This is a genomic window from Sulfurimonas sp. (genome assembly GCF_041583195.1).
Taxonomy (GTDB): domain Bacteria; phylum Campylobacterota; class Campylobacteria; order Campylobacterales; family Sulfurimonadaceae; genus Sulfurimonas.
The window spans coordinates 1-57,671 of sequence record NZ_JBFHGL010000007.1 but is presented as its reverse complement, the minus strand read 5'-3'; the positions used below and the strand labels follow the sequence as shown (position 1 = coordinate 57,671).

Here is a 57,671-nt window from a genome sequence, read left to right as displayed (position 1 = left end):
TCAAATGATGAGTTTATTTTAAAAATAGATACACTGGGGCGTATCGCATCTATGGAGCTTTTACAAGAAAAGTTTAACGATGCAGACGGGAAGCATGCTCAAATTATTCCTGCTTTTGGTGTTAAACCTCTATATGTTAGGTTTGTAGATGAAGCTTTAAACAATGAAGCTATGCAAACACCATACACTTCATCTGTATCCGAGATTAAACTTACAGATGAAGCAGCTCAAAAAGTTACTCTTACTCAAAAACTATCAAGTTTAACAGTTACAAAAGAGATCACTTTTTATGCTGATGGTCATTATGACATCAACGTAAATCTTTCACAAGATAAAAGACACTATATCTATCTTGGTCAAAGACCTCAGTTAACTGAGAATATGATGACTGTTCACGGTGCTATGGTATATACTGCTGATGACTTAGTTACTATTGTAGAAGACGGTGATGCAGAAGGGCGTAAAAACTTTACGGATGTAAAACTGATCTCTGCATTTGATCAGTACTCTGCAACTATTATGTATGGTTTTGCTAAAGATACTAATATCATTGTAGAGCGTGATCGTGATGATAATCCTGTAGTTTATTTTGATGCACTTCAAAATATGAGTTTCAACGGTTATATAGGTCAAAAAGAGTTTAAAACTCTTAAAAATATTGACCCGATGCTTACTAATGCTATTGAGTACGGTTGGTTTACATTTGCAGCTAAGCCTCTTTTCTCACTACTTTCATGGTTACACGGAATCTTTGGAAACTGGGGTTGGTCTATCATCGCACTTACTATTTTAGTAAGAATTGTACTTTACCCTCTAACTTACAAAGGTATGGTGTCTATGGCTAAGCTAAAAGAGATAGCACCGCAAGTTAAAGAGATACAAGCAAAATATAAAGGTGATCCTCAACGTATGAATGCTGCTGTTATGGATTTTTACAAGAAAAAAGGTGCTAACCCTCTAGGTGGTTGTTTACCTATGCTTCTTCAAATTCCTGTTTTCTTTGCGATTTACCGTGTACTTTTGAATGCGGTTGAGCTTCAAGGTGCAGAGTGGGCTTTATGGATAGATGATCTTTCACGTATGGATGGTACATTTATACTACCGATCCTTATGGGTGCATCTATGTATTATCAGCAAAAACTGACACCTACAAACTTTACAGATCCATTACAAGAAAAAGTTATGAAATTTTTACCGATTATATTTACGTTCTTTTTCTTGACATTCCCTTCAGGTCTGGTACTATATTGGTTTGTAAATAACTTATTTTCTATAGCACAACAATTTATTGTAAATCAGCAGATGGCTAATGCTAAAGACGCAGAGATAGCTGCTCACAAACATAAGGCAAAAAAAGATGATTAAAATAGAAGCATTAACGCTTGAGGAAGCTTATTCACAAGCGGCTACAAAGTTAGAATGTTCTGTTACTCAATTAAAAATAGAAGTTGTCCAAGTACCCTCTAAGGGTTTACTTGGACTATTTAAAAAACCTGCAATTATCGTTGCAGCTAAAGAGATTCAAAGTGAGTCTTCAAACCCGCAAGAAACTACTAAAAAAGAAAAAATCAAACAAAAGAAAAAACAGTCTAAAGAAGAATCTTTAGATAAAACAAGCTCTCAAAGTGTTTACAACGACACAATTATGCCTGAGTCTTTTGTTAGTACACAAGATGAAGATTATAATGATACTTATTATGACGAAGACTACATTGACGATGAGATAGATGAAGAGGCTTATGAAGAGATCATCAACGAAACTATGGAAGATGTTCAAACTATGGAGATCAACGAGATTGTTTCAGAAGTAAAAGAAGATATAAACAAGCTTTTTAAAAATATATGTTTTGATATAGATGAGATCGATGTTAGTGCTTATGATGAAAATACACTTCTTATAGAGTTTACAGGTACTGATGCAGCACTTTTAATCGGTAAAGAGGGTTACAGATATAAAGCTCTTTCATATATGATTTTCAACTGGATAAACTCAAAATATCAAGTAGGTCTTCGTTTAGAGATTGCAGAATTTTTAAAGAACCAGGAAGAATCAATTACTCGTTACTTAGAGGGCGTACATGAAAATGTTGATCGTGACGGTAGAGCTCAAACTAAGATACTTGATGGTGTTCTTGTGCAAATAGCTCTTAAAGAACTGCGCAATTCATACCCTGATAAATATGTAGCTATACGCACAACTCGTGATGGATTAAAATATATCATTATAAATGACTACCACAACAACTGATACAATAACTGCCATAGCTACGGCAAACGGTATAGGCTCAATAGCCATCATCCGCATCAGCGGTGATGAAGCTTTGAGCATCGCTAAAAAACTTACACACAAAAAAGACTTTAAACCAAGATACGCAACACTTACAAATGTATATAATCAAGATGATGAATTAATAGATGAATCAGTTGTTATATATTTTAAAGCACCTTTTTCATTTACTGCAGAAGATGTTATCGAGATTCAGTGTCACGGCGGTTTTATAGTAGCTCAGTCTATTTTAAAAGCTGTATTAGCTAGCGGAGCAAGACTTGCAGAAGCAGGTGAGTTTTCAAAGCGAGCATTTTTTAACGGTCGAATCGATCTGAGTGAAGCAGAAGCTATAGCACAGCTGATCGAAGCAAAGAGTGAAGATGCGGCAAAGATACTGGCTAAACAGATGAAGGGCTCACTAAAAGAGTATATTGAAGAGATTCGTGATGAGATCATACATATACTTGCATACTCTGAAGTTAGCATTGACTATGCAGAGGAAGACTTGCCTGAAGATCTGATAGAGCAGATCAAAACTAAATTAGAAGGTTTAAAAGCTTCACTCTCAAAAACACTTAGTGCTAGTAAAAGCCGTGAGGGACTTATGCAAGGTTTCCGCGTGGCAATAGTGGGAAAACCAAATGTCGGTAAAAGTTCACTTTTAAATTCACTTCTTGCATATGAGCGTGCAATTGTAAGTGATATAGCAGGTACTACTCGCGATACTGTAGAAGAGCAGTTAAAAATAGGCTCACACTTAATCCGTATAGTAGATACGGCCGGAATTCGTGAAGCCGACGATGAGATAGAGAGAATCGGTATTGAGAGAAGTTTAGCAGCCATTGAGTCTAGTGACATTGTAGTAGCACTTTTTGATAACTCACGTGAGATAGACGTAGAAGATGAATCTATATTAAAACTTATCGATGAACACTCACAAAACAAAAAAGTTATCTATGTTAAAAACAAGATAGATCTAGAAACTAAGTTTCCACAAGATAGAGTGAATTTTGATCTAGAACTAAATACTAAAAGCGGTGTTGAAGGCTTGATAGAGCTTTTAGAGAATCATATGGATACTACAAACTCTTCTGATGAGATGATGCTTATTTCTCATCGTCAGATCTCTGCTGTTGAAAATACTCTACAAAATATAGATGACGCATTTATGCCACTTGAAGATCAAGAGCTTGAAATTTTCTCTTTTCATCTAAACGAAGCCGTAAAAGAGATGGCAAGTATCACTCGTCCTTTTGAGAATGATGAGATGCTTGATAAGATGTTCGGCTCTTTTTGCCTAGGAAAATAATTGAAATATTTAGCTATTGACTTAGGTCTTAAAAGAATCGGACTTGCATATTCTGCTCACAAAGACATTGTAACTCCTCTTCCTGCGATCATTAGAAAAAACCGCAATCAAGCAAGTGATGAAGTAAAAAAAGCTATAAAAGAGTGGGAAGTAGATGCAGTTGTGATCGGCATTCCTATGGGTGGAAGTAGTGAAGATGAGATGCGTCGCCGTGTAGCGCATTTTATGAGTCTGGTAAATTTTGAAGGTGATGTCTTTTACCAAGATGAAGCTTCCTCATCACTTGAAGCAGAAGATCTGATCAAGGGTGAAATGAAGCACCTAAAAGATGGCCGTATAGATTCAATATCTGCAATGATAATACTGCAAAGGTATCTTACTAGTAACAAATAAGTAGTATAATTGATGTTAGCTTTCAAAGGAATTCAACTATGAAAAAAAGAACTAAAATTGTAGCTACAATAGGCCCTGCTTGTGATTCACTAGAAAACATTATAGAACTGATTCGTGCAGGTGTGAATGTATTTCGTTTAAATTTTTCACACGGATCACATGAACACCACAAAGAGATATTAGAGAGAATCCGCGAGGCTGAAAGGCAAACAGGCTTAATTATCGGCATACTGCAAGATATCAGTGGACCTAAAATAAGAGTAGGACATCTTGAGCGTCCTTTTCATCTCAAAGAAAACGACATTATAGAGTTTGTTTATGAAGCTATAGAGGGTATACATGTAAGTGAAGGCTTATACCGCGCATCTATCTCAGAGCCTAAAGTTCTAAAACTTTTAAATGTAGGTGAATACATATACCTATATGATGGGATGATAAGAACAAAAGTTGTAGAAACAACAGATGAAAAAGTATGTGTTCAAGTTGAAAATGCAGGGATACTTTCATCTAAAAAAGGTATAAACTTTCCAAACACTACTTTGGGAATAAACATCATAACAGACAAAGACAAAAAAGATATAGCATGGGGCATAGAGAACGGTGTAGACTTCATGGCCATATCTTTTGTTCAGTCTGCTGATGATATGAAACAGGTTAGAAACCTGATAGTAGGTCATAAAGATAATGTACAGCTATTTGCAAAGATAGAAAAGTTTGATGCAGTTGAGAATATAGACGAGATCTTAGAATACAGTGACGGTATAATGGTAGCTCGCGGTGACTTGGGGATCGAGATACCGTTTTTTGAAGTGCCTGCAACCCAAAAGATGCTGATCAAAAAAGCAAATGAAGCTTCAAAACCTGTTATTACAGCTACCCAAATGCTTCTTTCAATGACTGAAAAAGAAAGGGCAACTCGCGCTGAGATCAGCGACATTGCAAATGCGGTGCTGGATGGCACCGATGCTGTAATGTTAAGTGAGGAGAGTGCTGTAGGACACAATCCTGTATTAGCTGTTAAGACTATGGTTCAGACTATTCAAGGTGCTGAGAAAGTTTACCCTTTTGACAAGGTAAAAAAGTTTGCCATTAAAGATGCAACTGACAGTATAAACTCTGCTGCAGTTAGTCTGTGTAAAGATGTAGATGCATGGGGAATGGTAGCCATAACAGCATCAGGACAATCTGCCAGAAAACTCTCTCGTTATAAACCAAAACGTGATATATATGCTGTTTCTCACTCTTTGAAAACTTCAAGGTTCTTAACTATATCTTGGGGTGTTGTACCTGCATTTTTGGTAAAAGAAGCTTCACTTGGACAGATGATGAGTGAAGTTATGAATCAAGGGATTGACAGAGGAGTTCTGCAACTTGATAAAAGCTATATCTTAACAGCCGGTGATCCTGTAGGTGTTCAGGGATCAACCAACATAATAAGACTGCTTCGCGAACGCGAAATGATGTTCTTTAAAGAGCTTAAACTAAAGGACCGCCCGTAACTATTATGCCGTCCATATCGGCATATACGTAAACGCCAGTTTCAAAACTTGCACCGCCGAATGTTACGCGTACATCACGCTCACCTTCGGTTGTAGGTATGTATTTGTGTGGGCATGTCCCAAGTGCATAAAGTGCAACAGGAATATCTTTAATTTGGTAAGTATCACGTACGTATCCGTTAACAATGATCCCTGCATAGTTGTTTTTATGTGCAAATTTCATAAGGTTTTCACCAACTACGGCATAATAGTCTTCTCTAACATCTACAACTACAACTTTACCTGTTCCGTCTTCATCACGAAGAAGCTTTACCAGTTCAGAGTTGTTTTTATCTAGTTTAACCGTTATAACTTCACCTTTACATTTAAGTGCACCGCCATAGTTTTTAAAATCCGGATTCAGTGTTATAACTTTGTCAAAATGTTCGTCACAAATGTCTGCTGTAAAAAAGTCCATATATCTTGCCTTGTCAAAAAAATTATATTTAGATTATAACAACTTTTTTACAAATATTCCTTCTAACAAGAAGGAACATTTCCGCTATCATTTGCATACTCGTAAAAGAAATCAAAATAGTGTTCAAGATATTTCTCTTTTAAAGCACCATCTTTTACTTTTGGACAGATATTTTTAATCTCGTCCGCTAAGTTACTTTTAACATCTTCCCACTCTGCTTGAGAATGTTTAGCAGCCATTTTCGCGCCGTTCATTCCACATGCACCTTTTAACTTTTTAAGATAAAGCTTTTGACCTTTTGCAACATCAGCTGATACTACAGTTGTCCCAACTGAAAGTAAAAGAACACTTGTTAATATTATTTTTGCAATATTTTTCATGACTTATCCTTTATTATTTTTTAGATTCTATGTATTTTGCTACAGCTTCAATATCTGCGTCATTTAATGCAGCTACCTGACCTTTCATTAGACCTTTCATAGCTCCGCCGTAAGTTCCGTCTTTATAACCTTTTAAAGCCGTAATAACTTTTGAAGCTTCCCAACCTTTAATCACTTGAGATTTACCAAGAGCTTTTTTCTCTGCATTTACTCCGTGACATCCGGCACATTTTTTGTAAATATCTGCACCGTCTGCAGCTAAACTTGTCATTGAACCTATTAGTGCTAGTCCTAATAAAACTTTGTTAAGTGTTTTCATCTTTTTAACCCTCCGTATTTTTTAGTTACAAGAGAAGTATAAAAAATAATTGTGAAATGATTGTGAAACTTACCAGGTTATACAAACTTGGGTGTATTTATCCACTTCTGAAGTTATTTTTACATCTAGATTATATTCATCACATATCATCTTAACTATGTTTAAACCGATCCCAAATCCACCTGCAACATTATCAAATCTGGCATATCTATCAAACATAAGATCAATATTTTCCTGCTTTATTCCTTGACCCGTATCTTTGATCGTTAGTTGATGATCCTTTAGTGTTATAAAAATAGATCCGCTTATTTTGTTGTACTTAATAGCATTTGAGAGAATGTTGTCAATTAGTTTTGAGATCTTTTTCTCATCTATGTTTAATGTCACCTCTGGACTTAGCTCTGTTTGAATATCTATCTTTTTTATATTTGCTAAAATTAAGAAGTATTCAACTCTCTGTTCTATTAGTTGTTTTAGATTTATATCTTGATTCTTTGAGACTATTTTGTTGTTAAGAATTAAAAAACTTAGATCGTCATATATGTTAGACACGGTTTTAGTACCTATCTCTATGCGGTTTAGTATTTTTAAAAGGTAGTTGTCTTTTATGCTCTTTTTGTCGATCAGCTCAATGTTTGTCATGATCGTACTTACTGGAGTATTTAACTCGTGTGTAGTGTCTTTTATAAAAGTATCTAGCAGATGAAGTGCATCGCGCATAGGCTTTAGAAAAAGTTTTAGTAAAAAGTAACCGATCACTATCATAATACTAAAAAATATAGAGCTGTAAATAATTATATTTCTTACAGTTGCATCTAGCCATTTTTTATCGTCTATAATCTCAATAACTACATATTGTGTATTTAGATAATGTTTCTCAGGATTTGTAATGTAGCGTATGATCTTGTTGTTGGTGTAAGAGATCTCAGTTAAAGAGTTTTTTGGATCTGCTGATGTGGAATAGATAAGTTTGTAGTCATTCGCATACAGAGAAGTTTTGAACATTTCATCTTTAGGGTAAGTTATTTGTCCTGTTTTATCTGCTCCTAGATCTTCCAAAATTGAGATGAAGTTGTTTGCATACTCATTTAGTTTGATCGTTCTTTGTGAGCTCGCCAGCTCTTTTTGAAGGTTGTAGTATAGTGATATGCTCATACCTAAAATGACAATGGTAAGAAAAATATATAGAGCTAAAAATCTAAAAAGTGTCTTTTTTTCACTTTGTGGTAAATCTATATCCAAGCTTTTTAATACTGACAATTTTTTCCTTTCCCAAGAGTTTTCGTAAGTTTTTTATGTAGGTACGAAGAGCTGTCTCGCTTATATCTTCACCGTATTCCCAAAGCGTCTCGTAGATAGTCTCGTGAGTTACAAGTTTATCTTTGTTTTGTAAAAATAGTTTTAAAAGTTTTGCATCTTTGTTGTTTAGTTGTACATCTTGATTGTCAACATTTAAAATATCGTTTGCGGTGTCGTAGTAGATGTTTTGATCTATCTCTATTTTTGTGTCACTACTGTGGAAAAATTCCCTTTTTAAAATACTCTCAACTCTTAGTTTTAACTCTTTAAGTGCAAAAGGTTTTCGTATGTAATCATCGCAACCGCTGTCATACCCGCTCTCAAGATCACTCATGGAGTTAAGTGAAGTTATAAAAATAGCAGGAGTTGTATTGTCTTGCTCGCGTATGCTTTTTAAGATCTCAAAGCCGTTGATGTCTGGAACATTTACATCTAAAAGAAGAAGATCAAAGTTATTTTCGTAGATTGCATCTAGTGCATCGTTTCCATTGTATACACTTATGATCTCATAATCTAAGTTCTCAAAGTAATCAACAACGGTTTCATTTAAAGCTATATCGTCTTCAAGCAGCAGGAGTTTCTTTTTCATGTTTTAATTGTAGCGAAATAAATAAATCTTTAATATTGAATCTAATAACTTGTATAACTTTATTTTTTATCCCAACCAACAACAATTCCATTTTCTATGATAACTTTCAAGGCATACCTATTTTTTGCTACTTCTTCATATTTCCAGACTTCTTTTATTTTCGTTTTTAAAACTTTTTGGTCTATATCAAGTGGCTTACCTAAAGAATCTATGACATGCTCCTCAGTGGCTCCTTGCCAAACCTCATTATTCATAATACTTTCTACAATCTCTGGATCACCATATTTATTTATTAATCGCTCTCTTTTCTTTTTGTCTGCATACACTGCATAAGCAATGAACATAACTATAGCCAAAACTATCCAAATAAACCATTCCATTCTTTTATCCTTTTATATAATTACTATTAATTCAACAAACATTATATAAAGGCTAACTTTATATAAGCTAAATAAAAGAAAACAAAAAATATTTATTTTAGTTGTTATAGTAATTTTTTTGAAAGTACATAACCTTATTTTTACAACATTTTTGGTATCCTTGCAATAATAATTATAAATAGGCTAAATAATAGATGAAAGTAGTAACAGGCGTAGTTGGAAACGACATCCATGTCGTTGCAAACAGACTTATAGAACTGTCTTTAGATGCGAGAGGTTATGAGGTGTTTAACTTAGGCGTAAACACATACCTTGAAGAGTTTTTTGATGCAGCGGTTGAAACTGGTGCAGATATACTTCTGATCTCATCACTTAACGGTGAGGCAGAGGGTTGGGCACGTGAAGTAAAACTTCTAAAATCAAAGTATAAAACATTAGATGATCTTGTAATGGTGATTGGTGGAAACTTGGTAGTTGGTACTGCAGATGCAGACGTAATAGTTCCAAAGTATAAAAACTACGGTTTTGATCTGGTATTTCACCAAGTAGATTTAAATACGGGACTTGATACTTTAGAAGAGTTCATAAAAGAGAGACAAGCATCATGAGTTTACTACAAGAAGAACGTGAAATAATCCTCTCAAACGAACATGTAGACAACTTTGACTTTGCAGAGGTTGAAGAGTTTGTAAAAAATGCAAACAAAGAACTTTTTATATCTCATCATTTTGCTCAAAAGAAAAAGATGCTGGTTCAGCCGCGCGGTGGATTCCCAACATACAAAAAACAGTTTGCCCTAAATGAGTTTTTTGTAAATGCGAACGTAGATGTACTTCCACTAACGATCGACTCTAACACACGTCTTAACGACTATGCTACAGCTAAAAAGATGTTACGCCTTAGTGAAGAGAGTGAAGTTGACATGTTAAACGGTTATCCGCTTGTAAATCACGGTTACCGCACAACTAGAAAGATGGTTACTCATTTTAACAAGCCGGTAAGTCTACGTCACGGTACGCCTGATGCAAGACTTCTGATCGAGACTGCTATTGCTTCTGGTATTTTTGAGATTGAGGGCGGACCTATTACGTACCTTTTACCATACTCAAAGAACTTCCCTCTAGATAAGGCTTTTCTTTACTGGAAGTATGTTGAAAAAGTGTGTGCTAACTATTCAAAATTAAACCTGCCTATAAACCGTGAGTCATTTGGACCACTAACGGCTACACTTGTTCCGCCTGCTATTACGATCGTTATCCAGCTTTTAGAGATGCTTCTGTCTTTAGAAGAGGGTGTTAAATCTTTCTCTGTTTCATTCTCTCAAACAGGGTCGATGAATCAAGACATAGTTATGGGGCATGTTATAAGAAAGATGGCTAAAAAATATGCCGAGTCAATCAACTGCGGTGATGCTACAATCAACTTAGTGTATCACCAGTGGATGGGGGCATTTCCTACAAACAAAGATTTTGCAGAGCAGTTGATCAATATGTCGACGGTTATTGCATCTATGGTTGGAGCAGATAAAATAATTACTAAAACTCGTGAAGAAGCTTCTGGTATTCCGACAAAAGAAGCAAATGCAAAAACAGTTGCAAATACTCAGTATACTTTAGGAATTTTAAACGGTCTTCCAAATATAGTAGATGAGGAAGAAGAAGAGATTCTAACTTTAGAAGTTGAAGCTATTATGGAAGCTGTGTTTAATGATCCTGCTGATACTCTTTGGAGAAAAGTATTTAACTCTATTAAAAACGGAACTATTGACGTGCCTTTTTCACCGCACATCATCAACCACAACGAGATGATAACTATTCGCGATGCAAACAAAAATATCCGTATAATAAAAAGAGGAAATGTGCCTATTCCTGATAGATGTTTTGAGTATGAAAAATCAAAATGTGATCTTACAAAAGACACAACAAGTATAGTTAATGATATTATCCACGATATAGGGATTATGCAATGAGTCAAAATAAACTTTTAATAGATATAGGAAGTACAAACTTTAAAGTTGCAACTCCAACTAACATAGAACAGCACTTTCGTGATTTTAACAAAGATATACATGATGATCTTATGTATAAATGCGGTGATACAATAAATAGTTTTGATAAAGATGACGTATATATCTGTTCATCTGCAAACGGTGGTTTAAGCACGCTAATCATCGGTCTTACAGAGTCTTATTCTCTAAAGTATGCGAAGAACATCGCTTTTAACTCAGGGATCAATATCATTGAGACTATTCTTTATCAAAACATAGAAGACTATTCGCTTCCTAGTGATCTGATAGATGTAGTTATAGTTGTAGGCGGTATAAACTCTAAGGGTGGTATATTTGGCAAGCCTTTATATAACTACTTGGAAAATCTAAAATATTCAAACATTGTTTATGTTGGAAGTGAGCTTGAAGCTGAAGAGCTTGCAAAAAACATAGAACATCTTGTTGTTCTTCCAAATATCATAGATAACAAACTACATATTATTGAAGAGAATTTAAAAGAGTATTTGACAAACCTTTACCAAGCTGATATTGAGGGTAAAGAGGACATTAAATCTCTTTATGACATAACTACAAATCAGATCTATTCTACACCGTACATAGTGAATAAAACTCTGCCATTAATAGATGCAAACTTCTCAGTTGTAGATCCATTTATTCTAATAGATATCGGTGGGGCTACAACTGATATTCACTACTCAAAAGATCTTGTAGATGAGAACATAGTGACTGAGAATGAATACGACAGACTTGTATTTAAAAAGCTTGGTGTTTACAAGTCAAAAGAGTCTTTGATATTTGCAGCTCAAAACAACGAATTTACATATGAGCTTCTAACTCACCTCAAAGTTACTGAAAACATCTTTGAAGAATCTAGTGAGAAAGCGCTGAAAGTGCTTATGCAGCTTGCTCTTTTCTTGGTACTTACTAAAATGAGCCACTATAAACAAGCATATGTAAACCTAAAACTTCTTGCTATAAATTCAATAGTTTTAACAGGCGGTATCACTAAAGTATTAAATGATGATGAGGTAGCTGACATTATCTCATTTTTTTACAAAAAGATTTTAAATTCAGATCATAATCCGACTGTTGTAATGGATAAAAATTACAAAATTTGGACACTGGCAAACAAAGGATAAGTAATGTCGATTAACTGTATAAGAACACTTATAGAAGATTCTGCTCGTACACATGCGGACAAAACTGCTTTAATTCACAAAGATAAAAGTCTTAGTTACTCTGAGCTTTTTACTAAAGTTAATCATGTAGCTTATTACCTAAGTGAATTAGATCTGCCAAAAGATTCACGCATAGGGATCTACTCAAACAAAGGAATTGAGCAGGTTATAGCTATACTTGCCATACTTTCAACTGACTATGTTTTAGTTCCGCTTACTAAGTTGCTTAAGCCTGAACAGGTTGAGTACATAATAAACGATTGTGATATCAAATGTATCATAACTGACAAGTTAAAGTTAGAAAATATAGAAGAGATAAATTTTGATGGTCATATAGTGTCTTACGAGACAACTTCAAGTGATATACCGTCGTTTGATGAGATCTACAAATACTATAACAAACCATACTCTTGTGAGATAAACGGACATGACAATGCGGTGATCACTTATTCGTTTGGTCTTACTGGTACTCCAAAAGGTATAGTTCTTTCACACAGAAACCTAATCGACTCGGCTCGTGTTGTTACAAAATACCTAAATATTACTGAAGATGACGTGATCAGCGGGCTTCTGATCTTTAATCTTGATTATGGATTAAATCAGATCTTCTGCAGTCTTTACAGACGTGCAACATTGGCACTTCACCGCTTTATTCTTCCGGATGATTTTTTCAACCACATCATAGATGATAAAGTTACAGTTTTACCTCTAATGCCAATCAACATTACACAGATTTTTGATGAAGATATGGGAAGAACACCAAGCAGTGAACTTTTAGAGAATTTAAAAACTATCACGTCTTCAGGTGGAAACGTAACTAAGAAGATGATCGCTGATTGTAAGAAAACATTTGTAAATGCAAAATTTTACTCTATGCACGGTCTTACAGAAGCATTCCGTTCAACTTACCTTGATCCAAGCCAGATAGAGATCAGACCAGACTCGATCGGCAAAGCTATCCCTGATGTTGAGCTTTACGTTATAAATGAAGAAGGACGTGAGTGTGCACCTCGCGAAGTAGGTGAACTTATACATAGAGGTGGTTATATCTATAAAGGCTTTTGGAATGCTCCAAAAGAAAATGAACAAAGATTCAAATCAATCCAGATCTTAAAAGATGTAGTAAACTTAGAAGGGCAACTTACAGATGAGATAGTTGTAGCTTCAGGAGACTATGTGTATAAAGATGAAGAGGATTATTTTTACTTTGTATCTCGCCGTGATGATATGATCAAAACAAGAGGTTTTAGAGTATCACCTCTTGAAGTTGAATCTGTTGTTAAAAAGAACTTCCCGCTTATAGATCAGTGCGTTGTTTTCTCGATCCCAAATGAAGAGATCGAAGAAGAGATCGTACTTGTTTACTCTGCTAAAAGCGAGATAGCTCAAAAAGAGATGCTGTTTGAGCTTAAAAACCATTTAGCTTCATACATGATACCAGGTAAGATCATATATAAAAAATCTCTGCCACTTGTTCAAAGCGATAAAAATAAAGTAAATGTGGAAGAGCTAAAAAGAGAGCTTACTACTTCTTAACCAAATGAGATATTAGGAACTAAGTTTATAAATGCTCTAGTTCCTAAATCTACTATATTTGGAATATATGATATTTATAATACAAAAAATACAGCTTAATTATACTTAGTTATAACTCTGCATTAATATAAATTTTTATTATAATTAATCTTTAAGATTTTTTGATATAAAATTTTTTCCTCGGAAACTTTGATAAGTCTGTTTCTGTTGTATTTATTAGGTTTCTGTAAATTTTGCATAAGGGGCTTAAAATGTTGCTTACTAAATATAATCCTTACCAAGAGTTGAGAGATCTTAATAAAAGGTTTCACCACCTATCAAACGCATATCCAAAATTCGATATTGCTCATGAATACTCTATTGCAGGTTTTACTCCTGCTATGAATACACGTGAAGGTGAATTTGCCTATCACATAGATGTAGATCTTCCAGGTGTAAAAAAAGATGATATAAAAGTTGATATCAAAGACAACGTATTAACAATATCAGGCGAACGAACTTTAAAAAGTGAAGTTAAAGAGGAAGATTATTATAAAATAGAGACATCTTTTGGAAAGTTCCAAAGATCGTTCACTCTTCCAGACAGTATAGATACAGAAAGTATTACGGCTTCAGCTGAAGATGGAGTTTTAGAAATTGTTATTCCAAAAAGCCCAAAAATACTTCATAAGAAGGAAATAAAGGTTAAATAGTTGTTAGATAATTCTTAATTAATCTCAAGCAAGAAGTGAATTAATATGAATTTAGATAACACTATTGTAATCGCAGCTGATTTAGAGAGCTTAAAAGTTTATAGAGTTGTTTCAAAATTATGGATATACAGTAAAAAGAAAACAAGAGTCAATACATTAAAACGTGAAGAACTCTCTGTTGATTTTGAACTTATAAAAGATATAAATTATATGACTGCATATAAGAGTAAACTTGAAGAGTTTAGTAATAATATAGGTTTTACAAACAAACAACATAATTTACTACTTGGAAAAGAGGAAAAGAGCTTAAAATATATTGCAGATGATATAAAGATGATTATTAATGCTGAAAATCCATCAGCTTGGGTCTTAGCATTCCCAAAGAATAGCATCTATCAATTGATATCTATGCTTGATTACGATGTAAAAAAAATACTTAGAAAAAGTATTCCATCTGAAACATTACTAAAGTTGTAAGGTATAACTGACCGACTTATTATTTAATATCTGACAGGAACTCCTGTCAGTATAATATAAGCTTCCTTTCTATAAATCTACACGAATGCCATACTCCATTATCTTTGGTTTAATATCTAGTTTATTTTTAACTACCTCACTGAATATTTTCATTTTATCACTCTCTCCATGTATAAGATATAGATTTTTCAGCTTTTTGAAATTACTAATCCAATTTATTAGATCTTCTTGATCAGCATGAGCAGAAAATCCATTTATTGTTTTTATGTCAGCTTTTACTACAATATCTTCACCATAAATTTTGACATATTCATCACCGTCAATAATACTACGCCCTAGGGTTCCAGGTACTTGATAGCCTACAAAGATAACACTATTGAGTTTGTTCCACAAGCGATGTTTTAAGTGATGCATAATACGCCCACCGTTGCACATACCGCTTCCGGCAATTATGATCGTTCTTCTTTTTACTTTGTTAATGAGGCGTGATTCCTCTTTTGTAGAAGTTATCTCCAAAGAAGCGAATGAGAACGGATTTTCATCGTTTAAAGCATCATATTCTACTTCATCACTAAGATTTATAGGATATTTTTTGTAAAGCTTAGTTGCTTTTGTGGCTAAAGGACTGTCTAAAAACACACGACATTTAGGGAGTTCATTTTCCTCAAACATCTTATGTAGAATCCATAATATCTCTTGAGTACGTTCCAAAGCAAATGATGGTATAAGAACATTCCCATCTCTTTTAAGTGTTGATACTACGGTGTGTTTGAATTCTTCGATACTATCTTTGATATTTCTGTGTGCCCTGTCTCCATAGGTTGTTTCTATAAATAAAGCATCAGTCTCTTCGATATTATCTAAAGGGTCAAGGATAAGTCTGTGTTTACTTCCAATATCACCTGAAAATACTAAGCGTTTTTTTGCTTTATCATTTTTATAATCAATCATAACAAAAGAACTTCCCATAATATGTCCGGCATTGCCAAATGTGATTTCTATGTTTTGATGAAGTTTATATTTTTCAAAGTACTCTAATGTTTTCCAACTTCTTAAAAACACATCTTTAACATGTTCTTCTGTATACAGAGGTTCTCTAATCCTTTGTTCGTCACCTATACGTTTTGCTTTTCGTCTTAATGTTTTGTACTCTTCTTTTAGTATCTTAGCACTATCCATAAGCATTATATTCATAATGTCTTTAGTTGGTTTTGTAGATATAATCTTTCCTTTAAAACCATCTTTTATTAGTTTTGGCACTCTTCCAATATGATCTAGATGTGCATGTGTAACGATAAGAAAATCGATATTAGAAACATCAAATTCGAAATCTTCATAGTTTCTCAAACTTTGTCCGTCACCCTGGAACATTCCACAGTCTACCAATATTTTAATAGAGCCTATTTTTAACAAATGACAAGATCCGGTAACAGTTTGTGCTGCACCATATGATGTTACAGAAACCATAATAAATCCTTAAAATGAATTTTGAAATTATGATAACATATTTATTTCATATAAGTATCAATATATTATGTACTTTAGAGCATATTAAGAACCTCTAGTTTATGGAATAAAATAGTAACTAGGAAATTTATATATTCAAAAAAGTGTTCAAAAAGTAAAAACACTAAATTCCACTAAAGCTTAAAGACTTGAGTAACAAAGAACAGATTACTTCTTAAGTCATTTATCCATAATATAGAGGTTGCAGCTTTCATCTGCTTCCTCAGTAAATCTTTCCTTTAGCTCTCTGTCAAAAGTGAGTATAAACACATTTGTATTTTTAGTATTCAGTTTTTTAAATTCGTTTAGAAGTACATCATCTGCTACATTTTTACCATGTTCACACTTTATAAAGTTAAATGAACCCAGTGTTTTACCATAGTCGTAAAGGTTGGCTTCCCACTCCGCTTTTTTTAGATAAAGCGAGTCAGGATTTGCTGCAAGATAGATGTTTTTATCTCTTATGTTATATGGTTCTATGATGTCCGTAAATATTGATGAGATAGATGAGAAGTTTTCAATATCCCAAAAAAGATGTGATTTATTTGCAGGTGTTTTTTGATCTTTGTTTATAAGTTTTAGACGTTTTTTGATATTAAAGTTTGAATGTGCATTGTCGTTTGTCAGTAAAATCGAGTTTTTAAGTTTTTGTGCATCAGTTGTTTTAAAGCCTAGTATTTCACCAAGCTCTATATAAAAGTCTAAGTTTTCAAGTTCAGTCTCCGCACCGCCTTTTTGGTAAGTCTGGAGACTTTTTAGTTTGTGTTTGTTAAACAGTAGATGTACGCCCATATTTTCATGGTTTGCGTACGCCTGTTTTACACGGAAAAATATATTTTTGGCCTCTGAATTGTCAGGCAGTTCTATTTTTCCGCGAAATTTATGTTCAATTTTTATATCTGTCATTATTGTCCAAAAAATTCGGCAGCTTCTAACTCGTCGTCCTCAAGATTTTCTTTTGCAAAATGCTCATCCTCAGCCATCAGTTTTTTAACTTCATTTTGGCAGTAGTTGTACATAACTGTTTTTGCATGATCATTGTCGCTTAAAAACCCGAGACCGCTGAATTGGTAAGGTTCCTCTTGCTCTATACATAAAAGTATACCATCACATTCATTTTCTAAAACTTCAACCAGTGTACGGTAGTTAATATCAAACTCCGTAGCATGCCAGCCGATCTCTTCAAGATCTTTATTTGAAAACTCTGCTACACCATCAGCCGTTGTGTCATCATAAGAAGCATTGTCTGCATTAAAACCTATAATGCTTTGCCAGTTTGAAAAGGCTTTTATAAGCGCTCTATCACCATCTTCAACTATTTGATATCCGCTTCCAAACATACTGTCTAATGACAGAGGGGCACTAGGATTTAAAGGATTTGTACTCTGTTTGTCTAAAGTACCTTTAAATATAACGGCTCTTTCGTCAAATGGCTCGAAGTTTATATTACCTTCTATATCTATACTAAAAGGTTTGTTTGAGTTTATTGCATTAAGTAGGTTTGTTTTGTTTGCCACTATTATTTCGTTAAAAAGATTAAATTTTTTCATGATTTTCCTTAAGTATTGGAATTATTTTTCCAGGTATTATAAAACTTTTTGCTTATTTTGAGTATAATGCCACAAATTTTCTGGGCAGTTAAGCTCAAAATAATATTTCATATATTATGAAACAACATTAAGGAAAAAAAATGGCATTAAATGTTTACTATGACAAAGATACTAGCTTAGACCTAATCAGAAGCAAAAAAGTTGCAATGATAGGTTTTGGTTCTCAAGGACACGCTCACGCTGAAAACTTAAGAGACTCAGGTGTTGAAGTATGTATTGGTTTAAGAAAAGGTGGTTCTTCTTGGGCTAAAGCTGAAGCTAAAAACTTTGAAGTACTTACTATCGCTGAAGCATCTGCATGTTCAGATGTTGTTATGATTCTTTTACCAGATGAAAACCAAGCTGAAATCTACAAAAACGAAATTGAGCCAAACTTAAAAGAGGGTGCTACTATCGCTTTTGGTCATGGTTTTAACATCCACTATGGTCGTATCGCTCCAAGAGCTGACATCAATGTTACTATGATCGCTCCAAAAGCACCAGGTCACACTGTACGTTCTGAATTTGTACGTGGTGGTGGTATTCCAGATTTAATCGCTGTTGGTCAAAACCCATCAGGTAACACTAAAGAGTTAGCTCTTTCATATGCATCAGCTATCGGTGGTGGTAGAACTGCAATTATTGAGACTACTTTCAAAGATGAGACTGAAACTGACTTATTCGGTGAGCAAGCTGTATTATGTGGTGGTGCTGCATCTTTAGTTCAAGCTGGATTCGAAACATTAACTGAAGCTGGTTACGCTCCAGAGTTAGCATACTTTGAGTGTCTACACGAACTTAAACTAATCGTTGATTTAATGTTCGAGGGTGGTATCGCTGATATGAGATACTCAATCTCTAACACTGCTGAGTATGGTGATTATGTTTCTGGTAAACGTGTTATCAATGCTGAGTCAAAACAAGCTATGCGTGATATCTTAACTGAGATCCAAGATGGTAGATTTGCAAAAGACTTCATCTTAGAAGGTCAAGCTGGTTATCCTCGTATGAACGCTGAGCGTAAAAACGACCAAGATAAACTAATCACTAAAACTGGTAACAAGTTACGTGAAATGATGCCTTGGATTGCAGCTAATAAAATAGTTGACCAAGACAAAAATTAATCTTTTTAATTTTAAGCACTCATCTTTAGATGATGTGCTTAGTTAATTGCTTAATTTAAGCTCCCCTAACACAACATTCAAATACTTTCAATCAAAAAATTTAATTTTTACTATTGCTATATGTAGTATTAAAGTAGTTTCTGCATTCTTATAAGAGTGGAGAGTAAGATTGAACTTTTATCAACCCCTTTTGCACTTTTCATTTTAAGTTCTGTATCTAGTAATAGTTCATGTATCTTATAATAAGTTTGCGGTTTAAAACGCAGAGATAGTTCAGCTTTTTCTTTAACTACAAAAGCAGGGGCAGGGTAGCCTAAAATGTCTAATGCATTTGGAGCACCGTACATACGTATGTATATATTAAACATATATAGTTGTGTAATATATGAAGTGATCTGAGTTAATATCCAAATCTCATCCTCACCGTGTTCTGTAAGGTTTTTAAGATCATCTTTAAACTCTTTTTTGTTTATAAGTTTTTTAATAAGCTCATCAATATTTACAGCACCAAGTCCGTAAACAAGCGAATCAATATCCTTTGTTGTAATATTTGTCTCAAATACTGCAAACTTATCCAACTCATTTACGGCTAAAGATATATTTGAGTTGTGTAGGTTCAGCAGATGTGAGATCGAATAGTTGTCAATATTTATATTTTTTGCTTGTGCAATCTGGGCGATTATATTTATAGCTTCACCATGCTTTGGATTAAAAAACCTAACAGCCATAGTGCTTTTTTTTGCAAATGCTTTTGTATATGTTTTATGATCATCACCTGTATAAGCATATATAAAAACATTGTCCGGATTTTTTTCACAAAAATCTATAAGACTCTCAAGATCTTTTTTTGGTACTTTCTTATCGCTTTTTATTATTAAAACGTTTCTGTCTCCAAATAGTGAGGCTTGTGAAAGGTGTGCTTTTGCAGAGTTAAAGTCGTACTCATCATGGTAATATTTTAAAACAGATGCATCTTCAATATTTGAGAGTGTCTTTGTATAGTGATCTATTAAAAAATCACTCTCTCCAAAGAGTATAAAGTTATTTGATAATGAGTTGTTTTGTATATGTTTATCAAACTCGGCTTTATACATCTTCACTCACAATGGAGACATAGATTTTTGCTTTTGCTATGTCAACTTTGTCTATTTTAACTTTTACGTCACTAAATAAAGGAACGTTTTCACTTGAAGTTATAAGAAGTTTTGCACCAACTATATCATCGTGAAGATCTGCTTTTAGTTCAGGATCAGTTCCACTTATACGTGCTTTAAAAACCTGCCCAATTCTCTCATCTGCCCAGCGAGCATATTTTCTGTCCATAAAGTCTATCTCTATGGTACTTGCCTCACGTTCCTTCTGAGAGATCGTCACAGCAAGAGATTCTATGTTTCTAAGAACGTATGAACCTTCTTCAGTATCTCCACGCTTTATCGCTTTTAGTAGTCTGTGAACTATCAAGTCTGAATATCTTCTAATTGGTGAAGTGAAGTGTGTATAAGCATCAAATCCTAGTCCAAAGTGACCTACATTTAGAGGTGAATATTTTGCCTGCATTTGTGAGCGTATGATTAGAGTGTCTACTTCAGCTTCAAGACCCATTATTTTCGCTTGATCACGTATGCCTTCAATTGTATCTTTCGTACCCTCTTTAACCTCTACAAATATTCCAACACCTGCTAACTCTTGGTAAAGCTTTTGAAGTTTTGACTGGCTTGGAGATTCGTGTATACGAAAAATACCACGATCAAACATAGCTGCGGCAGCTTTATTTGCTAAAAGCATACAGTCCTCTATAAGTGCATGTGAAGGTGTTTCTTCTGCATGATGAGTTGATACTATGGCACCTTTTTCATCGATAGCCATCTCAACTTCAGTTGAGCGGAAGTCGTAACCATATTTTAAACGCTCCTCTTTTAGTGCATCTGTTACATCACGAAGTTTTAAAAGCCAGGCAAAAATCTCTTTCTCTTTTTCATTTTGAGCTTCTAGTTTACCCTCTAAAAATGCATCAACCTCTTCATAGTTAAAACGTCTGTCTGAGTGAATAATAGCTTCATATACGTCAGACTTTACAACTTCTAAACTTGCTAAATCAAGTTTCATCTCAAACACATAAGAGAGTCTGTCAATATGCGGTTGAAGTGAACATAGTGTCTCACTAAGTTGACGAGGAAGCATCGGAATAGATCTATGTGGAAGATAGATAGAAAAACTTCTGTATATAGCTTCATTGTCAAGTGCACCGAATGGTTTAACGTACTCACTTACATCCGCAATAGCTACATAAAGAGTCGTGTTTTTATCGTCCCAGTATATTGCATCATCGAAATCTTTTGCAGTTACAGGATCTATTGTACAAAAACTAAGATCTCTTAAGTCTTTTCTGTCCGGATAGTAATCTGCGTTTACTTCCTCAAAAGATTTGGCAATTTTGAGCACCTCTTCATCAAACTCATCGTGTTTGTTAAACTGTGCAAGAACTATTTTCTCATCAACAAGAGGGTCATTTATATTACCAAGAGACTCCATAATTGTGCCGTCTTGGTTATTGATCTTAAACACTTCACCAACTTCATAAGCATTTAACTCTTCTTGAGTTAACTCAACTCCTGATGGATGTTCTGTTTTTAGATCAACTAACGATTTTCTTGAATCTTTTTCAATGATATATCCTACAGAATAACTCTCTGCACGACCAAGAATTTCGATAATTTTACCGCTTGGTTTTCCACGTTTTCCAAGAAGCCTTTGGGCAATTACCAAATCACCCTCTCTGGCATTCATAGTATCTTCGATAAAAAGATCGTGAGTTTGTTCACCTATTACGGTTAGGTATGCACTGCTGCCTTGTGCAAGCTCAATTGTCCCCGCACGGTATTTTGAATGAAATTTATATTTTTTATCTTTTTTTGTTAGGTATTTTTTGTTAAATAAGTCTTCAACAATTTCGATTTCGTCTTCTGTGATATCTAACTCACTCAAACCGTGAGTGAGTCTTATAAGTAGGGATTTCAATTTATTTACGCCACAGCACTTTCAAGAGCAGTTTCAAAACTTGCCATATCTAGAGAGTAAGTTTTAACTAGCTCTTTTGCTGCCGCAATGCTTTCTTCTGTAGCCACACCGTTTAGTTGAATAGCTGTACGAACAACTTGTAGTATCTGAGCTGCTTTTTTATCTTCGTCTTCAGCTTCTGCAGGGTTTTTACAGTTTCCTATAACATCCACTAAACCGTCTTCAAATTTCCATAGTTTAAAGATCATAGAACTAACTTCAGGCGTAGTTACTCCAACCACTTTTTCCTCAGCTTTTTCAACATCTTGAAGCTCTTTTAGAGCATCTCTGAATTCAATTTGCTTGTTTTCAGCCATAATCTGCTGAGCTATAATAACCTTCCCGATCTCTACTAAAAACGCAGCCGGTGAAAGAATTCCCATAAGTTTGTTTTCTTTTCTCATACACCAAGCAGTTACAAGTGCATGTTGTCTTTTTGATAATTCTGAAAACATATCATTAGTTATGCCATAAGCAGATAAGTCCAGAGGGAAACTTTTTTTAATGATACTTGCTAGTGCAAAACCGCGAACAGTACCCATTCCAAAAAGTCCTACAGCCTGACTAATAGCATTGATCTCACGGCTGAATCCGTAAAGCGGAGAGTTTGCTGCTTTTAGGATGTCTGCTGTTAGCAATGGATCTTTTTCTAGAATTTTAACCATATCGTTAAAGCTAGAATTAGGATCCTGATAAACTGCCTCTATCTGCAATGCAGACTCTGGAAGCGGCGGCAGTTGTTTTATTTTTTTTAGAATTTCTTCAGTCATCTAAGCCTCTGTATAGTTTGAGATATATACTGTAATTATAGTATATGCAAATAAATTCATTCTGAATATTTACAAAAAATTGTTATGATTTTTAGTCAAAAATATATTTAAAGGTTAGAAATGCAACTACAAAGAGATGCAATGCTAAAACAATTAGGCTATGTTCCAAATGAAGCCTTGATAAATCAATTACAAAGAATTGAACAAAATACTAACGGCTATGATAAGATACAAAAACACATAATGGATTTGCACGATCATTTAAAAGTTGACGGCTCATTTGTAGCTATGTCAAATTCGGAAGATTATTTCAAAATAAAAGTTGAAGCAGGTTCTGATGAATTGGCACAGGAAGCTCATGAGAAAATCAAACATTTTAGTGAAAAATTTAAAGTTAAAATAAATAAAATTCAAAACAAAGACACATATTATATTTTAGGATTTGAAAAATAAAAGAGCCTATAAGTATAGAAGGATATGACCTTTTAACAAAAGAGTTTAAATTTTTGTTAGAGGTTCATAAACCTAAAGTTGCACATGAAAAAAAAGTAGCTGCAGATCAGGGTGACAGAAGTGAAAATGCCGAATACCACGCTGCGAAAGAGAAACTTCGTTTTATAGATAAGAGACTTTTTTATCTAAATTCTATGATAGAAAAATCTCAAATTATAGACCCCTCATTAGCACCTCATATAAAAATAAGATTTGGCTCAAGTGTAAAACTTACAAATATAGATACTGATGAAGAAGAGATCTATACAATTTGCGGAGTTTTAGAAGCTGAGCCCGAAAACGGTTTAATCTCTATTCACTCACCATTAGCACGTGCAATGATAGGTAAAGAAGAGGGTGATGAGTTTAAAGTAAAACTTCCAAATTCTGTAAAGGTTTATGAAGTTGAAGAGATTTTTTATGAAAATATCTTCTCATTGAAGAAAAATATTAGAGATGAAATCGACTTCACTTTCCACTAAAATCAACCCTAATTTTTAATTTATTTCAATTTAGATATAATCCGCTTTTAAAAACCAAATTTTAGGATTCCTAAGTGAGCCAACAATTACCAGATATAGACACACAATTAGCAAATCATAAGTTAAGCCAAGATGATTACAAGCATATTAAAGAGATTTTAGGTCGTGAGCCTAACCTTGTAGAGCTTGGTATCTTCTCAGCTATGTGGAGTGAACACTGTTCTTATAAAAGTTCAACAGTTCACTTAAAAGGCTTTCCTACTAAAGCACCATGGGTTATTCAAGGTCCTGGTGAAAATGCAGGTGTAATCGATATCGGTGGCGGATATGCAGCCGTATTCAAGATGGAATCACACAATCACCCGAGTTTTATTGAACCTTATCAAGGTGCTGCTACAGGTGTTGGTGGGATTATGCGTGACGTATTTACAATGGGTGCACGTCCAGTCGCGAGTTTAAATGCACTTCGTTTTGGTAATGTTCTAAACGATGATAAAACTTCTGCACATCAACGTTATTTGGTACGTGGTGTAACTGAGGGTATCGGTGGATATGGTAACTGTATGGGTGTACCAACTATCGGTGGTGAAGTAAGTTTTGATGAGTGTTATAACGGTAACATTCTTGTAAATGCATTTAATCTTGGTATTGCAAAGAGTGATGAGATTTTCTATGGTCGTGCTGATGGTATAGGAAACTCTGTAATGTACGTAGGTGCTAAAACAGGACGTGATGGTCTTGGTGGTGCTGTAATGTCTTCTGACTCATTCACAGAAGAGTCAAAATCACTTCGTCCAACTGTTCAGGTAGGGGATCCGTTTACTGAAAAACTTCTACTTGAAGCTTGTTTAGAGCTTTTCAAAACTGATTATGTTGTTGGTATTCAAGATATGGGTGCAGCTGGTCTTACATCTTCATCTTTTGAGATGGCAGGACGTTCAGGTAGCGGTATGATCATGCACCTTGACAAAGTTCCTGCTCGTGAAGAGGGTATGGTCCCTTATGACTTCATGCTTAGTGAATCACAAGAGCGTATGCTTGTATGTGTTAAGAAAGGATCAGAGCAAAAAGTTATAGATATTTTTGAAAAATGGGATCTTGATGCTGCTACAATCGGTGAAGTTACAGATACTGGTAATATGGAACTTTTCTGGCACGGTGAAAAAGTAGCTGAGGTACCTGTTGATCCTGTTAGTGAAGAGGCTCCTGTATTAAATCGTCCAATGAGCAAGCCTGCATATTTAGACGAAATTGCAAACGTAACAATTGATGATTTTGACAAAGTTTCAAATCAAGAAGCGTTTGAGAAACTGACTAAGTCTATGGAAGTTGTTGATAAATCATGGATATATGAGCAATATGACTCAATGGTACAAACAAATACTGTAAAAAAAGGCGGTATGCTTGATGCATCTGTAATCCGTGTAAAAGAAAACGGTAAAGCGTTAGCTATGAGTTCTGACTGTAACGTTCGTTATTGTTTCATCGATCCTAAAGGCGGTGGAGCTGCTGCAACTATTGAAGCTGGTCGTAATGTTGCGATGAGTGGTGCAAGACCTTTAGCTATTACAGATTGTCTTAACTTCGGTAACCCTGAGAACCCTGAAGTTATGTGGCAGTTTGGTCAAGCTTGTGAAGGTATTAAAGAAGCTTGTGCTGAACTTAACACTCCTGTAATTGGTGGTAACGTTTCACTATACAATGAAACAAATGGTGTATCTGTATTCCCGACACCATCTATTGCTACTGTTGGTGTTAATGATGATCAAAACAACGTACTTATGTCTAGCTTCCAGGCGCAAGGTAATGCACTTTATTTAGTTGGTAAAAGCAAGTCAGAGTTTGGTGGGTCACTTTATATGAAAGAGATCTGCGGAACTGTTGCAGGTAAACTTCCGGAGATAGACTATACAAAAGAGTTAGCTCTTTGGGATTTAGTAATTGAATCAAATAAAAAACATCTACTAGAGTGTGCTAAAGATGCATCTAGTGGTGGTGTGGCTATTGCACTTGCTAAGATGTGTGCAACTTCAGGTATGGGTTGTGATGTAGAGATGAGCGTAGAAGATGAGCGTGATATCTTTGCTGAGTCAATGAGCCGTGCAATTATAGAAGTTAAACCTGAAAACGTTGATGCTTTTGAAGCTATGCTTGATGAGTCGATGGCTTGTGAAAAAATAGGTACTACAGGTGGAAATACTGTACGTATAAACGATGTGTCAATGAGTATAGAAGATCTTAAAGATAACTACTTCAATACATTTAAAAGAGTGATTGAGAGAGACATTTAGTCCTCTTAATCCATTTGCTTAATATACCTTAACATTATTGCAATAAAAAACATTGCAAAACCGATCCCGTAAACATCAAAAACTCCGCTTACATAGTACTGTGTATATAAAGATATAGGTATATAAAAAATATATAGATACACGGCAAACTTTTTCATCATAAGTAGACCGACTGCAGTTATTAATGTTAATAACGTAATAACAATTGAAAAATAGTAATACCATACTATTACATTTTGGCTATCAATAGTTTCAGCCAAACTTCTTAAACTCATAAAAAAACCAAGCAACATAAATATGGCTAGGACACTTATGGCTATAGGTCTTTGGTGATTCATTGTCTTATCAAGTAAATTCATGGCGAAATTATAGTGATGTATCACACAGTTGTCAAACTTTAAAAAATATAAACTAATATAAGTAGTATAACTATTAATACTTTATTAATAATTGATGCAAAATTAAGCATTAATTTAATAATACTTTTGTAACATAATGCCCTTATGAAGAATAAAATTATTTATATAACATTAATTTTACTAATGTCAACTATGTTATCGGCTGAAAGTGATACGGCAGATTTAGCAAAAAAATTAAACCTATATGCGGGAACAAAAGCCTCTATACAGTGGGAAAGAATCTTTTCTAGTGAGAGAAGGCTTAAGAGGTACAAGCTGGATAATCTTGATGAAGTTAAACTTATTCAGTTAAAAAACTATCTTATAAAACACTCAGCAGATTCAAAGCAACCTGTTGTACCAGGACTATGAAATGACAAAAAAGATATTTTTATTAGCACTAATGGTAACACTTTCATACGGATCATCTGATCTTGAGAAAAAACTAGAACTTTTAGAAGCGGAAGTTAGAGAGTTAAAAAAATTATCAAACGATAATAAAGCTGATTTAAATGAATATATACCAATTATTGAAGCGAGTGAAACACAAAGTTTATTAGACAAGGTAGACTTTTTACCTGAACTTGAAGTTCGCATGGATAAAATGGATTATGAACTTGGTCAAATAGAGGGTGAAAATACACAAGCTTTATATCCTGATGGAGTTCATCAAAGAAGAGATCAATTTAGTAAAGATTTTGATCCTGCAGTAGCTGTAAAGTTTAAACTAAATATGATTGGAAATATAGACAAATATACTAAGTTCAACGGAAGGTTTATATTTACAACATCAACACAGTCAAACCAAAGACTATGTATATTGTCTCGTGATATTAAATCTGTATCAGCATCTAGTGCTTTTGATGTAGACCGTGCATATGTTGACTATACACCAAATATAGGTTCAGATTACGCTTTTACTTTTAGTTTCGGTGTACTTCCGACAACTGGTGGAACTCCTATGAACTTTGCTTTAAACAATGAGAGAAAATCTATGTTCCCAGCACTGGTATTTGATATGAATACATATGGTTTGATAGGTACTCAAAAACTTGGAGAAGGAAATTTTTTAAGATTTATTGCCGCAAAAGCATATACTCTAAAAGCTGAATTTTATCCATATCAATGTAATCGTGAAAATATAGATAATGCAAATGTTCTGGGAACATACTTTGATACAGAGTTTAAACTGTTCGGTGGTGATAGTTTACTATCTTTTGGTGTAAACTACTTGGGTGATTTTAAAGCTCATCCATACCTTGGACCTGATGTTAATTCTGATGATGCAAGTGATTTGGGAGATATTTTTACTTACGGTCTTGGTATAGATATAAGAAACTTATTGGATGACAGGCTGACTTTTTTTGCTCACTCAGCAATCTCAAACCCTAATGCAAATGGAAAGATTGATGATTACCAAATAGTAGATGCAAATAATGATGGTATACAAGATGATCCAAATGACCCTGGTTTTTCTATGGCAAGTTATGCAAAAGGTCCGATGATAGATACATCAGGACACTCCGTTTATGTAGGTATGAAATACGATTTTAACAGTGATTTTAGTTTCGGTGCAGAATATAATCACGGTAGTAAATATTGGTTCAGTGCAACTCAGGGCGCAGAAGATATGTACAACAAACTAGCAATTAGAGGTGATGTTAGTGAGGGATATGCTATATATAATTTCCATAAAGATATGTATGTGAAATTAGGATATATGTACAGCAATGAAGATTACACTGGAAGTGGATGGCATTTTGGTGAACCTGTGAAAAAAGACGGTAAACAAAAGATATCTTACCTTTCTATAAAAGCTGAGTTCTAGTGTTAGAATTAAAAAGTAAAATATATCTATTGTTAATTGGCAGTTTTATACTGCTTTTTGTTTCACTAGCATTTTCTGTAAAAAACATAGATGAGAATACAGAGATAATATCGGAGGTTGAAAACAAGTACCTGACTCTTTCAAAAAATATTCAAAAACTTAATTTGAGCATAGAAGAGAAACAGTCAAATTTACTACAGAGTATTTTACTTGGTGATGCACCTAAAAAAAATCATGCTCAGTTTAGAAGAATAATAGATGATATATATGAAATTGTAAGTGAAGATGAAAGATTAAAAACGCTTTTGGATGAAAAATTATTGACGTTGAAAAAACGTCTTATAGCATACCAAAGTGTTGAAGATAGTGTAATTGAGTCCTTACATAGTGAATTTAATGAAGATCTTGAGGATGCAGTTATCGGTTATAACGAGGTGACAAAAGGTTTTGCCGGTGATGTAAATGAAGTTGAAAAGATCATAATAACAATCTTACAAGAAACTATAGTTGAATTAAGAGAATCAAATATATTAAACCAGATGACTGTAATAGGTTCTTTTTTAATAACTGTTTTGATAGTTATATTTTCAATGCTTAAGTTGAATTCACTTCAAAACAATCTAAAAAAAGAATTAAAACGCTCTTTTGAAGCTGAAGAAAAACAAAAAAATCTTCAAGCTCAACTTTTAAAATATAATGAAAATTTAGAGAATGAGATAACTAAAAAAACAAATGAACTTTATCAAAAAGTATATACACACTTTTTAAGTGGACTTCCAAATAGAAATAAACTTTTAGAAGACTTTCAGATATATAATTTTTCAATGATGGCCTTACTAAATATTGACAAGTTTCAGAAGTTTAACGATGTATATGGTGAGGAGATGGGGAATTTAGCACTTCAAAAGAGTGCAAAGTTTATAGAAAACTATCTAGATATTGAAGAGGCCAGTATATATCATATTAGTGGTGATGAGTTTGCCATAGTAGTTCAGGAAAATCTATCTATTGATAAAGATAGGTTCTTACACTCAATAAATCACTTTTTAAATATTTACAAAAAGAACGTTTTTGATATAGATGAGCATAAACATTCTTTTGTTATGAGTGCAGGTGTTTCTTTTTATGGAGATAAAAAGATGCTCGCATTTGCTGACATGGCTCTAAAAGATGCAAAAGTTAAAAATCAGCATTTAGCTGTATTTAGTGAAACTCAGGAAATAGAACAAAAACATAAAGATGATATTGAGTGTAAAAACCTGCTTATGAAGGCATTTGAAAACGATGATGTTATCTCATACTTTCAGCCTATATCACCTATTCAGAATCCTAACCTTGAAACTAAGTACGAGTCTTTAGTTAGAATCAAAAATGGTGATGAGATTGTACCTCCGCATACTTTTATAGAAGTAGCCAAACAAAATAAAGTCTATTATAAACTTACCAAAAAAGTTTTTGAGAATACTCTAAATACGATTAAAAAATATAAAGTGCCGTGTTCCATAAATATATCAATAGTCGATATTGAAAATGAAAGAACAAAAAATACAATTTATGAGATGTTAGATCAATTTAACTATAACGAGCTGATCACTATAGAGATACTTGAAACAGAAGAATTTAATGACTATGATGTCGTATATAAATTCTGTAGTAAAATAAGAACATACGGCATTAAAATAGCTCTTGATGATTTTGGATCAGGTTATTCAAACTTCACCCATATTTTAAATCTTCCGATCGATTATATTAAAATTGATTCATCGCTGATTTCAAATATCGACAGAGATAAGCACTCGCAGATAATGGTGGAGACTATAGTAGGTCTAGCACAAAAACTAAACGTAAAAACTATAGCCGAGTTTGTATCTTCAAAAGAGATTTTAGATACAGTTAGAAAGCTTAATGTTGATTATGCTCAAGGTTTTTATGTAGGTAGACCTGAAGATATCTCTAAATATTGTTTTTAGAGAGTATTTAACAGGCTAGTATCAAGCTTGTAAGGTTTTGTAACTTCATCTATACTTTTGTACTCAAAACCTTTTTGTGTATAGCATACTATGCTCTCATCTCTACCGTTAAGTAAAGCATCAACCGCTTGGTTTACAAATTTATAAGCCATAAGTCTGTCATATATACTAGGGTTTCCTCCGCGTTGTATGTGTCCTAGTACAGATACGCGAGATTCCATTCCTATTTTTTCTTCAAACCATTTTGATATTTCAGATGAATCTTCTTTTATCCCTTCAGCCACAATAGCTAAAAAATAATCCCTTCCATTTTTTACATCCTCTTTGAACTTTGCTTCATAGTCATCAAGGTTATACTCTATCTCTGGTATCAAACACATCTCAGCCCCACTAGTAAGTGCTGTTATCATTGCCAGATATCCACAGTCTCTACCCATAGTTTCAACAACAAAAGCACGTCTAAAACTTGAAGCTGTATCACGTATAGCATCGATTGAAGTTTTTATAATATTTAGTGCAGTATCAACACCTAGACAATAATCAGTCCCGTGAATATCATTATCGATAGTTGATGGTATACCTGAAAATCTAACACCAAAATCTTTGTAAAATTGGTGTAGTCCGCGGAATGAGCCATCCCCGCCAAGTACAACTATAGAATCTATATTTAGCGCATCTAAATTATTTTTAGCGATCTCACGATATTTGTAGTCTAAAAACCTTTTACTTCTAGAACTACCTATCTTTGTACCGCCACGAGTAATAATTCCAGCTACGTCTTTATATGTAGCTTCATATATATCGTTATCTATAAGACCCTCATAGCCTTTATTTACAAAATAAGGTATAAGGTTATTTTTTTTAGCGTATTCAACAAAATGTTTAAGTGCGGGGTTCATACCGGACACATCACCACCAGAACACATAATAGCAATATTTTTCATTTTTTTACCTTGTCATCACTAATTGAGATAGTTTACCATTTTATAAACTAGGTTTAGATAAAATTTCATAATTTATTTTTTCAAGGAATTGCATTGTCTAAAAGAGCATTAGTAAGCGTTAGTGATAAAGCAGGTGTGGTTGAGTTTTGTCAATCACTTGTAAAGAACGGTTTTGAGATCATCTCTACTGGTGGTACTTATAAAAAGTTAGTAGAAGCTGGAATTAAAGCTATTGAAATCGATGAGGTTACAAAATTCCCTGAGTGTTTTGAAGGTCGTGTTAAAACACTAAACCCATATGTTCATGGTGGTATCTTACACCGTCGTGATAAACAATCTCACCTAGATCAAGCTAAAGAGTTAGGTGTTGAAGCGATTGATCTTGTATGTGTTAATCTTTACCCGTTTAAAGAGACTATAGAGCGTACTGATGACTTTGATGATATTATTGAAAATATCGATATCGGTGGACCTGCAATGGTTCGTTCAGCTGCTAAGAACTTTGACAGTGTTATGATTGTTACAGATGTTAACGACTACGCAACAGTTATAGATGCAATAGAAAATGAGAAAAATACAGTTGAGTTCAGACGCTCTTTAATGATCAAAGCATATGAACATACAGCTGCATATGATTCGATGATAGCTAACTATATGAATAGCCGTTTCAACGAAGGTTTCGGTGAGAAACAATTTGTAGTTGGTAATAAAGTTATGGATACACGTTATGGTGAGAATCCACACCAAAAAGGTGCTTTATATGAGTTTGATAAGCACTACTCAAACAACTTTAAAACTCTAAAAGGTGAAGCTAGTTTTAACAACCTAAACGACTTAAGCGGCGCAGTTAAGATAGCTTCAGCATTTGGCGAAGAGAATGCTGTATGTATAACTAAACACGGTAATCCTTGTGGTTTTGCTATTAAAGATAATCTTTTAGATGCATACACTGAAGCTCTAAAATGTGATCCTGTATCTGCTTTTGGTGGTGTTGTAGCAGTAAATGGTGTTGTTACAAAAGAGCTTGCTGAGAAGATGAATGAGATTTTCTTAGAAGTTATTATAGCTGGTCGTATAACTGAAGAAGCTCAAGAAGTATTTGCTGCTAAGAAACGTATAAAACTTTTTGAAATGGGTTCAGACAGATTAGTTTTAGCTAATGATGCAAAAGATTTCAAACACATCGATGGTGGATTTGTTTTCCAAGATGCCGATAAAGTTGGAGATAACGAAGTTAAAAATGCAAAACTTGTATCCAAAGTAGCTGCAGATGCTCAAGATATGAAAGATTTAGAAATAGCTTACAAAGTAGCTTCACTTACAAAATCTAACTGTGTAGTATATGTTAAAAACTCTGCAATGGTAGCTGTTGGTATGGGTATGACTTCACGCGTTGATGCTAGCCAGTGTGCACTTAAAAAAGCTAAAGAGATGGGTCTTGATGTAACTGGTGCAGCACTTGCGTCTGAAGCATTTTTCCCATTTCGTGACTCTATAGATGCAGCAGCGGCAGCTGGTGTTAAAAACGTAATTGAGCCTGGTGGATCTATCAGAGACGAAGAGATCATTGAAGCGGCTAACGAATTTGGGATGAGTCTTTACTTCTCAGAAGTTCGCCACTTTTTACACTAAGTCTTATAAATTAAAATAGTAACGCAACTTCAGCGTTACTACACTCGTCGTGTACTAATAGTACACTTCCTCAAGAAGCCTTTGACCACTGCACCTTGATTGACATCCACTCAACTTTTATGATATAATCTTACTTAATACAAACAATTATATATTTTATTAGGAACAACTATTATGGCAAAATCATTATATGAAACATTAGAAATATCAGAGGGTGCTAGTGAAGCTGAGATTAAAAAAGCTTATAGAAAATTAGCACGTCAGTATCACCCTGATGTAAATAAAGATCCAAAAGCAGAGGAGAAGTTTAAAGAGATAAACTCTGCATACGAAATATTAAGCGATAAAGAGAAAAAAGCACAGTATGATCAGTTTGGTGATCAGATGTTTGGCGGACAAAATTTCCATGACTTTACACGCTCACACGGTGGTGCAGGTGCATCAGATCTAGATGAAATCTTAAGACAGATGTTCTCAGGCGGAGCAGGTGGATTTGGCGGAGGCTTTGGAGGCTTCGGTGGAGGAAACCCATTTGGCGGTGGAGGTTTTGGTGGAAGAGCTGAACCAAACTTAGATATTGAAACATCAGTTACTATACCTTTTTCTGTAAGTATCTTGGGTGGAAGCCACTCTGTATCAGTTCAAAATGACAGATTTGATATTAAAATTCCTGCTGGAGTTAAGAGTGGTGAGAAGATGCGTGTTAAAGGTAAAGGGCACTCGTCTAGCGGACGTAAGGGTGATCTGTTTTTAAAGATAAATGTAGCACCAAATCCTGATTATGTTAGAGAGGGTGATGATCTTATAAAAACATTTGATGTACCTTTAAAAGCTGCACTGTTTGGTGACAAAGTGTCAATTCAAACATTGGAGAAAGAGATCAAGCTAAAAGTGCCTCAAAACACTAAAAACGGACAGAGATTCCGTGTTAAAGAGATGGGTGCTATGAACAGAAAGACTAAAGTTCGCGGTAATTTATATCTTGAAGCAAACATAGTTCTTCCAAATGTAGACGAATTAGATACTGATTTAGTTGAAATAATGAAAGAAAAATTACCTAACTAGAAAAGGAGAAATTATGATACACCAATATGATGAACCGGTTTATTTGATCAGTGTAGTAGCTAAGATTTTAGATATACACCCTCAAACTCTTCGTCAATATGAAAGAGAAAACCTAATATGTCCATCACGCTCAGGTGGTCGTATAAGGATGTATTCTCAAAGGGATATTGACAAGATAAAACTTATACTTAGACTTACTCGCGAGTTAGGCGTTAACTTAGCTGGTGTAGATATAATTCTTCGTCTTAAAGACAATGTAGATGATATGGAGCAGGAGATTGCTCAGCTTAGACACGAAGTGCAAAAGTCACGTAATGCACATTCTGTTTCACCTGATAAAGCTCTTGTGACTAAAAAGTCAATTTATGAGATGATTATTTTCGAGGAATAAGCACTTGATTTTAGCCAAATGTTAAAATAACTTAAAGCTATTTTTTGTTGCTAGAATAAATGATCCAGTAACATCCCTACACCTTGTTTTATAACTTCATCTTGTACTTTTTCAAGTATAGGATTACCGTTTGCATCAATTTTACTTTTACTTCTTTTAGCTATGCGGTTTTTTTCAGCTAGGAAGAATTCTTGTTCTTTCTTTAATTTAGCATCTCTAAGTAACTGAGTTGTTACATCTATCATTGCTGAGATAATCTTACTGTTTAATCCTAAAGATTTAAGATATTTGATCTCGTTTAAAGTGTACTCTTTATATGGTGTTTTTACTCTTTTGATTAGTGATATTATGAGCACTTCATCTTCACCTGATTTTATGAGCTTTCTTATATCTCCTACTTTCATACCCTTTGGACCGGTAAGAAGTAGTCTCATCTTTACATCTTCTATGTAATATACTGCATTTGGATTTTTATCTGTATAATCTTTTAAGCCTTGAAGATCTTTTTTTGCAATATACGTATTAACAGCTTTTTCATCTTTTTCTTTTTCTAGTTTAGCTAATTTTGTAGCTTCTTGTTTTTCTTTTACGTAAGGTGCTTCATTATTAAGATAGTTTGCAATATATGTATTGTTAACTTTTAGAGCTATATTAAGAGGTGTTTTATTCCAACGATTTTTTGCATTTATATTAGCACCTTTTTCAACTAAATACTTAACAATGTTAATACCATTTTTATTCCCTGCTGCATTATGAAGAGGTGTACCTCCCCAATCATCTCTTATTTCCATATCTGCACCATTATCAACTAAATATTTAACAATACAAAGAGGAGCATTTTTATTCCATGCTGCTAAGTGGAGAGGTGTCTGATTGAAGTAAGTTTTTGCATTTATATTAGCACCATTCTCAACAAGATACTTGACTATATCTATTTTATTAGAAGACCTACTAGCGAAATGTAGCATACTTATACTATGAATCCCAAAACCTTTATTTACATCTGTACCATTCGCAACCTCTTGTTTAAATGCTTGAAGATCATTGTTTTTTGCAGCATCATGAAAAGTTTTTGCTGCACATCCACTAAATAAAAACAACACAAATAAAACTAATAAGCTATTAAATATACTTTTTAACATATTATCCCTTTTAGAGTTTTCTAACTACAATAGACTGTTTTCTCATTCTGTAAAGTTCTTGAACTTCATTCTCAAACTCATCGTATTCTAAAACCTCAAAACCGTCTGTAAAAAAACTTTTCAACTCTTCTGCTTTTAACAAAAAGTCAGGATTGGAACTTGGTTTTGTATTTGATGGGTGATCCATATATGTTTCTATAATAATGATTCCATTTGAGTTTAGTGCAGCAGATAAGTTTTTTATAGCTTCTCTGTCAAGGTAGTTAGACTTTATAATAAGGTCATATTTTTTCGTAGGTTGAAAGTTTTCTAAGTCTATTTGTTTTGTGTTTATAGATTCTATATTATTCGCATCTAAATTTTCTAGTGCAATTTCAGATATATCTAATGCATCTACATTGAATCCTAGCTTAGCTAAGTAGAGAGCATTCCTGCCATTTCCGCAAGCAAAGTCAAGTGCATCTTTTCCTGAGAAATATTTTGAAAACTCTATCAGCTTTTGGCTTGGTTTTCTTTTCTCAAGAAGTTTTGGAGTATTTAAATATTTTTTATCCCACTTTTCTTTATCTTTTAATGACATATTTACTCTTTTAGGCGTTTGATATTTATTCCAACATTTTGAAGTTTTGTCTCTAAAGATTCGTAGCCACGATCTAGATGATAGATACGGTGAACGTTTGTAATTCCATCAGCTACTAAACCTGCAAGTATTAGTGCGCTTGAAGCTCTAAGATCTGTTGCCATAACATCTGCACCACTTAGCTCACTTTTACCGCTTATAGTAGCTATATGACCATTTAGTGTTATATCAGCACCCATACGCTGAAGTTCACTTACGTGCATAAAGCGGTTTTCAAAAAGTCTCTCTTCAATTATAGATACACCATCAGCCTGAGTAGCCAATGCTAAAAACTGAGCCTGCATATCTGTAGGGAATGCCGGGTACTCTTGAGTTATGATTTTTACTGGTTTAATTTTTTCTGCAGGAAGTATACTAATTGTCGTATCTGTATGTTCTATGCCAAAGCCCATCTCTTCAAACTTTGAAAGTACAGCACCAAGGTGTTTTGGTTCAGCATTTGTAATAGTTAGCTCTTGGTTTAGTATAGCTCCAGCACAAAGGTAAGTTCCTGCTTCAATGCGATCAGGTATTACGCTAAAGTCTATCATGTCTATAAGTTTTCCACCATTTCCGTGAACAGTTATAATCGCAGTACCAATACCATCAATTTTAATTCCGCTTTTGTCTAAAATTTCACAAAGTTGTACAACTTCAGGCTCGCGGGCAGCATTTGTAATAGTTGTCTTGCCATGTGCTAGTGCTGCAGCCATTACAATATTTGCAGTACCGGTTACCGTGATCTTATCAAATATGATCTCACAACCCTTAAGACCTTGAGGTGCTCTGGCTTCAATATATCCGCTTTTAATATCTATAGTAGCACCCATCTGCTCTAAGGCTTTTAGATGCAGATCAACAGGACGTTGACCTATGGCACACCCACCCGGAAGTGAAACTTCACAGTGACCAAACCTAGCTAGTATAGGACCAAGTACAAGTATGGAAGCACGCATAGTTTTTACAATATCGTATGTCGCTTTTGTCTGAGAAAGTTTTGAAGTGTCAATCTCAACACTGTTTGTTTCTTTATTACACTTTGCTCCCAGATTAGATAATAGTGTTAAAAGTGTGTTTATATCTGCAACGTTTGGAAGATTTGATATTTGTATATTATTCTTTGCCAGAATCGACATTGCTATCAGTGGAAGTGCCGCATTTTTAGCACCTGAAATTTTTATTTCGCCACTAATTGACTGTGAGCCTTGTAGTTGTAAATAGTCCATTGTTCTCTTTTATAATATTTGATAAATAATTGGAATTATATCCTAATTATAAGCTTTTAAAAAATCTATAAACTCTTCCTTAGGAATAGGTTTAGAATAGTGATAACCCTGAAGTTCATCACACTCCATCTGAGTTAAAATTTCCGCATGTTCTTTTGTCTCAACACCCTCTGCAACAGTTGTAAAATTTAATGTATGTGCCATATTTATAATAGTGTTTACGATACTCTTATCATCGTTGTCAAAAGTCATATCCAATACAAAGCTTTTGTCTATTTTTAAGGTGTTTATAGGGAACTGTTTTAGATATGAAAGTGATGAGTATCCAGTACCAAAATCATCAATTGCAATAGATACACCTATTGCTTTGAGTTGGTGAAGAACTTCTAATGTTTTAGAAATATCCTGCATAGAGAGGCTCTCTGTTATCTCAAACTCAATTTGAGAGGCATTTACATTATACTTCTCTATACACTCTTTAATTCTTTTAATAAGAGAGTTGTCATTAAACTGTCTTGGTGAAAGGTTTATAGCTACTAAAAATTTATTTGAGTAAATTTTACTAAAGTCGCTTAAATCTCTAATTGCTTTTTCTATAATTATATTTCCAATAGGTATTATAAGCCCGCTCTCTTCTGCTATGTCTATAAACTCATCAGGATATATTATCCCTTTTGTTGGATGGTTCCATCTCACAAGAGCTTCACAGCCTGATATGGTGTTATCTTTTGACCTGATCTTGGCTTGATAAAATATCTCAAAATTATCTTCATTTTGTAGGTGTTTTCTCAGATCTTGTTCTTTTTTGACAAACTTATTTATTTTGGTGTACATATTGTTATCAAATACTTTATAATTGTTTTTATTGTCTTTTTTCGCTTCATACATAGCTGTATCTGCATTTCTGATCAGTGTATCTATATCGTTTGCAGTATCTGGATAAAGAGCTATACCTATACTTGTACTTATGAGAAGATTGTGCCCTATAATATTGTGCTCTCCCTCAAGTGCCAAAAAGATTTTTTTTGCTATATGTTTTACATCATCTTCTGACTTGATATCTGTTAAAAGTATTGTAAATTCGTCTCCTCCAACTCTTGATATAGTATCGTTTTCTCTAAGAACCGAGGAAAGAAGCAAGGCTACATATTTTAATAGTTCATCACCTATTGAGTGTCCAAGAGTATCGTTAACGATTTTAAAGTTGTCTAAATCCAAAAACATGATTGCTATTTTAGTTTTATGCCTTTTTGCATTTATCATGGCTGAATTTACTCTGTCTCTAAACAGTACCCTGTTTGGCAGATTTGTTAGTGAATCATAATATGCAAGCCTCTCAATTACTTTTTCATTTTGAGTGTCTTTTGTAATATCTAGAGTGACTGCAGTTAGTTTAATTTCACCTGATGATTTCTTTCTAACTTTACCTTTTGTCCTAACATATACAACTTTTCCATTTCCAACTTGAAGTTTGTACTTTATGTTAAATACAGAACCTTTTTCGATAGAGTTGTTTATAGTATTAATGACTTTTTCTTTATCTTCCTGTGAAATTAAATCCATAAAATCTTGAAAAGATAAATCTAAATCTTTTTTAATACCTAAAATTCTAAAAACTTCATCGCTGAGAATTAGTTTGTCGTTTGTAACATCATATTCCCAAGAACCAACACTAGCAATACGCTGTGCATCTTTAAGGTGTTGCTGGTGTTGAGAAAGTTCAGATGTGAGTGTTGATGAGTGTTCAATATAAGATATTAGGTTGTCTACCATTATATTTGCTGATTTAATAATTGAATCAACTTCATTTTGTGAGCTGCTTTTTATATCTAGTTTTTTTGGATCATATGGATTGAATTTATTTAATGAGTTTGCAAGTATTGATAGTGGTTTAAGAGATTTAATTAAAAACAGGCTAATTAAAAATATTGTAGCCATAAACATAAAACTACCTATAATAGCATCTTTGTAAAAGTTTCTCATCTGAATATCATAGAACTTACTAGAATATATAAGTGTTATTTTGCCTAAAAAATTTGAGTTTAACGGATCTATTAAGTTTTGTTCTTGAATAAACTTACTTGAATATATATCGTTTGAATAGTATTGTTTATAGATAAGAGGTTTTTTAAGTTTATCGGACTCTATTTTTAAAAGAATAATATGTTGATCTTTCAATAGATCTTTACCGATCTCATCGATGGCATCATTAAAACCATAGCTTAAGTTTAATGATATTTGTGGAGATATACTGTTTAAAACAATATCTACTTTCTGATCTATGATCTCCTCGAAACTTTTAGAGAAGTTGTTTTTTGCAGTGGTAAACCCTACAACTATAAATATAATCGATGATAAAACTAATAATAAAACAGTCCGAAAAACTAATGAACTAAATTTAAAACTATTTATCATTTTTATATACCTTTGAGATACTTAAAAGTATAGGTCGAAAGCTAATACCAGAGTCTTTTACAGCTTTTAAATTTATTATAGGTTTTACTTTTTTATCAAGGCTGATTGATAACATTACGTTGTTGCTTAAGTAGTTTTTATCATATGCAAAAGTTACTGTATGACAAGATTTGTATTTTTGAACTATATTGTCAATATTTTCTTTGGATGAAGGAAATACGTACACTGCATTTGTTTCATTGCTACATTCTTTTAAATTTGCATACTCTATTACGTTTATTTTGATCTCATACCCTGATATACCCTCTGGATATTTTCTATTTATAGCTTGTTTGAAAAACTTCATCTCATTATAGTTTGTTTTTTCGTAGGCTATTGTAATATTGATAACATTGTTTTTTATTTTTTTCTCAATATTATTTTCAAGCAGTAAGATTTTCGGCATTAGAGTAGCATGAATTTCAAGAATAGAATTATTTAGTGTTGAGGAAAATAAAACACTGGCAAATAATAGGATACTAAAAATAAATTTCATTAAAATACCCATGATGTTGTTAGAAGTACAACTCTTCTAGCATCTTTTATAGGATTATATTTATTATGATTAATATCATAATATACTACATTAGAGTTAAAAATGTTTTTACCTACAAGTTGAATGTTAAACTCTTTATAACTGTATGATACTGATTGATCAAATATGACGTTGTTATCCATATTTTTTGTATTTTTATATCTTAGAGTCGAACCAAATATGATGTTTCCTTCAGTGGTATAAATAAGAGATGTAGTAGTTAGAAACTTTGTAATACCATCAACACTTCGTTTATCTTTATCTATTGCATTTGTATAACTTGCTAAATAATCAATTTCTAAATTATATGTAGGGTTGTAAGAGAGATCAAATTCAACTCCGCGCAGATTTAATTCAGAGTGTTGAGAGTATTGGTTCGTTAAACCCTGTTCAATATAATCTTTTAATTTAGAATTGTACATATTTAAAGAGACTCTAGTATATGTGTTTTTTCTATAAACAAAACCAAGTTCAGTGTTATCAGACACTTCAGCATCTAAAGTGCTATTACCGCTTAGACCATATAACTCAGTCCATGAAGGTGCACGAAAAGCATGAGCATGTTTTAATTTAACGCTTATTTGGTCAGAATGTCTGTATACAACACCGAAATTAGCAGATATATTATTTCCAAAATCTGAATAATCATCATAACGAAGACCTAAATCTATATTTATATCTTCTCTTAGAAGATAGTTGTCTTTTACATAAAAAGAGTATAGTTCACGTTTTAAATTTGGAGTTACGATATTTAATTTACCAGGATATCCCCAAAGATCTGTTTTTAAACTATGGTTATATTTAGCTTGAGCACCTACTAAAAGAGTGTTGTTTTTTATGGAAGTGTTACTCAATTCAAATTTAGAACCGTAAAACTCTTCTTTATAACTAGATACTAAGTCTCCACTAAAACCGGCAATTGATGCTATGGCTTGTGAAAAAGTTTCTATTCGCTGATCATACTGGGCATAGTTAATATCAATGTTTATATCATTATTTCTAGATAGTGATGCTGTGTATTCTAAATTAGAAAATAGTGACTGGTTTTCATTTTCGTACTTATTATTAAAAGTATCAATTGTCCCAAATAGTCCATAAGAATTACCTTGAATATTTTTTTTAACTCTTGCATTAAACTTTATATTCTCAGCCTGTATACTTACACCTGCAGAGTAGTCTTTTGCTCGTTGATCGGAACTATCAATCTCTTTATCGTCTTCTTGATAATATGCATCTGCAGATAGTTTAAAACTGGGTTCGGAGATATTAACTATTGCCCCACCTTTTCCGTATTCGTAACTTCCCGTACTTAGAAATACTTTGTTTCCTGTATGTTGACTCGCCTCTGTAATTATATTTATAACACCGCTTATAGCACCTGAACCATGCAGAGTACTACCTGAACCGCGAAGAACTTCTATACGTGAGACAAGTTCTATTGGAAAGTCTAGATAGTAGTAAAATGAAGAACGATAAGCATTGTTGATCTCAACCCCATCAACCATAAACTTAACTTCACCCTTTGAAATAGAACCTCTAAAGATAACAGAACTAACTCCGCTTGCTTCTTTTGAGAGTTCTATCCCTGGAATATATTTAAGAGCTTCGTATATGTTTTTTACACCGAGTTTTTGAAGTTTCTTACTCTCTATTGTAGTTATAAGTGATGTAGTTTTGTCTATATTTAGTTTGTTTTCTGTGGCTATTTGGCTCGCACTATCTAAACTCTGTAAAAAGTCATCTTCAATATCGAAGTTTTCACTTGCAAAAGCAGAGGCAAATATAAATAATAACAAGCTACATTTTTTTACCAAACAGACACTCCTAAAACTATTTATGATAATATTGTACATGAATAAATATTAAATTAGGTATAAAATGAGTTCAGCCTTAGACAGATTAAAAGACTTAACAAATAAAATAAGTTCCTATGAAAAAGTTAGAAAAAATAATTTAGTTAAGTTAAGAAGTTTATTTGAGGATATAGGGTTTTCAAATAAGATAGAAGAATTTGATGATATTTTTGAATTTAAAGCTATAAATTTATCTGGCGCATCTTTGTTGGCAGAGAATTTAGGTGAGATTAAAAAAGGGAAATATCTTCAGGTTCTGGCAATTACGTATGATAAAGAAGCAAGTGTAAAAAGTAAAAATATATCGCTGGGTTATTTTGGTAAAAGTGAAAACGTGGAACCTGAACTAAAAGATAAAATTGTAGAGTTTATCATACGTTACAGATTTGAAAAAAGCTTTATGACGCTAGAACATTACAACGGTATGTTAAATTCATTTGATAAAAAAGATGAAGATGGGTAAATTTTACTTTTTTTTATGGCTAGGGTGGGCTTATAAACTTAGTCTGGATTCTATAGTTATATCAATTCTAATAACTTCTATAATTACATTCTTAACATATGCAAAACTCGGGTTTGTAAGTTTAGATCAAGATGTTTTAAATGCACTTTTTAAAGTGTTCAAGTTTTATTTTTCTTTTGTATTTTCAATAATCTTGTTAGTTGTACTTTTTAGAAGTATAAAATATGTTTTTAACAAATGTATACACGGGTACGAATTAAAACTTCTTAGTTGTGATCAACAAGAGATTATAGAGAATATAGGTTATGGAGATCTATTAAGAGTTTGGAGAAAATGGATAATACTTTTAATATGGCTTGTAGCTATATGTATGATAGTAACAATGTTTAATTTTTTTAATATCTATGCTTTATATATCTCTCTTTTACTTAGCGGATATATCTCTTTTGTTATTATGATTTCAAAGTGTAAAAAAATTAAGGTCATAAGATGCTGATTTTTTTAGACACGGAAACAACAGGAGTTGAAAAATCAGATAAGATTTTGTCTATTGCTCTTATAGCGGTTGATGGTGATGAGGTTATAATAAAGAGTGATTTAGTTAACGAAGGTAAAAAAATATCGCCTAAAGCTTCAAGCATAAACCATATTACAAATGAGATGATTAAAGGTAAACCTGCACTAGAGGAGTGTGAAACGTTTAAGTTTTTAGAACTAAATAATCTGTATGACACGACGATCATCTCACACAATGTAAATTTTGACCTGGGAATGCTTAGTTCTAATAGCAGTTTATCATGGCAGGGAAAAATAATAGATACACTAAGGTGTTCTAAACACCTTATGCCTGAGAGCGAAGAATTTTCTCTGCAGTATTTAAGATATGAACTAAAATTGTATAAACATGAGAGTGAAAAAATAACTCCGCACGAAGCACTGAGTGATTCGAGGGTTACAAAGCTTCTATATGAGTCTCTTTTGGAACTAGCACCAAAAGAACAACTTGAGGAACTCTCTACAAAAAATGTTTTAATGCAGAAATTTGAATTTGGTAAATACTCTGGCAGATATATAGAAGAAATTAGCATAATAGATAGAGGATATTTGGAATGGATGGTGTCTAATATTATGGATTTAGATGAAGATTTACGCTATAGTATCGAATATTATTTATAGGAAATATTATTGAGAGTAGCAGTAGAGTGTAAATCACCTCTTTTACAAAAGTCTTTAGAGATGTTTTTGAAAAAATATTTAAGCTCAACAAAGCAGTGTGATATTTTGGTTCGAGATGAAGAGTGCTTAAATGATCAAAGATGTTTTTATATAGGTACAAAAGCTGGAGCTGATCTTGTAAAACCTTTTTCAAAGTCACAACTAATTTTAGCATTGGAAAATAGGTATAAAATGCTTGATATCCAAGATGATATAAAAACTGATGAGTTTGAAAAAGAGGAATCTATGAACTTTGAGATACTTCAAAAACGTATAGAATTTTTAACAAAAAAATATCAAGAAGACATAATAAATTCAATTAAAGCATTTTATGAAAAGTAATAAATCAAAAAAAATAACAAAAAAAATAATAGCCGGAGAGTTTAAAGGCAAAACTCTGACAATACCTTCAAAAACGACTACAAGAAGTTCAAAAGCGATAGTTTTAGAGTCTTTTTTTAACACTATACAGTTTGATATTATAGATGCAAATTTTGTTGAGGTATTCAGCGGAAGCGGTTCAGTCGGTCTTGAAGCGCTAAGTCGCGGAGCAAAGCAAATCTATTTTATGGAGCGTGATCGTGATGCTCTTAAAATTTTAAAGCAAAATATTTCGTTGACTGATCCGAGCAGGTGTGAAGTGTATGGAGGAGACAGTTTTTTGAATATAAATTCAATTGTTAAAACTTTGCAAAATAAAAAAGAAGATGCCTATTTCTTTATAGACCCACCGTTTAGCATACGTGAAGGTATGGAAGATATATATGATAAAACAATTGACTTAATAGCAAATCTTCCGCAAGAGATCGTAAAATTAATCATAATTGAGCATATGAGCGGACTTGATTTACCAAAAAATATAAACAATTATGAGCTGCAAAAATCTAAAAAGTTTGGAAATACAACACTTAGTTATTATTTATAAACTATAACTTTATTTCTTCCTGTCTCTTTTGCTTTGTAAAGAGCCTCATCGGCTTCTTTTAAAATATCGTCAAATTCATTATGAAGTTCTGGTTTTACACAGGTAATACCAAGGCTGGCTGTAATTTTGACATCACTAGGGTTAAGACGTGCTATTAGCATTCTTAAAATATCTGCTTTTAATTGACCGTCTTCTATTTTACATTTATCAAAAACGATAACAAACTCTTCACCGCCGTATCTTGCTACAACATCTTCTGCTCTTATGTTTTGTTTGAGAAGTGTTGCTAATGACTTTAATACTTCATCGCCTATAAGGTGTCCATACGTATCGTTGATACTTTTGAAAAAATCAATGTCAAGTATCGCTACGCAAAAACTCTCATTGTGCCTTATAGCTTTCGATAAAAACTTTTTACCCTCTTCAACAAGATGATGTCTATTGTATACTTGTGTAAGTTGATCATGTGATGCCCTATGTAGAAGCTGATCCCTTTGATATTTGATTGTCAGGTGTGTTTTAACTCTCGCTTTTACTATAATTGGGCTTATAGGTTTTGTTATATAGTCAACTGCACCGTTTAATAAAGCACGCTCTTCATTTTTGATATCATCGTGTCCTGTAACGAAAATAACGGGTATATCATTAGTTTTGTTGTCTAGCTTTAATTTTTCCATAACTTCGAAGCCATCCATATCAGGCATCTCAATATCAAGTAAAATTAAATCAGGCAAACTATCTGTACTTAAAATTTTTAGAGCATCTGTACCGTTTGAAGCATATACAAGATTGTAAAGACTCTTAAGACTAGAGCCTAAGATTTGTCGGTTTGAGTGCATGTCATCTACTATAAGGACAGTTGCGTTGTCTATCATACAGGGCCTATAAAATTATTTTATTAGATGATATCCAAAAAAAAATTCACTGTAACTTAAAATGCGTTTTTAAATATTAGTTATAGTTTGTGATAAAAATGGAATAATCTTTGCTAGATACTTATCAAGAAGAACAAGGATTGTTTATGAGATTATTTATATTATTTTTACTTTTTATATCAACTTTATATGCTGCGAAAATTAATGATGTAGCAAATATAGTCGGTGTAAGGGAGAATCATCTTATCGGTTACTCACTAGTTGTGGGTCTTCAAAAAACGGGTGACGGTACTACTTCAAAGTTTACACTTCAATCAATAGCAAACATGCTAAAAGCTATGAACATAGATATGAAACCTATAGATATAAAATCTAAAAACGTTGCGGCAGTTGTTGTAACTGCAAATTTAAATCCTTTTGCAAAACAGGGTGATAAGTTTGATATTACAGTATCATCAATAGGTGATGCGAAAAGCTTAGAAGGCGGTACACTTTTAATGACACCTCTAAAAGGGGTAGACGGACGTATCTACGGTTTAGCACAAGGTGCTGTAAGTATCGGTGGTAGAAATACAAGAGGCGGAGGTGGTGAAACACACCCGACATCAGGACTTATATACGGTGGTGGATTTGTTGAACGTGAGATCAACATAGATCTTTATAACCAAAAATATGCAACATTGTCTTTAAAAGAGTCTAACCTTAAAAACTCGGTTAGTGTTCAAAAAGCAATTAACGGTTTTTACAACACTCAAGTAGCAGTAGCTATGGATCCTAGAACTATCAGGCTTAAAAAACCTGAAAATAAATCTATGATCGAGTTCTTGGCTGAGATCCAAGATATAGATATGGACTATAACACTAAAAATAAAATCATAATTAATGAGAGAACTGGAACTGTGATTGCTGGAGTAGGTATAGCTATTAAACCGATCATTATGACTCACGGTGATATAACCATAAAAATAAAAGAGCAGGATACAGTAGATGCTCCTGAGGGTTCTATGAGTGTTGATAGTGATATGTCGATTGGTTTAAATGAAAATGAACTTTATACTAAAAAAGGTACGACTACGGTTGCTAACTTAGTACGTTCATTGCAGAAAATGGGGGCTACCCCTAAAGATATCATCGCTATTTTAGAAGCGATGAAAAGTGCTGGTTCTATATCTGCAGAGTTAAAGATCATATAAGGAGATAAAGATGTACGGAGCTAATACAGTTACATTAAATGCCTCTTTAATGGCACAAAAAGATGTACCTAAGATAGATAAAAATTCTGATGAAGTAAAGATCAGAGAACAAACTGATGCATTTGAATCTATCATCCTTAAGATGCTTATGGATAATGCTATGAAAGATCAAGAAGATCTGTTTAGTTCTCAAAAAGATCCGGGCGATAAAATTTATAAATCTATGTATAGGGAGGAGCTTGCAAAGGCCAGTGCAGGTGGATTTGGTTTTAGTCAAATGTTATTTGACTATTTAAGTGAAAAAAGATAAAAAAAGTACTTGATAATTTTTATAGATTGTCGATATAGTTGCAATAGGTATTATACTCATTGGAGTATCGACAAAAGGATAAATAATGATTTCTCAAGTAAAGGGTGCTGCAGTCGCTGGCACATATATGAACAATGCAAATTCTACAAAGTCTTCAAGTAAGTCGGATTTGCATAAAGCGGAGGCTATATCTTCTCAAGGAGATACTAGCAAGATAGATCAGATAAAGAGTGAAATAGAATCTGGTCAATATAAAATTAATTTAGAAGCTCTTTCACAAAAAATAGCGGACGAGTTAATATAAATTAAGTAGAACTTGATAGGGGTTTAAGATGTTGTCTCATCATTTACAAGGTGCTTTAGCTGATTTAAGAGATATTATAGAAATAACGAAATCGGATATAGAAGATATAAAAGCAGCTAAACATGATCCTCAGTTTGAGAGATTATCGCTAAAAGAGGAAAAAATTAAAAGTTTTGAAGCAAAAAAAGCGATGATTGATCATGAGATTTCATCTTTAATGACAAAAAATCCAGACCTTGAACTGCCTAATTTATTGAATGAAGAACAACATAAAGCTCTAGGTGAACTAAAAGAAGAACTTTCAAACCTTAGAGATATAAACAAAAAATACGCGAAGTTGGTTTTAACCGTAAGTAATTTATATAACACATTTTTAGAAAGATTAGTACCGACTGAGATGGATGGATATGAGTCTAAGGCTTCTAAAGATCCTTCAATCTTGGAAGTAAGGGTTTAGGAGTCTATTATGCCATCAATTTTTAATTCTTTAAATATCGGCTATACAGGTTTAAATGCTGCTCAAGCCGGTGTAAATACTACATCACATAATATATCTAATGCTGAAACAGACGGTTACACTAGACAAAGAGTAATGACAGAGGCTGCAACTCCTGTTTATTCTATAGACGGTCAAGTTGGAAACGGTGTTGATATCCAAACGATAGCAAGGGTTTTTGACAACTTCGTGTATGATAGATATACTGCAATTTCATCTGATAAAGAGTATGCAGATTTTATGGAAAGTACACTTACTGAACTATCAACATATTTTCCTGAAATTGAGGGCGTTGGTATTAAATCTGATTTAGCTAATTATTACAATATGTGGCAGACACTAGCAGATAATCCTGACAATGATGCTATTAAACTTGCACTTGCTCAAGAAACAGAAATACTTACAAAAAATATAAAAGAGACGCAAGCTAGAGTTATATCACTTCAAAATCAGGTAAATGAGCAGCTTTTAGTAAATGTAAATGAGGTAAATTCTCTAGCTGAACAATTAGCCGGAGTAAATAAAGCAATTGACACTGCAGAAGCTGGCGGTGCATATGTTGCAAATGACTTGAGAGATAAAAGAAATTTAATCGAAAAAAGTTTGGCTCGTTTAATCGGCTCAGATGTTAATGTTGGGCAGTTAGAATCAAGTGTACAGATTGATAGCTCATCTAATACGGCAACTGGAAGCTATAGTCTAAGTGTAAACGGTTTTAACATTGTTGATGGTTCAACTTTTCATAAACTTCATATAGAAAATAAAAATAATGCAAACGGTTTTTATGAGATATCGTATGAGAGACAAGATGGTACTTTAATACCTATGGATACCGAAATTCGAGGCGGTAGAATCGGTGCAATTTTGGAACTTCGCGGTAAAAGTGATTTAAGATCAAATTCCGGTACGCCTACAGATGGTGTGTTACAAAAAACTATATCTCAGTTAAATGCTTTCTCTGAACAATTGATCCAAGCTACAAATAATATATATGCTGAAACAGCTACAGATAAAATGACATCTAATAAAATGTTATTAAATCCTACAAACTCATTAGTAAATTCTGATATAGGTATAAAAACAGGTTCATTCAAAATCAATATATATGATATTGATGGAAATATAGTTGCTAGTAGAGAGATAAATATAGATATAGCTACTTCAATGACAGGTGTACCTGGTTCAAACTCTATACAAGGCCAGATAGAGGCTAATATTGATGATAATGCCGATGCTAGTGCTATAAACGATGTAGATGATTATTTACAACCGTTGAACTGGGTTACATTTGCCGATGGTGATAATGCCTTGGAGTTATTTATGAATCCGGCTAAGATTAGCTTGGGATACACATTTAGTATTGAAGATCAGTACAATGAAAGAGATGATTTTAGCAGCGGGACAAATTTTGCCGGAGCTATGGGTATGAACCGTTTTTTTGACGGTAATGATGCAACATCTATATCTTTAAACTCTGACTTTAAAAGTAATCCAACTAATATCTCTGCAGGTAAATCATCAGCCGCGGGTGATGCAAACTTAGCATTAGATATGGTTCAACAACAGTTTGAAGATTATGATTTTGAAGTAGGTAGAGTTAGTTATAATACAACAATGTACGGAATGTTTGATATTACCGCTACAGATGTAGGTAGTGAAACAAATGCAGCTATACTTTATAACGAGACTATAACTGCCAAATTTACTGCTACGGAACTTGAATACCAGTCTGTTTCTAAAGTTAGTATAGATGAAGAGATGACAAACTTAATTAGATATCAGACATCATACGGTGCAGCTGCAAAAATCATCACTACTGTAGATCAGATGATGCAAACATTACTAGGTATCAAGCAGTAAGGTATTTATGCCAAAAATTAGTATTACAATAATAGTTGGCATATTTCTTTTCTCCTTTTTCGGCTCTTATATATATGATATAAGCCCATATACACTTAACTCTGATGATATATTATTGGAGCCTTCCTTATTACACCTGATGGGAACAGATAGACTAGGGCGAGATATATTAGCTCGTGTAATTGAGGGTGGAAAAATATCACTGGTTATAGGTGTTGGGAGTGCGTTTATAGCATCATTAATTGGTTTGTTCTTAGGCTCTCTTGCAGGATATATTAGAGGTGGTGTCGATAAAGCTTTTGTAATTACGGTTGATTTGTTTTTAACATTTCCTACTTTCTTTTTACTTTTGGCACTGGTTAGTTATGTAAATGCTTCTGCATGGGTATTGATTATTATCATATCTGTTACTGGATGGATGACTACAGCTAGACTTATACGATCAGAGAGTTTTAAAATAACCACGCAGCCATATATAAAGATCCTAAATATTGCCAATGTTTCAAAGTTAAAAATTTTATTTAAATATTATGCTCCAATCCTAGCCCCAATATATTTTGTAAGTTTTACTTTTGGTGTAGGTGGGGCAATACTTGCAGAATCAGGACTTAGCTTTTTGGGTCTAGGAATAGTCGCTCCTCAAATGAGCTGGGGGACAATTTTAAGCGGTGGAAAAGATGTTATAGAGATAGCTTGGTGGGTTAGTTTCTTCCCTGGACTTATGATATTTTTGGTAACATTTGCACTAATCAATATATCTAATTATTTACAGCAGTTAACAAACCAAAAACAGATTCAAAACTAGGATGGTAATTATGGAAAATCATAAAATAGGTTATTCTTTTTTAGTCATGGCAAGTGTTGTTATAGTCTTAGCCGGTATAAAAAGCGCCTCTGAAATTGTAGTCCCTTTTTTACTATCTTTGTTTTTGGCTATTATCTTATCTCCTATGTATAACTTTTTTAGAAAAAAAGGCTTGGCAGATTCGTTATCTTTAACTTTAGTAATAGGCGTGTTTTCTTTATTCTTAGTACTTGTGGCTAATATGCTTGGTTCATCAACTCAAGATTTTAGCTCAAACATAGATTTTTATCAAACACAGCTATTGGGTTATTTTAAAGAGATAGACACTTTTGCATCATCTTATGGAGTAGAACTTCCAATAAGTGAGCTCTCAAATACAATAAATTCAAAACAGATTATGCTTTTTACTACAGATATACTCCAAAGTATGGGGTCTATGTTTGCTAATGGCTTTGTAGTTTTATTTACACTTATATTTATGCTTTTGGAATCTAGTCATTTTATGGAAAAAATCAGTTATGCAAAGGGAATAGATAAAAGCGTAAAGTATATTGAAGAGATATCTACAAAAATTAAGAAATATATGGTGTTAAAAGCTCTTATGTCACTTTTAACAGGTTTTATTATATGGTTGGCTCTGTTGTTAATAGGGACAGACTATGCATTTCTTTGGGCTTTTTTAGCATTTTTATTAAACTTTATACCAAATATAGGTTCAATAATAGCAGCAGTTCCTGCAGTATTGTTGACATTGGTACAACTTGGTGGAATAAGTGCGTCTTTAGTTGCTGTTGTTTATTTAATTGTAAACGTAGTAATAGGTTCTATTCTTGAACCAAAAGTGATGGGAAAAGGACTAGGGCTCTCTACTCTCATAGTATTTTTATCTCTTTTATTTTGGGGTTGGCTACTTGGAACAGTTGGAATGCTTCTTTCTATTCCTTTAACAATAATGGCAAAAATAGCGTTAGATACAAATGAAAATACAAAATGGATAGCTATATTATTGGGCAGTGGAGAACATCTCTCAAAAGCTGATAATAAGTAAAATAAAAGTGAAAATGGGTATACTTACATTATGATTTTAATGATTGATAATTATGACAGTTTTACATATAATATAGTTCAGTACTGCAAGGAACTTGGTGCAGATCTAAAAGTAATCAGAAACGATGAGATGAGTGTAGAAGAGATTGAAGCACTTAAACCTGAGAAAATTATAATTTCACCTGGTCCCGCTTCACCGGATGAAGCAGGTGTGACTTTGGAAGTTATAGAGCATTTTAAAGATAAGTTGCCGATTTTAGGAATCTGTTTAGGACATCAAAGTATTGCGCAAGTTTTTGGTGCAGATATTGTAAGAGCCAAGAATATGATGCACGGAAAAACATCTATAGTGAAACAATCAGATAATTGTGCAATATTTAAGGACTTGCCTGAAGAGTTTATAGCTACAAGATATCACTCTCTTATAGTTGATAAAAATACTATTACTGACTCTATCGTTCCAACCGCGTACTCAACAGACGATGATGAGATAATGGCACTTAAAATTAAAGATAAAGAGATATATGGTGTACAATTCCATCCAGAATCTATAATGAGCCAGTTTGGACATGAAATGATAGGAAACTTTCTAAAATTATGAAATATAAATTCATCTTCCTGTTATTATTAGGATTAGATGCATTAAACCTCATTCTTCAAACCTCACAAATATCTATTTCATATAGAGAATCTCTTATGCTATATGGAGACTTCTCTTTACTTCAGCTTATTACAAAAATAAGTATATCTGTTTTGGGACAGAATGATTTTGCCTTGAGATTACCTGTTATATTAGCTCATTTAATGAGTGTTGTTCTTATATATGATATATCAAAACACTATATAAAAGACGATGCTAATAGATTATGGCTTGTATCTATATTTATCTTATTGCCGGGGGTGTTAAGTTCTGCCGTTGTAGTTGATAAAGCAGGATTTATAATTTTTGGACTTCTTTTATTTATATGGTTATATTTTAAGAATTATAAAAAGATATACATCCCTTTACTAATAGTTTATGCACTTAGTGAGGAGAGTTTTATATACCTGTTTTTAGCACTTTTAATTTCCGGTATATTTAGAAAAAATCAAGAGTTATTCATTACTGGAATTATTACATTATTAATCTCTTTATATCTATATGGCGTAGATGCACACGGATCTCCACAAGGTCACTTTCTAGACGCATTAGCGTTGTATGCCGCTATCTTTTCACCTATAGTTTTTTTATATATAATATTTGTACTGTATAGAAAATATTTGACAGATAAAGAAGATATTGTATGGTTCATATCTGCAACAGGTTTTTTAGTATCTATCATTCTTTCTTTTAGACAAGATATAAAGATAGAACATTTTGCACCTTATCTTATAATAGCATTACCACTAGCTGGAAAAAAGTTTATCAATTCATATAGAGTTAGACTAAAAGAGTTTAGAAAAACATATAGGATTATGTTTCAGATCTCATTAGTTCTGTTGCTTATAAATGCAACTGTTGTTATTTTTAATAAAGAATTGTATAGATTTATAGATAATCCTACAAAGCATTTTGTTTATAAATTTCATATAGCTAAAGAGTTGGCTAAAGAATTAAATAGAATCGGTGTTAACTGTATAGATACAAATTATAAACTCCAGAAAAGATTGCATTTTTACGGTGTTACTAAATGCGACAAACATAAACTTATATACTTTCCTCAAGAAAATGAAAATATAGACAGTGTAACAATAAGTTACAAAAATAAAGCTGTATATGCTGGATATGTTACAAATATAAACAAATAACCAAATATTGCTCTCTTGACATTAATAAAACGTATCATTTTAATAAGAGTATGTTAGAATTCATACAAATTAAATACAGGGAGTTGCAATGGCTCAAAAAGCGATACGCGAATATGACGGTAAAGCACTTTTCTCTAAACAATGGGGAAATTATTTTAGTGGATTTCATTATGGATTCAAATCTGTTCTAGTTACAAGTGGAGCAGAACTTTTAGCAAAGGCTGAAGAGCACGGTTTTGAGTGGTTAAAACAAGAGCCACTAGTTGCAAAGCCAGATATGCTTTTTGGTAAACGCGGTAAAAACGATTTAGTACTGTTTAAAGATCAAAAGCCAGGTGATGTATCTTTAGAAGTTGCTGCAAAATGGATAGATGAGAAAATGGCTCATACTACAACTTTATTAAGCGGTCAACATGGTATGCTAACTCACTTTATAGTTGAGCCGTTTACTCCACACTCACAAGAACAAGAGTACTATATTTCTGCTACATGTGTAGGTGAAGACGATGTTCTTTACATGTCAGCTGAAGGTGGTATGGAAGTTGAAGAAGGTTGGGACGAAAAAGTTAATGAAGTAGTAATCCCAATAGATATGAGTGATGCTGATATGGAACATGCTATTAAAGCTAACGTACCTTCAGATATCCCTGCAAGCAACAAAGAAAACTTCATATCTTTTGCAATTGCATTCTTTAAATTCTATAGAGATATGAACTTCGCATACTTAGAGATCAATCCAATCGTTATGTTAGAAAATAACGATATGGCAATTCTTGACTTAGTTGCAAGACTTGATGATACAGCAGGTTTTCTGATGGCTGATACATGGGGTGATATTGAATATCCAACTGCATTCGGTATGGAAGATCAATCTCCTGAAGAGAAAGCTATCGCAGTAGCTGATAGTAAATCTGGTGCATCGTTAAAACTTACAGTACTTAACCCAATGGGTAGAGTATGGACTATGGTTGCTGGTGGTGGTGCTTCAGTTGTATACGCTGATACGATTGCTGACTTTGCAGAGGCAAACGGTGGTAGTGTAAGTGATTTAGCTAACTACGGTGAGTATTCAGGTGGTCCAACTACTGGTGAAACTAAATTCTATGCTGACACTGTAATTGATCTAATGACTCGTCATAAAGATCCAAAAGGGTTAGATAAAATCTTAATCATTGGTGGAGCTATTGCAAACTTTACAGATGTTGCAAAAACATTCACAGGTATTATTCAGTCATTTGAAGCAAACGTAGATAAAATGAAAGAGCATAATACTAAGATTTATGTTCGTCGTGGTGGACCAAACTATGAAAAAGGTCTAAAAGATATTAAAGAAGCTGCTGATAGACTTGGTCTTTACATTGAAGTTTATGGACCGGAAACTCACGTAACTGATATCGTTCGTATGGCACTAGAGAAGTAAGGAGTTAAAATGAAACAATTATTTACTAAAGATACACAAGCAATTTTCTGGAATAACAATAAAACTGCTATTCAGAGAATGTTAGACTATGACTACACTATTAAAAGAGAAACTCCATCTGTAGCAGCTATCGTTGCTCCAACTGCTGGTGCTAAATTTGAGAAGTTCTTTTATGGTCCAGATGAGATCATGATTCCTCTTTACAAATGTACTGCTGATGCAAAAAAAGATCACGCTAATGCTGATGTACTTTTAAACTTTGCATCATTCCGTACAGCTTATGATGTAACTATGGAAGCTGTTGAACTTGGTGGATTCTCTTCAATCATGGTTACAGCTGAAGGTATCCCTGAAAGATTAGCACGTAAAATGAACAATACTGCTCGTAAAGCCGGTGTTACAGTAATTGGGCCTGCTACTGTTGGTGCAATCAGCCCGGGTGCATTCAAAATTGCTAACGTTGGTGGTACAATTGAGAATATCGTTAACTCTAAACTACACAGATGTGGTTCATGTGGACTTGTAACTCGTTCAGGTGGTTTATTTAATGAACTTTCTAATATTATCGCTATCAACGCTGATGGTATCGCTGAAGGTGTTGCTATCGGTGGTGATAGATTCGTTGGTTCAGTTTTCATTGACAACATGTTAAGAATGGAAAAAAATCCAGATGTTAAATATATGGTTCTTTTAGGTGAAGTTGGTGGTACTGAAGAGTACAAAATCATTGAAGCTATAAAAGCTGGTCAAATCACTAAGCCTGTTATCGCATGGTGTATCGGTACAATTGCTAAGCACTTCTCAACTGGTGTTCAGTTCGGTCACGCTGGTGCTAGTGCAAATGCTGATGCTGAAACTGCAGCTGCTAAAAACAAAGCTATGGCAGAAGCTGGTATCTATGTACCTGCATCATTCAATGATTTACCTGCAAAAATCAATGAAGTATATGAGAAGTTAAAAGCTGAAGGTACAATCACTGAGATCGCTGAGCCAGAGATGAATGTATGTCCTAAAGTAAGACGTAGTAAACAATTCATTTGTACTATCTCTGATGATAGAGGTGATGAAGCTACATACGCTGGTTTCCCAATCTCTTCAGTTGCTACTCCAGATACTGGTAAAGGTATTGGTGATGTTGTATCATTATTATGGTTCAAAAAACAATATCCAAAATGGGCTACAGATTTTATCGAGACTGTTATGAAAACTGTTGCTGATCACGGTCCGGCAGTATCTGGTGCTCACAATGCAAAAGTAACTGCACGTGCTGGAAAATCTGTTGTTGAATCACTTGTAACTGGTCTTTTAACAATCGGTCCAAGATTCGGTGGAGCTATTGATGGTGCAGCTGAATACTTCAAGTATGCAGATGATAATGGTTTAACTCCTGCAGAGTTCTTAAACCATATGAAAAAAGAGGGTGTTCCAATTCCAGGTATTGGTCACCGTATTAAATCATTAAAGAATCCAGACCTACGTGTTAAAGGTTTAATGGATTATGCAGCGGCAAATTTCCCTGCAACTCCTCTTTTAGATTATGCTAGAACTGTTGAGCAGTTAACTACATCTAAAAAAGAGAATCTAATCCTTAACGTTGATGGTACTATCGGTATCTTAATGGTTGATATGTGGAGAGCTTTAGGTTATACCGAAGATGAGATTAATGAATTTATCTCTTCAGGTACATTAAATGCATTCTTCATCGTTGGTCGTTCAATCGGTTTCATCGGTCACATCTTAGATGAAAAACGTCTTGCAATGCCAATGTATCGCCACCCAATGGACGATATCCTATACGACGTTCAAAAAGCAGAAGAGATATAATCTCTTCGCTTTATCAAACTTTCACTTTCCTTCACTAAACATTTAATTTTCTTTCATATTATATTTTTTTTCGATATACTAGAGCTATGAAAAAAGCCTTTACATTATTAGAACTAGTGTTTGTAGTTGTTGCGATAGGGATTTTAGCTGCAGCAATTATTCCAAGAATTAATACCAATAGACTTCCTGAAGCTGCTCACCAATTGGTATCTCATGTAAGATATGTACAACACCTTGCTATGAGTGATGACAAGTATGATTCTTTAGATTCTAATTGGTATAAAAATAAATGGCAGATAATGTTTGAAAGATCCAGTGAAACTGGTGGTGGGTATAGTTATACGATTTTTTCAGATTTTACTGGAACATCAACAGGAAATGCAGATGCTGCTGAAATTGCTGTAAATCCATTAGATAGAAATAAGAGATTAACTGGTGGAACTACTGGTATAGAGTTTAATAAACCAGAAGCTACAACAAGTATGAATTTAGGCAGAGCCTATGGAGTAGATGACCTTAATGATCTAAAATTTACAGGTGGAACGTCTTCTAATGCAAAAAGAGTGTTGTTTGATCATATGGGCAGACCATATAGAATATCAAGCAGTATGTCTTCACCTATAGATGGTATTGCAACAAGTCCTATTTTTATAAAGTTATGTACAGATACATGTAGTGGTGCGGATAATCTTCCTACAAATGATAATGAAGTTGTTGTTAGAATAAATAATGAAACAGGTTATTCTTGTGTCCTTGACACTGCTGGAAACTGTTTAGATATATAGTCTGAATATCTATATATCTATTATAAAAAAACACAGTAAAAACATAACATTAAAAAAACTTCTAGATTTCTTGAAAACACTAAGCTTATATTAAGTAAATTCCTCCTATAATTCTGCTCCACAAACGGAAGAGACATTTGAAAGAGTGTTTCAAGAGACGCTTCGAGTTGAAGGGTCATTTAGAAGTTTGAGATCATTGAAAACTAAG

The 57,671-nt window shown here is 33.5% G+C and carries 59 protein-coding genes (1 of these 59 running past the window's edge); 38 read left to right on the top strand and 21 right to left on the bottom strand.

The genetic code is table 11. The features are described from left to right. The 5 genes in view from yidC to pyk are tightly spaced (at most 38 nt apart) and all read left to right on the top strand, a layout consistent with a single transcriptional unit that may run on beyond the window. Positions 1-1,365: the 3' portion of a membrane protein insertase YidC gene (gene yidC, locus ABZA65_RS07780; protein WP_373072368.1), read on the top strand. It extends 264 nt beyond the left edge of the window; 1,365 of the gene's 1,629 nt are visible here — the last part of the coding sequence; its start codon lies beyond the left edge, outside the window; it ends in the stop codon at positions 1,363-1,365. Further along, a complete protein-coding gene (locus ABZA65_RS07775; protein ID WP_373072366.1) occupies positions 1,358-2,248 on the top strand; it encodes a Jag N-terminal domain-containing protein in 891 nt (296 codons plus the stop codon). The genes yidC and ABZA65_RS07775 overlap by 8 nt, the downstream gene beginning before the upstream one ends. Then, positions 2,229-3,578, top strand: a complete 1,350-nt coding sequence (mnmE, locus tag ABZA65_RS07770) for a tRNA uridine-5-carboxymethylaminomethyl(34) synthesis GTPase MnmE (RefSeq protein WP_373072364.1) — start codon at positions 2,229-2,231, stop codon at positions 3,576-3,578. Before ABZA65_RS07775 ends, mnmE begins: the two co-directional genes overlap by 20 nt. Next, on the top strand, positions 3,579-3,971 hold the full coding sequence (gene ruvX, locus ABZA65_RS07765) for a Holliday junction resolvase RuvX (protein WP_373072362.1): 393 nt from the start codon (positions 3,579-3,581) through the stop codon (positions 3,969-3,971). Between the two features lie 38 nt (positions 3,972-4,009). Beyond that, positions 4,010-5,470: a pyruvate kinase gene (gene pyk, locus ABZA65_RS07760; protein ID WP_373072360.1), complete on the top strand. Its 1,461-nt coding sequence runs from the start codon at positions 4,010-4,012 to the stop codon at positions 5,468-5,470. Here the strand turns inward: pyk and rraA are convergent. The 6 genes from rraA to ABZA65_RS07730 form a co-directional block, all read right to left on the bottom strand. Next, a complete protein-coding gene (rraA, locus tag ABZA65_RS07755) occupies positions 5,448-5,927 on the bottom strand; it encodes a ribonuclease E activity regulator RraA (RefSeq protein ID WP_373072358.1) in 480 nt (159 codons plus the stop codon). The two genes, pyk and rraA, sit on opposite strands and share 23 nt — an antisense overlap. A gap of 62 nt (positions 5,928-5,989) precedes the next feature. Continuing rightward, on the bottom strand, positions 5,990-6,307 hold the full coding sequence (locus ABZA65_RS07750) for a cytochrome C (RefSeq protein ID WP_373072356.1): 318 nt from the start codon (positions 6,305-6,307) through the stop codon (positions 5,990-5,992). Positions 6,308-6,320: 13 nt separating this feature from the next. Next, positions 6,321-6,626 carry a cytochrome c gene (locus ABZA65_RS07745; protein ID WP_373072354.1) on the bottom strand — a complete coding sequence of 102 codons (306 nt, stop codon included), beginning with the start codon at positions 6,624-6,626 and terminating at the stop codon, positions 6,321-6,323. A 69-nt stretch (positions 6,627-6,695) separates the two neighbouring features. After that, on the bottom strand, positions 6,696-7,886 hold the full coding sequence (locus tag ABZA65_RS07740; protein ID WP_373072352.1) for a sensor histidine kinase: 1,191 nt from the start codon (positions 7,884-7,886) through the stop codon (positions 6,696-6,698). Next, entirely contained in the window at positions 7,843-8,514 is a 672-nt protein-coding gene (locus ABZA65_RS07735; RefSeq protein WP_373072350.1) for a response regulator transcription factor, read from the bottom strand. The genes ABZA65_RS07740 and ABZA65_RS07735 overlap by 44 nt, the downstream gene beginning before the upstream one ends. 59 nt (positions 8,515-8,573) lie before the next feature. Continuing rightward, positions 8,574-8,894, bottom strand: coding sequence for a hypothetical protein (locus tag ABZA65_RS07730; RefSeq protein WP_373072348.1), 321 nt, complete (start codon positions 8,892-8,894; stop codon positions 8,574-8,576). 194 nt (positions 8,895-9,088) lie between these two features. Between ABZA65_RS07730 and glmS the strand changes: the two genes are divergently transcribed. The 6 genes from glmS (at position 9,089) to ABZA65_RS07700 (ending at position 14,785) form a co-directional block, all read left to right on the top strand. After that, entirely contained in the window at positions 9,089-9,502 is a 414-nt protein-coding gene (glmS, locus tag ABZA65_RS07725) for a methylaspartate mutase subunit S (RefSeq protein ID WP_373072346.1), read from the top strand. After that, entirely contained in the window at positions 9,499-10,863 is a 1,365-nt protein-coding gene (locus ABZA65_RS07720; protein ID WP_373072344.1) for a methylaspartate mutase, read from the top strand. Before glmS ends, ABZA65_RS07720 begins: the two co-directional genes overlap by 4 nt. Further along, positions 10,860-12,041, top strand: coding sequence for a glutamate mutase L (locus ABZA65_RS07715; protein WP_373072342.1), 1,182 nt, complete (start codon positions 10,860-10,862; stop codon positions 12,039-12,041). Before ABZA65_RS07720 ends, ABZA65_RS07715 begins: the two co-directional genes overlap by 4 nt. A 3-nt stretch (positions 12,042-12,044) precedes the next feature. Next, positions 12,045-13,616 carry an AMP-binding protein gene (locus ABZA65_RS07710; protein ID WP_373072340.1) on the top strand — a complete coding sequence of 524 codons (1,572 nt, stop codon included), beginning with the start codon at positions 12,045-12,047 and terminating at the stop codon, positions 13,614-13,616. A 251-nt stretch (positions 13,617-13,867) separates the two neighbouring features. Continuing rightward, positions 13,868-14,308, top strand: coding sequence for an Hsp20/alpha crystallin family protein (locus tag ABZA65_RS07705; protein WP_373072338.1), 441 nt, complete (start codon positions 13,868-13,870; stop codon positions 14,306-14,308). Positions 14,309-14,353: 45 nt separating this feature from the next. After that, a complete protein-coding gene (locus tag ABZA65_RS07700) occupies positions 14,354-14,785 on the top strand; it encodes a hypothetical protein (RefSeq protein WP_373072336.1) in 432 nt (143 codons plus the stop codon). Between the two features lie 69 nt (positions 14,786-14,854). On the opposite strand, the gene ABZA65_RS07695 is transcribed toward ABZA65_RS07700, so the two are convergent. The 3 genes from ABZA65_RS07695 to ABZA65_RS07685 form a co-directional block, all read right to left on the bottom strand. Beyond that, positions 14,855-16,252 carry an MBL fold metallo-hydrolase RNA specificity domain-containing protein gene (locus tag ABZA65_RS07695; RefSeq protein ID WP_373072334.1) on the bottom strand — a complete coding sequence of 466 codons (1,398 nt, stop codon included), beginning with the start codon at positions 16,250-16,252 and terminating at the stop codon, positions 14,855-14,857. A gap of 219 nt (positions 16,253-16,471) precedes the next feature. Next, positions 16,472-17,197: a hypothetical protein gene (locus ABZA65_RS07690; protein WP_373072332.1), complete on the bottom strand. Its 726-nt coding sequence runs from the start codon at positions 17,195-17,197 to the stop codon at positions 16,472-16,474. Beyond that, positions 17,197-17,841 (bottom strand): hypothetical protein, encoded by a 645-nt coding sequence (locus tag ABZA65_RS07685; protein WP_373072330.1) that lies wholly within the window; start codon positions 17,839-17,841, stop codon positions 17,197-17,199. Before ABZA65_RS07685 ends, ABZA65_RS07690 begins: the two co-directional genes overlap by 1 nt. Positions 17,842-17,981: 140 nt before the next feature. On the opposite strand from ABZA65_RS07685, the gene ilvC reads away from it, so the two are divergent. Then, positions 17,982-19,004 carry a ketol-acid reductoisomerase gene (ilvC, locus tag ABZA65_RS07680; RefSeq protein WP_373072328.1) on the top strand — a complete coding sequence of 341 codons (1,023 nt, stop codon included), beginning with the start codon at positions 17,982-17,984 and terminating at the stop codon, positions 19,002-19,004. A 128-nt stretch (positions 19,005-19,132) separates the two neighbouring features. On the opposite strand, the gene holA is transcribed toward ilvC, so the two are convergent. The 3 genes from holA to ABZA65_RS07665 are packed head-to-tail and all read right to left on the bottom strand — an operon-like array spanning position 19,133 to position 22,831. After that, positions 19,133-20,098: a DNA polymerase III subunit delta gene (gene holA, locus ABZA65_RS07675; protein WP_373072325.1), complete on the bottom strand. Its 966-nt coding sequence runs from the start codon at positions 20,096-20,098 to the stop codon at positions 19,133-19,135. Further along, on the bottom strand, positions 20,091-22,022 hold the full coding sequence (locus ABZA65_RS07670; protein ID WP_373072323.1) for a VacB/RNase II family 3'-5' exoribonuclease: 1,932 nt from the start codon (positions 22,020-22,022) through the stop codon (positions 20,091-20,093). The genes holA and ABZA65_RS07670 overlap by 8 nt, the downstream gene beginning before the upstream one ends. 5 nt (positions 22,023-22,027) lie before the next feature. Beyond that, positions 22,028-22,831, bottom strand: coding sequence for an HDOD domain-containing protein (locus ABZA65_RS07665; RefSeq protein WP_373072321.1), 804 nt, complete (start codon positions 22,829-22,831; stop codon positions 22,028-22,030). 120 nt (positions 22,832-22,951) lie between these two features. Here ABZA65_RS07665 and ABZA65_RS07660 point away from each other — a divergent pair, with 120 nt between their 5' ends. From ABZA65_RS07660 to purL, 3 genes are all read left to right on the top strand, one after another. Further along, a complete protein-coding gene (locus ABZA65_RS07660) occupies positions 22,952-23,284 on the top strand; it encodes a hypothetical protein (protein WP_373072319.1) in 333 nt (110 codons plus the stop codon). Then, positions 23,281-23,805, top strand: a complete 525-nt coding sequence (gene greA / locus ABZA65_RS07655) for a transcription elongation factor GreA (protein ID WP_373072524.1) — start codon at positions 23,281-23,283, stop codon at positions 23,803-23,805. Before ABZA65_RS07660 ends, greA begins: the two co-directional genes overlap by 4 nt. Positions 23,806-23,879: 74 nt before the next feature. Then, on the top strand, positions 23,880-26,096 hold the full coding sequence (gene purL / locus ABZA65_RS07650; RefSeq protein WP_373072317.1) for a phosphoribosylformylglycinamidine synthase subunit PurL: 2,217 nt from the start codon (positions 23,880-23,882) through the stop codon (positions 26,094-26,096). A gap of 5 nt (positions 26,097-26,101) precedes the next feature. Here purL and ABZA65_RS07645 read toward each other — a convergent pair whose 3' ends face one another. After that, positions 26,102-26,434 carry a hypothetical protein gene (locus ABZA65_RS07645; RefSeq protein ID WP_373072315.1) on the bottom strand — a complete coding sequence of 111 codons (333 nt, stop codon included), beginning with the start codon at positions 26,432-26,434 and terminating at the stop codon, positions 26,102-26,104. A gap of 204 nt (positions 26,435-26,638) precedes the next feature. Between ABZA65_RS07645 and ABZA65_RS07640 the strand changes: the two genes are divergently transcribed. From ABZA65_RS07640 to ABZA65_RS07630, 3 genes are read left to right on the top strand one after another with little or no spacing between them, the layout of a single operon-like run. Beyond that, positions 26,639-26,866: a hypothetical protein gene (locus tag ABZA65_RS07640; protein ID WP_373072313.1), complete on the top strand. Its 228-nt coding sequence runs from the start codon at positions 26,639-26,641 to the stop codon at positions 26,864-26,866. 1 nt (position 26,867) lies between these two features. Continuing rightward, complete coding sequence (locus tag ABZA65_RS07635) at positions 26,868-28,322, top strand: DUF3373 family protein (protein ID WP_373072311.1); 1,455 nt, start codon at positions 26,868-26,870, stop codon at positions 28,320-28,322. 29 nt (positions 28,323-28,351) lie between these two features. After that, positions 28,352-30,292: an EAL domain-containing protein gene (locus ABZA65_RS07630; protein ID WP_373072309.1), complete on the top strand. Its 1,941-nt coding sequence runs from the start codon at positions 28,352-28,354 to the stop codon at positions 30,290-30,292. Here ABZA65_RS07630 and ABZA65_RS07625 read toward each other — a convergent pair. Next, entirely contained in the window at positions 30,289-31,236 is a 948-nt protein-coding gene (locus tag ABZA65_RS07625) for a 6-phosphofructokinase (protein ID WP_373072307.1), read from the bottom strand. The genes ABZA65_RS07630 and ABZA65_RS07625 overlap by 4 nt on opposite strands. 93 nt (positions 31,237-31,329) lie before the next feature. On the opposite strand from ABZA65_RS07625, the gene purH reads away from it, so the two are divergent. The 3 genes from purH to ABZA65_RS07610 all read left to right on the top strand — a co-directional run bounded on the left by purH (position 31,330) and on the right by ABZA65_RS07610 (position 34,324). After that, complete coding sequence (gene purH, locus ABZA65_RS07620) at positions 31,330-32,868, top strand: bifunctional phosphoribosylaminoimidazolecarboxamide formyltransferase/IMP cyclohydrolase (protein ID WP_373072305.1); 1,539 nt, start codon at positions 31,330-31,332, stop codon at positions 32,866-32,868. A gap of 174 nt (positions 32,869-33,042) precedes the next feature. Further along, positions 33,043-33,933, top strand: coding sequence for a DnaJ C-terminal domain-containing protein (locus ABZA65_RS07615; RefSeq protein ID WP_373072303.1), 891 nt, complete (start codon positions 33,043-33,045; stop codon positions 33,931-33,933). Between the two features lie 13 nt (positions 33,934-33,946). After that, entirely contained in the window at positions 33,947-34,324 is a 378-nt protein-coding gene (locus ABZA65_RS07610) for a heat shock protein transcriptional repressor HspR (protein ID WP_373072301.1), read from the top strand. A gap of 50 nt (positions 34,325-34,374) precedes the next feature. On the opposite strand, the gene ABZA65_RS07605 is transcribed toward ABZA65_RS07610, so the two are convergent. From ABZA65_RS07605 to ABZA65_RS07580, 6 genes are read right to left on the bottom strand one after another with little or no spacing between them, the layout of a single operon-like run. After that, on the bottom strand, positions 34,375-35,466 hold the full coding sequence (locus ABZA65_RS07605) for an ankyrin repeat domain-containing protein (RefSeq protein ID WP_373072299.1): 1,092 nt from the start codon (positions 35,464-35,466) through the stop codon (positions 34,375-34,377). Positions 35,467-35,476: 10 nt separating this feature from the next. Further along, positions 35,477-36,046 (bottom strand): methyltransferase domain-containing protein, encoded by a 570-nt coding sequence (locus ABZA65_RS07600; protein ID WP_373072297.1) that lies wholly within the window; start codon positions 36,044-36,046, stop codon positions 35,477-35,479. Between the two features lie 2 nt (positions 36,047-36,048). Then, positions 36,049-37,311, bottom strand: coding sequence for a UDP-N-acetylglucosamine 1-carboxyvinyltransferase (gene murA / locus ABZA65_RS07595; RefSeq protein WP_373072295.1), 1,263 nt, complete (start codon positions 37,309-37,311; stop codon positions 36,049-36,051). A 42-nt stretch (positions 37,312-37,353) separates the two neighbouring features. After that, positions 37,354-39,726, bottom strand: a complete 2,373-nt coding sequence (locus ABZA65_RS07590) for an EAL domain-containing protein (protein WP_373072293.1) — start codon at positions 39,724-39,726, stop codon at positions 37,354-37,356. Next, positions 39,716-40,261: a YfiR/HmsC family protein gene (locus ABZA65_RS07585; protein WP_373072291.1), complete on the bottom strand. Its 546-nt coding sequence runs from the start codon at positions 40,259-40,261 to the stop codon at positions 39,716-39,718. Before ABZA65_RS07585 ends, ABZA65_RS07590 begins: the two co-directional genes overlap by 11 nt. Beyond that, complete coding sequence (locus tag ABZA65_RS07580; RefSeq protein WP_373072289.1) at positions 40,261-42,114, bottom strand: TonB-dependent receptor plug domain-containing protein; 1,854 nt, start codon at positions 42,112-42,114, stop codon at positions 40,261-40,263. Before ABZA65_RS07580 ends, ABZA65_RS07585 begins: the two co-directional genes overlap by 1 nt. A gap of 64 nt (positions 42,115-42,178) precedes the next feature. Between ABZA65_RS07580 and ABZA65_RS07575 the strand changes: the two genes are divergently transcribed. From ABZA65_RS07575 to rsmD, 5 genes are read left to right on the top strand one after another with little or no spacing between them, the layout of a single operon-like run. After that, on the top strand, positions 42,179-42,616 hold the full coding sequence (locus tag ABZA65_RS07575) for a hypothetical protein (protein WP_373072287.1): 438 nt from the start codon (positions 42,179-42,181) through the stop codon (positions 42,614-42,616). Then, positions 42,609-43,112 (top strand): hypothetical protein, encoded by a 504-nt coding sequence (locus ABZA65_RS07570; protein ID WP_373072285.1) that lies wholly within the window; start codon positions 42,609-42,611, stop codon positions 43,110-43,112. The genes ABZA65_RS07575 and ABZA65_RS07570 overlap by 8 nt, the downstream gene beginning before the upstream one ends. Beyond that, the gene (locus ABZA65_RS07565) at positions 43,106-43,792 is read left to right on the top strand and encodes an exonuclease domain-containing protein (protein WP_373072283.1); all 687 of its coding nucleotides are present in this window, start codon (positions 43,106-43,108) and stop codon (positions 43,790-43,792) included. Before ABZA65_RS07570 ends, ABZA65_RS07565 begins: the two co-directional genes overlap by 7 nt. Positions 43,793-43,801: 9 nt before the next feature. Then, complete coding sequence (locus ABZA65_RS07560; RefSeq protein ID WP_373072281.1) at positions 43,802-44,173, top strand: hypothetical protein; 372 nt, start codon at positions 43,802-43,804, stop codon at positions 44,171-44,173. Continuing rightward, positions 44,163-44,756: a 16S rRNA (guanine(966)-N(2))-methyltransferase RsmD gene (gene rsmD / locus ABZA65_RS07555; RefSeq protein ID WP_373072279.1), complete on the top strand. Its 594-nt coding sequence runs from the start codon at positions 44,163-44,165 to the stop codon at positions 44,754-44,756. The genes ABZA65_RS07560 and rsmD overlap by 11 nt, the downstream gene beginning before the upstream one ends. On the opposite strand, the gene ABZA65_RS07550 is transcribed toward rsmD, so the two are convergent. Continuing rightward, complete coding sequence (locus ABZA65_RS07550; protein ID WP_373072277.1) at positions 44,747-45,631, bottom strand: diguanylate cyclase; 885 nt, start codon at positions 45,629-45,631, stop codon at positions 44,747-44,749. The two genes, rsmD and ABZA65_RS07550, sit on opposite strands and share 10 nt — an antisense overlap. Before the next feature lie 146 nt (positions 45,632-45,777). Between ABZA65_RS07550 and ABZA65_RS07545 the strand changes: the two genes are divergently transcribed. The 12 genes from ABZA65_RS07545 (at position 45,778) to ABZA65_RS07490 (ending at position 57,463) form a co-directional block, all read left to right on the top strand. Next, a complete protein-coding gene (locus ABZA65_RS07545) occupies positions 45,778-46,824 on the top strand; it encodes a flagellar basal body P-ring protein FlgI (RefSeq protein WP_373072275.1) in 1,047 nt (348 codons plus the stop codon). Positions 46,825-46,834: 10 nt separating this feature from the next. Next, the gene (locus tag ABZA65_RS07540) at positions 46,835-47,134 is read left to right on the top strand and encodes a rod-binding protein (protein WP_373072273.1); all 300 of its coding nucleotides are present in this window, start codon (positions 46,835-46,837) and stop codon (positions 47,132-47,134) included. 85 nt (positions 47,135-47,219) lie between these two features. After that, positions 47,220-47,438 carry a flagellar biosynthesis anti-sigma factor FlgM gene (locus ABZA65_RS07535; RefSeq protein WP_373072271.1) on the top strand — a complete coding sequence of 73 codons (219 nt, stop codon included), beginning with the start codon at positions 47,220-47,222 and terminating at the stop codon, positions 47,436-47,438. A gap of 28 nt (positions 47,439-47,466) precedes the next feature. After that, the gene (locus ABZA65_RS07530; protein WP_373072269.1) at positions 47,467-47,895 is read left to right on the top strand and encodes a hypothetical protein; all 429 of its coding nucleotides are present in this window, start codon (positions 47,467-47,469) and stop codon (positions 47,893-47,895) included. 9 nt (positions 47,896-47,904) lie between these two features. Next, positions 47,905-49,794 (top strand): flagellar hook-associated protein FlgK, encoded by a 1,890-nt coding sequence (flgK, locus tag ABZA65_RS07525; RefSeq protein WP_373072267.1) that lies wholly within the window; start codon positions 47,905-47,907, stop codon positions 49,792-49,794. A gap of 7 nt (positions 49,795-49,801) precedes the next feature. Then, complete coding sequence (locus ABZA65_RS07520; protein WP_373072265.1) at positions 49,802-50,599, top strand: ABC transporter permease; 798 nt, start codon at positions 49,802-49,804, stop codon at positions 50,597-50,599. A gap of 10 nt (positions 50,600-50,609) precedes the next feature. After that, positions 50,610-51,647: an AI-2E family transporter gene (locus tag ABZA65_RS07515; protein WP_373072263.1), complete on the top strand. Its 1,038-nt coding sequence runs from the start codon at positions 50,610-50,612 to the stop codon at positions 51,645-51,647. 30 nt (positions 51,648-51,677) lie between these two features. Continuing rightward, positions 51,678-52,247: an aminodeoxychorismate/anthranilate synthase component II gene (locus tag ABZA65_RS07510; protein WP_373072261.1), complete on the top strand. Its 570-nt coding sequence runs from the start codon at positions 51,678-51,680 to the stop codon at positions 52,245-52,247. Beyond that, the gene (locus tag ABZA65_RS07505; protein ID WP_373072259.1) at positions 52,244-53,434 is read left to right on the top strand and encodes a hypothetical protein; all 1,191 of its coding nucleotides are present in this window, start codon (positions 52,244-52,246) and stop codon (positions 53,432-53,434) included. Before ABZA65_RS07510 ends, ABZA65_RS07505 begins: the two co-directional genes overlap by 4 nt. An 88-nt stretch (positions 53,435-53,522) precedes the next feature. Beyond that, positions 53,523-54,854 (top strand): ATP citrate lyase citrate-binding domain-containing protein, encoded by a 1,332-nt coding sequence (locus tag ABZA65_RS07500; RefSeq protein ID WP_373072257.1) that lies wholly within the window; start codon positions 53,523-53,525, stop codon positions 54,852-54,854. A 9-nt stretch (positions 54,855-54,863) separates the two neighbouring features. Continuing rightward, on the top strand, positions 54,864-56,678 hold the full coding sequence (locus ABZA65_RS07495; protein ID WP_373072255.1) for a citrate/2-methylcitrate synthase: 1,815 nt from the start codon (positions 54,864-54,866) through the stop codon (positions 56,676-56,678). 86 nt (positions 56,679-56,764) lie between these two features. Beyond that, complete coding sequence (locus tag ABZA65_RS07490; RefSeq protein ID WP_373072253.1) at positions 56,765-57,463, top strand: prepilin-type N-terminal cleavage/methylation domain-containing protein; 699 nt, start codon at positions 56,765-56,767, stop codon at positions 57,461-57,463. Positions 57,464-57,671: the final 208 nt, after the last annotated feature.

What these genes read in the sequence shown, in the direction of transcription:
- ABZA65_RS07720 (WP_373072344.1), top strand. Translation starts at nt 9,499, where the DNA reads ATGAGTTTACTACAAGAAGAACGTGAAATAATCCTCTCAAACGAACAT.
- ABZA65_RS07640 (WP_373072313.1), top strand. Translation starts at nt 26,639, where the DNA reads ATGTCAACTATGTTATCGGCTGAAAGTGATACGGCAGATTTAGCAAAA.
- holA (WP_373072325.1), bottom strand. Translation starts at nt 20,098, where the DNA reads ATGTATAAAGCCGAGTTTGATAAACATATACAAAACAACTCATTATCA.
- ABZA65_RS07490 (WP_373072253.1), top strand. Translation starts at nt 56,765, where the DNA reads ATGAAAAAAGCCTTTACATTATTAGAACTAGTGTTTGTAGTTGTTGCG.
- ABZA65_RS07570 (WP_373072285.1), top strand. Translation starts at nt 42,609, where the DNA reads ATGGGTAAATTTTACTTTTTTTTATGGCTAGGGTGGGCTTATAAACTT.
- ABZA65_RS07685 (WP_373072330.1), bottom strand. Translation starts at nt 17,841, where the DNA reads ATGAAAAAATTTAATCTTTTTAACGAAATAATAGTGGCAAACAAAACA.
- ABZA65_RS07775 (WP_373072366.1), top strand. Translation starts at nt 1,358, where the DNA reads ATGATTAAAATAGAAGCATTAACGCTTGAGGAAGCTTATTCACAAGCG.
- flgK (WP_373072267.1), top strand. Translation starts at nt 47,905, where the DNA reads ATGCCATCAATTTTTAATTCTTTAAATATCGGCTATACAGGTTTAAAT.
- ABZA65_RS07645 (WP_373072315.1), bottom strand. Translation starts at nt 26,434, where the DNA reads ATGAATCACCAAAGACCTATAGCCATAAGTGTCCTAGCCATATTTATG.
- ABZA65_RS07600 (WP_373072297.1), bottom strand. Translation starts at nt 36,046, where the DNA reads ATGTCATTAAAAGATAAAGAAAAGTGGGATAAAAAATATTTAAATACT.
- ABZA65_RS07545 (WP_373072275.1), top strand. Translation starts at nt 45,778, where the DNA reads ATGAGATTATTTATATTATTTTTACTTTTTATATCAACTTTATATGCT.
- ABZA65_RS07660 (WP_373072319.1), top strand. Translation starts at nt 22,952, where the DNA reads ATGCAACTACAAAGAGATGCAATGCTAAAACAATTAGGCTATGTTCCA.
- rraA (WP_373072358.1), bottom strand. Translation starts at nt 5,927, where the DNA reads ATGGACTTTTTTACAGCAGACATTTGTGACGAACATTTTGACAAAGTT.
- ABZA65_RS07635 (WP_373072311.1), top strand. Translation starts at nt 26,868, where the DNA reads ATGACAAAAAAGATATTTTTATTAGCACTAATGGTAACACTTTCATAC.
- ABZA65_RS07510 (WP_373072261.1), top strand. Translation starts at nt 51,678, where the DNA reads ATGATTTTAATGATTGATAATTATGACAGTTTTACATATAATATAGTT.
- ABZA65_RS07750 (WP_373072356.1), bottom strand. Translation starts at nt 6,307, where the DNA reads ATGAAAAATATTGCAAAAATAATATTAACAAGTGTTCTTTTACTTTCA.
- ABZA65_RS07500 (WP_373072257.1), top strand. Translation starts at nt 53,523, where the DNA reads ATGGCTCAAAAAGCGATACGCGAATATGACGGTAAAGCACTTTTCTCT.
- ABZA65_RS07530 (WP_373072269.1), top strand. Translation starts at nt 47,467, where the DNA reads ATGTTGTCTCATCATTTACAAGGTGCTTTAGCTGATTTAAGAGATATT.
- ABZA65_RS07550 (WP_373072277.1), bottom strand. Translation starts at nt 45,631, where the DNA reads ATGATAGACAACGCAACTGTCCTTATAGTAGATGACATGCACTCAAAC.
- ABZA65_RS07735 (WP_373072350.1), bottom strand. Translation starts at nt 8,514, where the DNA reads ATGAAAAAGAAACTCCTGCTGCTTGAAGACGATATAGCTTTAAATGAA.
- ABZA65_RS07605 (WP_373072299.1), bottom strand. Translation starts at nt 35,466, where the DNA reads ATGTTAAAAAGTATATTTAATAGCTTATTAGTTTTATTTGTGTTGTTT.
- ABZA65_RS07515 (WP_373072263.1), top strand. Translation starts at nt 50,610, where the DNA reads ATGGAAAATCATAAAATAGGTTATTCTTTTTTAGTCATGGCAAGTGTT.
- ABZA65_RS07625 (WP_373072307.1), bottom strand. Translation starts at nt 31,236, where the DNA reads ATGAAAAATATTGCTATTATGTGTTCTGGTGGTGATGTGTCCGGTATG.
- ilvC (WP_373072328.1), top strand. Translation starts at nt 17,982, where the DNA reads ATGGCATTAAATGTTTACTATGACAAAGATACTAGCTTAGACCTAATC.
- glmS (WP_373072346.1), top strand. Translation starts at nt 9,089, where the DNA reads ATGAAAGTAGTAACAGGCGTAGTTGGAAACGACATCCATGTCGTTGCA.
- murA (WP_373072295.1), bottom strand. Translation starts at nt 37,311, where the DNA reads ATGGACTATTTACAACTACAAGGCTCACAGTCAATTAGTGGCGAAATA.
- ABZA65_RS07745 (WP_373072354.1), bottom strand. Translation starts at nt 6,626, where the DNA reads ATGAAAACACTTAACAAAGTTTTATTAGGACTAGCACTAATAGGTTCA.
- ABZA65_RS07615 (WP_373072303.1), top strand. Translation starts at nt 33,043, where the DNA reads ATGGCAAAATCATTATATGAAACATTAGAAATATCAGAGGGTGCTAGT.
- ABZA65_RS07535 (WP_373072271.1), top strand. Translation starts at nt 47,220, where the DNA reads ATGATTTCTCAAGTAAAGGGTGCTGCAGTCGCTGGCACATATATGAAC.
- ABZA65_RS07695 (WP_373072334.1), bottom strand. Translation starts at nt 16,252, where the DNA reads ATGGTTTCTGTAACATCATATGGTGCAGCACAAACTGTTACCGGATCT.
- rsmD (WP_373072279.1), top strand. Translation starts at nt 44,163, where the DNA reads ATGAAAAGTAATAAATCAAAAAAAATAACAAAAAAAATAATAGCCGGA.
- ABZA65_RS07705 (WP_373072338.1), top strand. Translation starts at nt 13,868, where the DNA reads ATGTTGCTTACTAAATATAATCCTTACCAAGAGTTGAGAGATCTTAAT.
- pyk (WP_373072360.1), top strand. Translation starts at nt 4,010, where the DNA reads ATGAAAAAAAGAACTAAAATTGTAGCTACAATAGGCCCTGCTTGTGAT.
- ABZA65_RS07585 (WP_373072291.1), bottom strand. Translation starts at nt 40,261, where the DNA reads ATGAAATTTATTTTTAGTATCCTATTATTTGCCAGTGTTTTATTTTCC.
- ABZA65_RS07610 (WP_373072301.1), top strand. Translation starts at nt 33,947, where the DNA reads ATGATACACCAATATGATGAACCGGTTTATTTGATCAGTGTAGTAGCT.
- ABZA65_RS07730 (WP_373072348.1), bottom strand. Translation starts at nt 8,894, where the DNA reads ATGGAATGGTTTATTTGGATAGTTTTGGCTATAGTTATGTTCATTGCT.
- ABZA65_RS07715 (WP_373072342.1), top strand. Translation starts at nt 10,860, where the DNA reads ATGAGTCAAAATAAACTTTTAATAGATATAGGAAGTACAAACTTTAAA.
- ABZA65_RS07495 (WP_373072255.1), top strand. Translation starts at nt 54,864, where the DNA reads ATGAAACAATTATTTACTAAAGATACACAAGCAATTTTCTGGAATAAC.
- ABZA65_RS07520 (WP_373072265.1), top strand. Translation starts at nt 49,802, where the DNA reads ATGCCAAAAATTAGTATTACAATAATAGTTGGCATATTTCTTTTCTCC.
- ABZA65_RS07710 (WP_373072340.1), top strand. Translation starts at nt 12,045, where the DNA reads ATGTCGATTAACTGTATAAGAACACTTATAGAAGATTCTGCTCGTACA.
- ABZA65_RS07505 (WP_373072259.1), top strand. Translation starts at nt 52,244, where the DNA reads ATGAAATATAAATTCATCTTCCTGTTATTATTAGGATTAGATGCATTA.
- ABZA65_RS07665 (WP_373072321.1), bottom strand. Translation starts at nt 22,831, where the DNA reads ATGACTGAAGAAATTCTAAAAAAAATAAAACAACTGCCGCCGCTTCCA.
- ABZA65_RS07575 (WP_373072287.1), top strand. Translation starts at nt 42,179, where the DNA reads ATGAGTTCAGCCTTAGACAGATTAAAAGACTTAACAAATAAAATAAGT.
- ABZA65_RS07540 (WP_373072273.1), top strand. Translation starts at nt 46,835, where the DNA reads ATGTACGGAGCTAATACAGTTACATTAAATGCCTCTTTAATGGCACAA.
- ABZA65_RS07565 (WP_373072283.1), top strand. Translation starts at nt 43,106, where the DNA reads ATGCTGATTTTTTTAGACACGGAAACAACAGGAGTTGAAAAATCAGAT.
- ABZA65_RS07690 (WP_373072332.1), bottom strand. Translation starts at nt 17,197, where the DNA reads ATGACAGATATAAAAATTGAACATAAATTTCGCGGAAAAATAGAACTG.
- mnmE (WP_373072364.1), top strand. Translation starts at nt 2,229, where the DNA reads ATGACTACCACAACAACTGATACAATAACTGCCATAGCTACGGCAAAC.
- ABZA65_RS07590 (WP_373072293.1), bottom strand. Translation starts at nt 39,726, where the DNA reads ATGATAAATAGTTTTAAATTTAGTTCATTAGTTTTTCGGACTGTTTTA.
- ABZA65_RS07700 (WP_373072336.1), top strand. Translation starts at nt 14,354, where the DNA reads ATGAATTTAGATAACACTATTGTAATCGCAGCTGATTTAGAGAGCTTA.